Raw genomic sequence first — 56,589 nt, forward strand, 5'->3', positions numbered from 1 at the left:
GCGCGATCGACGTCGCGCGACCGGTCGCGCGCGGCCAGTGGCCGCCAGCAACGACGCGCGCCGGCTTCGTCCGGCGCGCCCTTTTTTCAGCGGCACCGCCGTGCTGTCGCCCGGGCGGCTACGAACGACGGGCGCCGCGTCTACCGATAGACGATCACCGGAATTTTCGTATGGGTCAGCACGCGCTGCGTTTCGCTGCCGATCAGCAGGCTGCCGAGCCCGCGGCGTCCGTGGGACGCCATGAAGATCACGTCGCAGCCGCCACGTTCGGCCGCCTCGATGATGCCGAGGTACGGCGACGGATGCACGCTCGTCCAGCTGTCGCAATCGACGCCGGCCGCCTTCGCGGCTGCCTGCACGTCGTCCAGGTGCGCGCGCGCCTCGCGCTCGCTGCGCGCGCGGAAATCGGCGGGCGGCTCGATGATCACTTCGGAAAACGGCGAGTACGGATACTGCGGCAGGCACGCATAGGCCGTGACCCGCGCGCCGACCGCGCGCGCCAGGTCGATCGCGCCGTCGATCGCCTTCTGCGACAGTTCGGAACCGTCGGTTGGAACGAGGATGTGCCGGAACATCGCGCCCTCCTGCGTCAGACGCACCGCGCGCACCGCGAACCCATGCGGGCCGGCTCCGGCGCGTCGCGCATGCCAGTTTCGATTGTAGTGCGCGAAACCGGGCGACCGGCGCCGGCAGCGGGTTCGCCCTCATATCGGAAACGCGCGGGCCGGTGCGCCCTGCTCGCCCCCGCCCTACTCGCCCCAATACCCCGGCCGTTCGTACGTATGTTTCAGGTAATCGAGAAACAGCCGCACGCGCAGCGGCAGGTGACGGCGCTGCGGAAACACCGCATGGATGCCGATCGGCGGCGCCGCGAACGCGTCGAGCACGGTGACGAGGCGGCCGGCCGCGATATCGTCGCCGACCTCCCACCACGATCGCCATGCCAGGCCGTAGCCGGCGAGGCACCATTCGTGCAGCACCGCGCCGTCCGAGCATTCCATCGTGCCGTTCACGCGGATCGACACCACCTTGTCGCCCTCCTGGAACGCCCAGCCACGCTGCTGGTTCGCATTCGCGGCAAGCGCGAGGCAGTTGTGGCGCGCGAGTTCCGCAAGCGTGGCCGGCGTGCCGCGCCGCGCGAGATACGCGGGGGACGCGACGCACACGCGCCGGTTCTCGCCGAGCTTCAGCGACACCAGCGACGAATCGGGCAGCTCGCCGAGCCGCACCGCGCAATCGAACCCTTCGTTGACGAGGTCGACCATCCGGTCGGACAGGTCGAGCGTGACCGACACGTCCGGATGCGCGCCGCTGAACTCGGGCACGAGCGGCGCGACGTGGCGCCGTCCGAAGCCGGCCGGCGCGGAAATGCGCAGGTGGCCGCTCGCCTTCACGCCGCCGGCGGACACGCTCGCCTCCGCGTTCTGCATGTCGTTGATGATCCGCTGGCAATCCTCGAGGAAGGCCGAACCCTCGAAGGTCAGCGTGAGCTTGCGCGTGGTCCGCACCAGCAGCTTCACGCCGAGCCGCTCCTCGAGCGCGTCGAGGCGGCGGCCGATGATCGCCGGCGCGACGCCTTCCGCATGCGCGGCCGCCGACAGGCTGCCCTTCGCCGCGACCGCGGCGAACGTTTCGATCTGTTTGAACCGGTCCATGACTCGCAAGGGCGGCGTTCCCGCCCTTCAAATAGCTTGAGCGGTCAAGATTAGGTATATGAAAGTAAAAGATCAAGTGATGTTTAGCGTCTTTTTTAGCACTGACGAGCACGAATAAAATCGTTTCCGACCTCTGAAACTGGAGCGCAAGGCTATGTCGGCCACAACGACACTCTCCTCTCCCGACGCAATCCTCTTCGATGCATTCGGCACGTTGTTCGACGTGCATGCGGTCGTGGCCGCGGCAGAGCAGATGTTTCCCGGTCACGGGGACCGGTTGTCGCGGCTGTGGCGACGCAAGCAAATCGAATACTCGCAATTGCGCACGCTCGCCGATCCGTCCGGCGCCCGCTATCGCCCGTTCCGCGACATCACGCTCGACGCGCTGCGGTTCGCCGCGCGCAGGCTCGGGCTCGCGCTGAACAGCGCGGCCGAGAAGCGGCTGATGGACGAATACGCGTGCCTGTCCACCTATCCCGACACGGTGCCCGCGCTGCGCAAGCTGCGCGCGCTCGACCCGCGCCCGCCGCTCGCGATCCTGTCGAACGGCAACCCGGAGATGCTTGACATCGCGATCAAGAGCGCCGGCATGACCGGCCTGTTCGATCGCGTGCTGTCGGCCGACGCGGTACGCGCGTACAAGCCGAGCCCGGTCGCGTACGCACTCGGCACCGCCGCGTTCGGCGCGAACCCGCGCGACATCGTGTTCGTGTCGTCGAACGCCTGGGACGTCGCGGGGGCCGCCTGGTTCGGCTACACGACGTTCTGGCTCAACCGCACGGGTGCGCCCGCCGAGGAACTCGGCGCGCCGCCCGACGGCACCGGCAGCGGCATGGCCGACCTGCTCGCATTCCTCGCCACCCCGGCTCCGTCCGGCAGACCCGCGAACCGCGCGCGCCCCGGCCCGGGCGCATGACGTTCGCTGCGCTGCCGCCTTCCCCCTTCACCGAAACCGCAACTGACCGACCAAGGAGATGAGACTCATGAGCACCCCGATCACGCTGCCGCAAGGCATGGCGATCACCGGCGAAATCAAGCCGGGTTACGAAGCGATCCTGACGCCTGAAGCACTCGCGCTCGTCGCGGCGCTGCACCGCGCGTTCGAGCCGCGCCGCCAGGCGCTGCTGCAGGCCCGCGTCGAACGCACCAAGCGCCTCGACGCCGGCGAGCGCCCCGATTTCCTGGCCGACACGAAGGCGATCCGCGAGGGCGACTGGAAGGTCGCGCCGCTGCCGGCCGACCTGCAATGCCGCCGCGTCGAGATCACCGGCCCCGTCGAGCGCAAGATGATCATCAACGCGCTGAACTCGGGCGCCGATTCGTACATGACGGACTTCGAGGATTCGAACGCGCCGAGCTGGACGAACCAGATCGACGGCCAGATCAACCTGAAGGACGCGGTGCGCCGCACGATCTCGCTCGAACAGAACGGCAAGTCGTACCGGCTGAACGACAAGGTCGCGACGCTGATCGTGCGTCCGCGCGGCTGGCATCTCGACGAGAAGCACGTGACGGTCGACGGCCAGCGCGTGTCCGGCGGCATCTTCGATTTCGCGCTGTTCCTGTTCCACAACGCGAAGGAACTGATCGCGCGCGGCTCGGGCCCGTACTTCTACCTCCCGAAGATGGAAAGCCATCTCGAAGCGCGCCTGTGGAACGACATCTTCGTCGCGGCACAGGAGGCAGTCGGCGTGCCGCGCGGCACGATCCGCGCGACGGTGCTGATCGAGACGATCCTCGCCGCGTTCGAGATGGACGAGATCCTGTACGAACTGCGCGAACACAGCTCGGGCCTGAACGCCGGCCGCTGGGACTACATCTTCTCGGCGATCAAGAAGTTCAAGAACGACCGCGACTTCTGCCTGGCCGATCGCTCGAAGATCACGATGACGGTGCCGTTCATGCGCGCGTACGCGCTGCTGCTGCTGAAGACCTGTCACAAGCGCAACGCGCCGGCGATCGGCGGGATGGCTGCGCTGATTCCGATCAAGAACGATCCGGAAGCGAACGACAAGGCGATGGGCGGCGTGCGTTCGGACAAGGCCCGCGACGCGACCGACGGCTACGACGGCGGCTGGGTCGCGCACCCGGGCCTCGTGCCGATCGCGATGGAGGAATTCGTCAAGGTGCTCGGCGACAAGCCGAACCAGATCGCGAAGCAACGCGACGACGTGCAGATCGAAGGCAAGAACCTGCTCGACTTCCAGCCTGAAGCGCCGATCACCGAAGCCGGCCTGCGCAACAACATCAACGTCGGCATCCACTATCTCGGCGCCTGGCTCGACGGCAACGGCTGCGTGCCGATCCACAACCTGATGGAAGACGCGGCGACCGCCGAGATCTCCCGCTCGCAGGTGTGGCAGTGGATCCGCTCGCCGAAAGGCGTGCTCGACGACGGCCGCAAGGTCACCGCCGAGCTCGTGCGCGAATTCGCGAAGGCCGAGCTCGACAACGTGAAGCGGTCGGTCGGCGGCAACACGCAGCCGTACGAGCGTGCCGCGTCGATCTTCGAACAGATGTCGACGTCGGAAGGCTTCACCGAATTCCTGACGCTGCCGCTGTACGAGGAAATCTGACGACGCGGGCCGGGTCGCCGGTCCTGCCCGCCGCCGGTCGCACGACACGGCGGCATGAAAAAAGCGCCCCGCGGGGCGCTTTTCCTTTGCTGCGCAGCGGGTTCGCTATGCGGATGCGGCGGCGGCTTCCCGCTCGCGCCGGTGCTGGACCCAGTCGCCCGACGCGATGCGCGGACGGTCGGCTGCCGCATGCGCGGCGACCGGATAGTAGACGCACGCATACGGACGACCGCCGAGTTCGACGGTCACCGGCTCCTGCCGGAACAGCGTGTCGACGCCCGGATAGACGCGCTCGATCTCGTCGAGCACGGGCACCAGTCGCTCGTCGATCTCGTAGACGTCGCCCCACACGAGCGACCGGCCGGCCGGCCCGGGCACCATGCCCGGATACGTGCCGAAATCGTACAGTTCGCCCGGCAGTGCGACCGCCCCGAGCAGCGTCGGCGCGGCGATCCCGTGCCGCGCGGCCGCCTCGCCGATGTCGTTGGCTTCTCCCGCTCTCAACGTGCCGTAGACGAATACATGGCGCATCGTGGTCCTCCTCTTCGATTCAGGTGTTGCCGTGCCGGGCCGTCGCGGCCGTGCCGCGGGCGCCGGCGTCGTTGGGGCGCTGCTTGTGCGAAAACGCGCCCGCATCGATAGACCGCGCCGGCGGCACGATGGTTCTTTTCGGCGCGACGCATCACGCTGGCCCGGGCTTGCGCCGACCGGAACACGTGCTGCCCCATACAAAGTTCATTTGAACCGTGCATTATCGGCCGAAAAACCGCCGCATGCGCCTGCGCGGCGCCTTCTAAAATGACGGCACCGCCGCCGCGCCGACCGAATCGTCCATGAACCCGCCAGCCCAAGCCGACGCATCGAACCCGTACGACGTCATCGACATCCCGCCCGAGTTCGCGCCGACCCGCGTCCACCCGATGCGTGTCCGGGCACGGCAGGTCGACGCCGGCCGCCGGATCCCGCTGCACACGCACGCGTGGGCGCAACTTGCGTATGCATCGCGCGGCGTGCTGCGCGTCGCGACGACCGGGACGACGTGGATGGTGCCGCCTTCCCGCGCGATCTGGGTGCCGCCGCACGTCACGCACGAGGTCGTGATCGTCGAGGAAGCGTACTTGCGCACGCTGTACATCGACGAGTCGGTCGTGCCGGACGGGCTCGACGCATGCCGGGTGGTCGAGGTGACGGGCTTGCTGCGCGAACTGATCGTCGCGCTCGACGCGCGCGACCTGAGCGGCGCCCGCGAACGGCTGCTGTGCGGGCTCGTGCTCGACGAGCTGAGCCGCGCCGAACCGCTGCCGCTCGCGGTGCCGATGCCCGACGAGAAGCGGCTGCGCATGCTGTGCGAGGCGGTACTCGCGCAACCGGCGCATGCGGAATCGCTCGAACACTGGGCGAGCGAGGTCGGTGCGAGCACGCGCACGATCTCGCGGCTGTTCAGGCAGGAACTGGGCGTGAGTTTTTCGCAGTGGCGGCAGCAGGCGCTGCTCGCGCGCGCGATTCCGCTGTTGAACCAGGGGCGCCCGCTGTCGCATATCGCACGCGAACTCGGCTACCAGAGCCAGAGCGCGTTTTCGGCGATGTTCCGGCGCGCGTTCGGCGAAAGCCCGCGCGCGTTCATGCTGCGCGGCTACGAGCATCGCGGCGCGGAAGACGGCATCGCAATCGACGACGCCCCCGACGACGACGCGATCGACGCCGCCCGCTGACCGTCGCCGCGTGGCCCCCGCGTGGGTAACCGTTACGCGCTCAAACCGGACGCACCATGTGGCGAATCGAGCCGAGCTGGGCCAGCCTCGGCCCGGTGACGCGGTAGCCCATCCGCAGGTAGAGGCGCGCGGCCGGATTGTCGACGAACACACGCAACTGCAGTTCGTGCAGCCCGCGGGCGCGCGCCCAGCGATGCGACATGTCGAGCATGTAGGTGCCGGCGCCCTGTCCGCGATGGCCGGCCGCGATCTGCACGTCGCGGATGTGCAGCGAATCGCCCTCCTCGGTCACGCGCAGCACGCCGATACGTTCGCCGTCGGCTTCCAGGATGAAGTTTTCGGATTCGCGCCAGCTCGCATAGAACAGGTCGCTGCGCCAGACGAGCCCATGGCGCTTGTAATAGCCGCCCATGTTGCCGTGCGTCAGCGCCTCGGCAAACGGAAAATCGCCAGGCTCCGCGGGCCGGAGCTGATACAGCAATCGCAGGTCGGTCGGATCGAGCATCGCGCAGGGGTCAAAAACGCATTCCGCCACGATAGCGCAGTCGCGGGCGGATGCAATCGCGAATTTCTCGTAGTGGCGCCGGATCAGCGACGCAAATGAAAAAGCCCGCACGAGGCGGGCTTTTTCATTTTCTGGCGGAGCGGACGGGACTCGCCTACATCCTGCAGGCCGCGGCTGCGCGTGCACGCGCAGCCCTTCGCGTCCCGCCGGAAGCCGCGCAGGCGGCTTCCTCCGCTCCGCAGTCACGCGCCCGCGAGCGGGCACGATCAACGACGCAAATGAAAAAGCCCGCACGAGGCGGGCTTTTTCATTTTTCTGGCGGAGCGGACGGGACTCGAACCCGCGACCCCCGGCGTGACAGGCCGGTATTCTAACCGACTGAACTACCGCTCCAGTCTTGCTTCTTGCCTGGCAGGCGTCGGTTACTTCCTGCCGGCGCATCGTTTGTTCGAACGACGCCGAAATCTGGCGTCCCCTAGGGGATTCGAACCCCTGTACTCACCGTGAAAGGGTGATGTCCTAGGCCTCTAGACGAAGGGGACAACGTACTGCTTACATCTTTAACGCAAAAGCCCGCTCAAAACGTTCATTTGAACGGGCTTTGTTCTGGCGGAGCGGACGGGGCTCGAACCCGCGACCCCCGGCGTGACAGGCCGGTATTCTAACCAACTGAACTACCGCTCCAGCTTTCTTCACTCTCACCTGCAGGACCTCGTTCACGTCCTGCAAGCGTTGCGACACTTCTACTACGAAACGCCGCTGAATCCTGGCGTCCCCTAGGGGATTCGAACCCCTGTACTCACCGTGAAAGGGTGATGTCCTAGGCCTCTAGACGAAGGGGACAACGTACTGCTTACATTTTTAATACAAAAGCCCGCTCAAAAACGTCTTGAACGGGCTTCGTTCTGGCGGAGCGGACGGGACTCGAACCCGCGACCCCCGGCGTGACAGGCCGGTATTCTAACCGACTGAACTACCGCTCCAACTTTCTGCACCGTTACCTGCAGGACGTCGGTTACGTTCCTGCAAGCCTCGCGACACTTCTATGAAACGCCGCTGAATCTGGCGTCCCCTAGGGGATTCGAACCCCTGTACTCACCGTGAAAGGGTGATGTCCTAGGCCTCTAGACGAAGGGGACATGATCTTTTCAGATCTGTCTGACTTTCGCTATTCACTCATCATCAACAGCGAAGGCCGAAATTCTAACTGCTTTAAATCATTTTGTGAAGCATTTATTACTTACTACCGCTGCTTCGCAAATCAATTCGTTCTGCTCTGATGGTGGAGGTAAGCGGGATCGAACCGCTGACCTCTTGCATGCCATGCAAGCGCTCTCCCAGCTGAGCTATACCCCCTTGCAGAACAGAAATGAGATTATATGGACCGAATTTGAACTTGTAAATACCCTTTTTGCGATTCGAGCGAAATTTTTTGCGAAGCCGCCGTGACACCCTGCGCGAGCGGCTTCGCATCCGCTCCAACCTCAGGCCAGCGCGGCCTCGATACGCGACACCACGACGTCACGACCGAACAGCACGAGCACCGCGTCGATCGACGGCGTATGCGTCGTGCCCGCCACCAGCAGGCGCACCGGCATCGCGAGCTGCGGCATCTTCAGCTTGTGCGCGCCGAGCGTCGCCTTCAGCGCGGCGGACACCGCTTCCTTCGTCCAGTCGGCCGCCTTCAGCGCGGCGACGAGATCGGCCAGTGCCGGGCGCACCGCATCGGTCACGTGCTGCGCGAGCGCGTCGGCATCCGGCGCCGGCACGCGGTAGAACATCGCGGCGCCTTCGGCGATCTCCTTGACCGTCGTCGCGCGGTCCTTCATCAGGCCGACCACCGCATCGAGCGCGGGGCCCGTCGCGATCGCCGCGTCGTCGATGCCGAGCGCGTCGAGGAACGGCTTCGCCAGCGCGGCGAGGCGCGCGTTGTCCGCTTCCTTGATGTAATGGGCGTTCAGCCAGCTCAGCTTGCTGTGGTCGTACTGCGCGGGCGACTTGCCGAGATGCTCGAGGTCGAACCATTCGACGAACTGCTCGCGCGAGAAGATCTCCGCGTCGCCGTGCGACCAGCCGAGGCGCGCGAGGTAGTTGACGACGGCCTCCGGCAGGAAGCCCGCGTCGCGGTACGCCATCACGCTCATCGCGCCATGCCGCTTGCTCATCTTCTCGCCCTGCTCGTTCAGCACGGTCGGCAGGTGCGCGTAGACGGGCGGCTCGCCGCCGAGCGCGCGCAGGATGTTGATCTGGCGCGGCGTGTTGTTCACGTGGTCGTCGCCACGGATCACGTGCGTGATGTTCATGTCCATGTCGTCCACGACCACGCAGAAGTTGTAGATCGGCGTGCCGTCCGGGCGCGCGATCACGAGGTCGTCGAGCTCCTCGTTCGAGATCTCGACACGCCCCTTCACCGCGTCGTCCCACACGACCGTGCCGGTCAGCGGGTTGCGGAACCGCAGCACCGGCTTCACGCCGGCCGGCGGCTCGGGCAGCACCTTGCCCGGCTCCGGACGCCACGTGCCGTCGTAGCGCGGCTTGAGGCCGGCCTCGCGCTGGCGTTCGCGCAGCGCGTCGAGCTCCTCGGCCGACATGTAGCACGGGTACGCGAGGCCCTGCTCGAGCATCTGCGCGAGCACCGCGCGGTAGCGGTCCATCCGCTGCATCTGGTAGATCGGGCCTTCGTCGAAATCCAGGCCGAGCCACTGCATCCCCTCGAGGATCGCGTCGACGGCTTCCTGCGACGAACGCTCGACGTCGGTATCCTCGATACGCAGCACGAACGTGCCTTTCATCTTGCGCGCGAACGCCCACGGATAGAGCGCAGAGCGGATGTTGCCGAGGTGGATGAAGCCGGTGGGACTCGGCGCGAAGCGGGTACGGACAGGACGGGTCATAAACGGTAACTCGAACGCCTGGGGCGCATGAATGATTCGACGCGGGACCGACGGCGACAGCCCGGACAGCACTGGGGCCGGCCGCGCCCGGAACGGGAAAGAAGCCGGAATTATACTCGCGCCGCCCTTCGCGCCAAGCGCGCCGCTTGCTTTATGATGTGCGCGCCGCGGCCGCCAGCCGGCGCCGCGCCGGCCGCGCGGTTTGTGCCGCGCGGCCGCTCGGAACCTATCGCCGCCGCGGGCCGCACGGCCCGCCGCCAAGCCGCCGGAGAACCATTCGATGTCGTCCCCTCGCCTGTCGCGCCGTCACTTCACGATCGCTTGCGCATCCGCCAGCCTCGCCGCCTGCACGTCGTTCGGCGACAAGTCCCGCCCCGACAACGCCGCGAATCCCGCGCAGTCGCGCGAGAAGCCCGTGAAGATCGGCATCGCGCTCGGCGGCGGCGCCGCCCGCGGCTTCTCGCACATCGGCGTGCTGAAGGCGCTCGAGGCGCGCGGCATCCCGGTCGAGATCGTCGCGGGCACGAGCGCGGGCTCGGTGGTCGGGGCGCTCTATGCCGCCGGGATGAGCGGGCTGCAGATCAACAAGATCGCACTCGACATGGATCAGGCGGCGATCAGCGACTGGGCGCTGCCGTTCCGCTCGCGCGGGCTGCTGCAGGGCGTGGCGCTGCAGAACTTCCTGAACAAGACGCTCAACAACCGGCCGATCGAAAAGATGGCGAAGCCGCTCGGCATCGTCGCGACGGACCTGCAGAACGGCCAGCCGATCCTGTTCCAGCAGGGCAATACGGGGCTCGCGGTGCGCGCGTCGTGCAGCGTGCCGTCGGTGTTCGAGCCCGTGAAGATCGGCAACCGCGAATACGTCGACGGCGGCCTCGTGAGCCCGGTGCCCGCGTCGTTCGCGCGCAAGATGGGCGCGAGCTTCGTGATCGCGGTCGACATCTCGTCGCGGCCGGACGGCGCGGCGACCAACAACCCGATCGAGATGCTGCTGCAGACCTTCACGATCATGGGCCAGACGATCAAGACCTACGAGCTCGACAAATACGCGGACGTCGTGATCCGCCCGAACCTCGCGGCAATGGGCGGCAGCGACTTCAACCAGCGCAACGCGGCGATCCTCGCGGGCGAGGAAGCCGTCGCGCGCGTCATGCCCGAGCTGCAGCGCAAGCTCGCGGCGGCCCGCGGCGTCGCGGCGGCATAAGCGGCGCATCGCGGCGCGCGGCGCGCGACAGCGAGCGCGCCACCGACGATGGCCCCGCCACCAGCCGCTTGCGCACGCCCCAAAACAAAAAACCCTGCCGCCTTCCGGTGACAGGGTTTTTTGGATCCGGCGGTTCGCCGGCGAGCGTCGGTCAGTTGCTGCCGTTCGCCGCGTCGTCGCCGATCGTGGCACGCACGCGCTGGCGCAGGTCGTCGGCCTTCATCGGGAACTCCGACTCGAGCCGGCGCGCACCGGTGAAACGCTTTTCCCAGTAGCCGCTGTCGAGATCGTCGACGCGAATCGTGCTGCCCGTCGACGGCGAATGCACGAACTTGTTGTCGCCGATATAGATGCCGACGTGCGAGAACGTACGGCGCATCGTGTTGAAGAACACGAGGTCGCCCGGCTTCAGGTTGCTCATGCTGACCTTCTCGCCGACGCGGCTCATCTCTTCGGCGCGACGCGGCAGCGACATGCCGAGCGTGTCCTGGAACACGTAGCGCACGAAGCCGCTGCAGTCGAGGCCGGAATCCGGCGAGTTGCCGCCCCAGCGGTAACGCACGCCGATCATGTTCAGCGCACCGACGACGACGTCGCCTGCCTTGCCCGCCATGCCGGCAAGAAACGACTTCGCGCCGCCGCTCGACGACTGGGCATTGGTCTGCTGGGGGGAGGAGCTCGACCCGATTTGAGTCGAATTCGTGACATTCTGGTTAAAACTGCTGACTTCGTCGGCGAACGCGCCGGGAGCTGCTGCGAACAGGGCGCCGATGAACAGCCCGGCGAGGGTGCGCGCGCATGCCTGGGTCAGGGATCGATGCTGCATTGGTCGATGGAATGTGCTTAAAAATCAGCTGATTGGCGGAAAATTTCGGTCGATACTAGCCAGCGCGTAATCGTTTGTCAAAACAAATTAAAAAATACAATCGAGATAGTCAGACCATTGGACGCCTATCACGCTTTCCAGACCGCTTTCAACAGCTTTTGTGTGTAAGGATGTGACGGTTTCGTGAAGATATCGGCCACGTCGCCGGACTCGACGATCGCCCCGTCCTGCATCACCGCGACCCGGTGCGCCATCGCGCCGATCACCTCCAGGTCGTGGCTGATGAATACATAGCCGAGGTTGTATTTCTGTTGCAAATCCGCGAGCAGCTTCAGCACCTGCTGCTGGATCGACACGTCGAGCGCGGACGTCGGTTCGTCGAGGATCAGGATGCGCGGCTCCAGCACGAGCGCACGCGCGATCGCGATCCGCTGGCGCTGCCCGCCCGAGAATTCGTGCGGATAGCGATGCAGCACCGTGCGGTCGAGGCCGACTTCGCGCAGCACGGCCAGCGACTTCGCGCGGCGCGCGTCCGGCGTGAGTTCCGGGCGATGCAGTTCGAGCCCCTCGCCGACGATCCGCTCGATCGTGTGACGCGGCGACAGTGAACTGAAGGGATCCTGAAAGACGACCTGCATGTTCGAGCGCAGCGCGGTCTGTTCGCGGCCGCGATAGGTCGACAGCGCGCGCCCCTGGAATTCGATCTCGCCGTGGGCCGTCCTTTGCAGCCCGAGCAGCGCCATCGCGAGCGTCGACTTCCCGGAGCCGGATTCGCCGACGATCCCGAGCGTCTCGCCCTGCCGCACCGACACGGACACGTCCGCGACCGCCGTCACGGGCGTCGTGCCGAACCAGCCTGCGAAGCCCGGCCGCTTGCGCGCGAACTGCACGCTGACATGGCGCGCATCGAGCACGACGGGCGCGATCGGCATCACCGGCGCGACCGCGCGCTGCGGCCGGCTGTTCAGCAGCCGCTGCGTATACGGATGCTCCGGCTCCGCGAAGATCCGCTCGACCGGCCCGCTTTCGACCAGCTTGCCGCGCTCCATCACCGCGACCCGCTCGGCGAAGTGCCGTACGAGGTTCAGGTCGTGCGTGATCAGCAGGATCGCCATCCCGCGCTTTTCCGCCTCCTCGCGCTGCAGCTCGAGCAGCAGGTCGACGATCTGCGCGCGGATCGTCACGTCGAGCGCCGTGGTCGGTTCGTCCGCGAGCAGGAGGCGCGGCCGGCAGGCGAGCGCCATCGCGATCATCGCGCGCTGCCGCTGGCCGCCCGACAACTGGTGCGGGTAGCTGTCGACGCGCCGCTCCGGCTCCGCGATGCCGGTACGCGCAAGCAGCGCGATCGCGCGCTTGCGCGCCTCCACCGCCGTCACGCCGTCGTGCAGCACGATCGTCTCGCCGATCTGCGTCCCGATCGTGTACAGCGGGTTGAGCGCCGTCATCGGCTCCTGGAAGATCATCGCGATGTCCGAGCCGCGCAGCCCGCGCATCTCGCGTTCGCTCTTGCCGGCGAGGTCATGCCCGGCGAAGCGGATCGTGCCGCTCACGTCGGCGTCGCGCAGCAGCCGCAGGATCGACAGCGCGGTCACGCTCTTGCCCGATCCCGACTCCCCGACGAGCGCGACGCGCTCGCCGCGGCCGATCGCGAGCGTCACGTCGTCGACGGCCACCGTGTCGCCGAAGCGCACCTGCAGATGCTCGAGCGACAGCAGCGGCTCGCCCGCGTTCGATACGACCGTGCTGCTCATCGCTGGCCTCCTGCCGCGCGCACCGAATCGGCGATCCGCGTGTCGAGCGCGTTGCGCAGCGCGTCGCCCATGAAGGTCAGCAGCAGCAGCGTCGCGACCAGCACGCCGAACGTCGACAGCGAGATCCACCACGCATCGAGGTTGCCCTTGCCCTGCGCGAGCAGCTCGCCGAGGCTCGGCGTCGGCGGCGGCACGCCGAGCCCGAGGAAGTCGAGGCTCGTGAGCGCGAGGATCGCGCCGCTCATCCGGAACGGCAGGAACGTGATCACGGGCGTCATGCTGTTCGGCAGCACGTGGCGCCAGATGATCTGCCAGTTCGTGAGCCCCATCGCGCGGGCCGCGCGCACGTAGTCCTGCGTGCGGTTGCGCAGGAACTCGGCACGCACGTAGTCGGCCAGGCCGATCCAGCCGAACAGCGACAGCAGTACGATCAGCAGCAGGAAGCTCGGCTCGAAGATCGACGCGAAGATGATCAGCAGGTACAGCTCGGGCAGCGAACTCCAGATCTCGATCAGCCGCTGCCCGACGATGTCGATGCGCCCGCCGAAGAAGCCCTGCACGGCGCCCGCGGCGATCCCGAGCAGCGTGCCGATCGCGGTCAGGACCAGCCCGAACTCGACCGACACGCGGAACCCGTACACGAGCCGCGCGAGCAGGTCGCGCCCCTGCGCGTCGGTGCCGAGCCAGTTCGCACGCGACGGCGGCGCCGGGTTCGGCACGCTCGAGAAATAGTTCAGCGTGTCGTAGTAATAGCGGTTCGGCGGATACACGACGAAGTTGCCCGGCGCCTCGAGCCGCTTGCGGACGTACGGATCGAGATAGTCGGCCGGCGTCGGGAAGTCGCCGCCGAAGGTCGTCTCCGGATACGCATGGAACATCGGGAAATAGGTCTGGCCGTCGTAGCGCACGACGAGCGGCTTGTCGTTCGACCACAGCGGCGCCGCGAGGCTCGCGGCGAACGCGACGACGAAGATCACGAAGCTCCAGTAGCCGAGGCGCTGCTGGCGAAAGCGCTGCCAGACGCGGCGCGCGGGCGACGGCGACACGCGCGCACGGGCCGCGTCGATGCGGGACGACACGACGGCCCGGTTCATCGCGCACCTCGCCCGGCGAGCGCGGGCAGGCGGACGGGCGCGCCGGCGAGCGGCGTGCTGGCGGACGGTTTCATGTCAGCGCTCCAGGTTGTCGAATTGAATGCGCGGGTCGACCCACACATAGCAGAGGTCCGAGATCAGCTTGGTCGCGAGCCCGATCAGCGTGAACAGGTACAGCGTGCCGAGCACGACCGGATAGTCGCGCCGCACGACCGACTCGTACGACAGCAGCCCGAGGCCGTCGAGCGAGAACAGCGTCTCGATCAGCAGGCTGCCCGTGAAGAACGCGCCGATGAACGCGGCCGGAAACCCGACGATCAGCGGCAGCATCGCGTTGCGGAACACGTGCTTCCACAGCACGGTGCGCTCGGCGAGCCCTTTCGCGCGCGCGGTCAGCACGTATTGCTTGCGGATTTCGTCGAGGAACGCGTTCTTCGTGAGCATCGTGATGACCGCGAAGCTGCCGACGACCGACGCCGTGATCGGCAGCGCGATGTGCCACAGATAATCGAGCACCTTGCCGGCGAGCGACAGCTGGGCGAAGTTGTCCGACGTGAGCCCGCGCAGCGGGAACAGCTGCCAGAACGAGCCGCCGCCGAACAGCACGAGCAGCAGCACGCCGAGCACGAAGCCCGGAATCGCATAGCCGACCAGCACGACGAGGCTCGTCGCGACATCGAACGGCGAGCCGTTGCGCACGGCCTTCGCGATGCCGAGCGGCACGGAGATCAGGTAGGTGACGAAGAACGTCCACAGCCCGATGCTGATCGACACCGGCAGCTTCTGCACGACCAGCGACCACACGCTCTGGTGGCGGAAGTAGCTGTCGCCGAGATCGAAGCGCGCGAAACGCTTCAGCATCAGCCAGTAACGCTCGAGCGGCGGCTTGTCGAAGCCGTACAGCGCCTTGAGCTGCGCGAGCTGCTGCGCGTCGACGCCGGTGTGCGCGCGCATTCCGAACGGCGCCGCGCCCTGCTCCGTCGCGCCCTTGCGCAGCTCCTGCACGGCCTGTTCGACCGGGCCGCCCGGCACGAACTGGATCACCGCGAACGTGAGCGTGAGCACGCCGACGAGCGTCGGGATCATCAGCAGCAGGCGTTTGAGGATGTAGCTCCACATAGGGCGTCGACTCGCGATCGATAGGCTGGGTTGAACGAAGGGCCGGCAGGCTTCAGTGATCGGGCTTGGCCCACCAGGTCGATACGACCCAGCCCTCGGCCGAATAGTACAGCGGCAGCGTTTGCGGATAGCCGAGCGTGCGCTTGTATGCGATCCGGTGCGTGGTGCTGTACCACTGCGGAACCGCGTAATAGCCGTGCATCAGCACGCGGTCGAGCGCATGCGTCGCGTCGAGCAGGTCCTCGCGCGTCTGCGCGGCGCCGAGCGCATGCAGCAGCGCGTCGACGGCCGGCGACTTCAGGCCGATGATGTTGTCGGAGCCCGGTTCGTCCGCGAACTTGCTGCCGTAGCGCGAGAACTGCTCGGCGCCCGGCACCTGCACACCCGGCAGGCGAACCGTCGTCATGTCGTAGTCGAACGCGTCGAGGCGCTTCTGCAGCAGCGCGTAATCAGCCGTGCGAAAACGCGCGTCGATGCCGAGCTTCGCGAGGTTGCGCTGGTAGGCGGTCACGACGCCTTCCATCGCCGCGCCCGAATCGTCGAGGATCTCGAACGTGAACGGCTCGCCCTGCGCGTTGCGCAACGCGCCGTCGCGGTAGGTCCAGCCGGCCTGCGCGAGCAGCGCGCGCGCCTTCAGCAGGTTCGCGCGCAGCGAGCCCGGCGGGTTCGTGTTCGGCTGCGTGACCATCGGGCCGAACACGGCCGGGTCGAGTTGCGTGCGCAACGGCTCCAGCAGCTTCAGTTCACCCGGGCCCGGCGTACCGGTCGCCTGCAGGTCGGTATCGGCGAAATAGCTGTCGAGGCGCGTGTACGCGCTATAGAACAACTGGCGGTTCAGCCATTCGAAGTCGAACGCGAGATCGAGCGCCTGGCGCACGCGCACGTCGCGAAACAGCGGCCGGCGCAGGTTCATGAAGAAGCCCTGCATGCCCGCGCCGTTGTGCTGGCGGAACTCGCGCTTGACGAGCTCGCCGTTGTCGAAGCGCTTGCCGACGTCGCGCCGCGTCCAGTTGCGCGCGATGTATTCGACCAGCACGTCGTACTCGCCGGCCTTGAACGCCTCGAGCCGCGCGACGCCGTCGCCGTAGAGCTTGTAGACGATCCGCTCGAAGTTGTCGGTGCCGACCCGCACCGGCAGGTCGGCGCCCCAGTACGCGGGATTGCGCCGATAGGTAATCGTGCGGCCGTTGTCGTAGCGCTCGATCAGGTACGGGCCGCTGCCGATCGGCTGCTCGAACGCGAGCTGGTCGAACGGAATCCGCGAACCGTCCGCGCGCAGCCCCCACTTGCGCGAGAACACCGGCACGCCGCCGGCGATCAGCGGCAGCTCGCGGTTCGTGCTGCGGAACTCGAAACGCACGGTCGCGGGATCGACCACCACCGCCTTCGCGATCTCCGCGAAATACGCGCCGAACTGCGGTGCGGCCTGCTTGCTCTTCAGCGTGTCGAACGAAAACCTGACGTCGTCGGCCGTGACCGGATCGCCGTTCGAAAAGCGCGCGCGCGGGTTCAGGTGAAACGTGACCGAGCGGCGGTCCGGCGCGATCGCGATGTCGTCGGCGAGCAGCCCGTAGGCGGATGCCGGTTCGTCCATGCTGCCGGTCGCGAGGCTCTCGAACAGCAGGTCGATGCCCGGCGCGGGGTTGCCGCGCATCGTGAACGGATTGAACTTGTCGAACGACGTGAGCCGGCTCGGGTTCGCGAGCACGAGCGTGCCGCCCTTCGGCGCGTCGGGGTTCACGTAGTCGAAATGCCTGAAGCCCGGCGGATATTTCGGCTCGCCGTACTGCGCGATCGCATAGGCCGCGTGCGCGGCGGTTGCAGCCAGTACCGCCTGTAGTGCCCATGCTGCCGCCGTGCGGCCGGCGGCCCGTACCGCATGCGCGGCGCCGAAGCGGATGCGGGTGGCGGCGGTCCGGGGCGAACCCTTCGTCATAGAGGCCCTGTCGGTCGATTGAGGGATGGAACGTGGGTCGATTCTACCCATTCAATTCGACGTCGAGCCAACTTGCGGGTTTTCGCGCACGGCACCGGCGCGTTGCGGCTGCCGCGTGCGACTCGCACCGGCAAAGAAAAACCGCCCGGTGTTCAGTTCACACGGGCGGTTTTCCTTCGAGGCGCGCACGCATCGCGCGTGCGCCGCAGATCGATCAGCGCCAGCCGTTGTGACGGCCGTTGTCCCAGTGACCGCGATCGCCGTGCCAGCCGCGGCCATGATGGCGATACCACTCGTCGCGGCCCCAGTAGCGGCGGCCGTCCCAGTAGCGATCGCCGTGCCAGCCGATCACGATCGCCGGGGCCGGCGCGTAGACGGGCGCCGGCGCATACACGGGCGCCGGCTGGTAGACGACCGGCGGAGGCGGCGGCGCATACACGGGCGCGGGTGCGACGTAGACCGGAGCCGGCACGCCGACGTTGATCCCGACATTGACTCCCGCCATTGCTGCGCCCGACACGAGCAAGGCCGTCATACCGGTCAAGAGCGAGGCAATACGCAAAGTCTTCATGGATTCCTCTTCGAGTTGTTTCATGTGTGATTCGACTATAACGGCACGCACAGTCTGCGCATATTTCAAGTTTGTAAGAACTGATGCGCTGCATCGCACGTGGAAGCGTCCGCTAACGTCTTGTAACAATTGACGCGCTGCCGCGACGTCCGCTCCGCCATTTCCTGAAACATCTTTCATCCTGGCCCGCGCCGCGTCGAGCGACGCCACGCACACCGCGCGGCCACAATGACAAAGGCGGCACTCGCGTGCCGCCTTTGATGCATGAAAGCGCATGGAGATCGTCCGCTGCGCCGCGATGCCGCTCAGCCGCTCACGGGCTCAGCGCGACATCATGTTCATGCTGACGTTGTGCATCACCCACAGCGTGCCGACGATCAGGATCGCCGCCGTCAGCACGGTGTAGCTGAACGCCATCACGTTCCAGCGTTGGCCGGACGAACCGTTCATGTGCAGGAAGTACACGAGGTGCACGACGATCTGCACGAATGCGAGCACGGCGAGCGCGATCAGCGATGCGTGCGGCGACAGCACGCCGCCCATCACGAGGCCGAACGACGCGGCCGTGAGCAGCACCGACAGGATGAAACCGGCGACATAGCCGCCGACGCTGCCGTGCCCTTCTTCGAGTTGCGACGAATGCGAATGGGCCATTTAGATCACGCTCGCGAGATAGACAAAGGAAAACACGCAAATCCACACGATGTCGAGGAAGTGCCAGAAGAGGCTCAGGCACGTCAGACGCCGCAGGTCGCGATCGGTCAGGTCGCCGCCGCGCAGCACGATCTGCCCGGCGAGCACGATCATCCACACGAGGCCGGCCGTCACGTGCAGCCCGTGCGTGCCGACCAGCGTGAAGAACGCCGACAGGAACGCGCTGCGCTGCGGGCCCGCGCCTTCCGCGATCAGGTGCGAGAACTCGCGCAGCTCCATCGCGAGGAACGCCGCGCCGAGCACGAACGTCACCGCGAGCCACGCGAGCAGCGCGCCGCGCCGCTGCTTGTACGCGGCCAGCATCGCGAAGCCGTAGGTAATGCTCGACAGCAGCAGCGCGGCGGTTTCCACCGCGACGCCCGGAATGTCGAACAGGTCCTTCGCGGTCGGACCGCCCGCATACTGGTTGCCGAGCACCGCGAACGTCGCGAACAGCGCCGCGAAGATCACGCAGTCGGTCATCAGGTACAGCCAGAAGCCGAACACCGAGTGCGACGGCGGATGGTCGTCGTGCTCGAGCAGGGTTGCGCTCAGGGTTTTCTGCAACATCAGTTGGCCTCCAGTTCCACGTCGTCGACACGCGTGGCCACGCGCGCCGCCGGTTGCTTCTCTTCGATCCTGCGCACCTTCGACGCCGGGATGTAGTAGCCGTCGTTGTCACGCGAGCTGTAGACCACGAGCGTCGCGACGATGCCGACCAGGCCGCCGATCGCCATCCACCAGATGTGCCACACCAGCGCGAAGCCGAGCACCAGGCTGAAGACCGCGACCACGAGACCCGCGCACGTATTCGACGGCATGTGGATGTCGCGGATCGCCGCCGGGTTCGGCCGGCCGTCGCCGCGTGCCTTCATGTCGGCGTACGCGTCGAGCGTGCGCACCTGCGGGATCACCGCGAAGTTGTACTCGGCCGGCGGCGACGAGGTCGCCCATTCCAGCGTGCGGCCGCCCCACGGGTCGCCCGTGGTGTCGCGATATGCCGGCAGGTTGCGGTTGCGGATGCTGACCACCAGCTGCAGCAGCTGGCACGCGATGCCGATCGCGATCAGCACGGCGCCGAACGCGGCGACCAGCAGCCACGGATGCCACGCCGGATTGTCGTAGTGGTTCAGGCGCCGCGTCATGCCCATGAAGCCGAGCACGTAGAGCGGCACGAACGCGACGTAGAAGCCGACCTGCCAGAACCAGAACGCGGCCTTGCCGAGCTTCTCGTTCAGCTTGAAGCCGAACGCCTTCGGGAACCAGTAGTTGAAGCCCGCGAGATAGCCGAACAGCACGCCGCCGATGATCACGTTGTGGAAGTGCGCGATCAGGAACAGGCTGTTGTGAAGCACGAAGTCCGCGCCCGGGATCGCCATCATCACGCCGGTCATGCCGCCGAGCGTGAACGTGACCATGAAGCCGATCGTCCACAGCACCGGCGTCGTGAATTCGATCCGGCCGCGGTACATCGTAAACAGCCAGTTGAACACCTTCACGCCGGTCGGGATCGCGATGATCATCGTCATGATGCCGAAGAACGCGTTCACGTTCGCACCGGAGCCCATCGTGAAGAAGTGATGCAGCCACACGAGGAACGACAGCACCATGATCGCGCAGGTCGCGTACACCATCGTCTTGTAGCCGAACAGCGGCTTCTTCGAGAACGTCGCGATGACTTCCGAGAAGATGCCGAACGCCGGCAGGATCAGGATGTACACCTCCGGATGGCCCCACGCCCAGATCAGGTTCAGGTACAGCATCGCGTTGCCGCCGGCTTCGTTCGTGAAGAAGTGCATGCCGAGGTAGCGGTCGAGGCCGAGCAGCGCGAGCGTCGCGGTCAGGATCGGGAACGACGCCATGATCAGCACGTTCGTGCAGAGGGCCGTCCACGTGAACACCGGCATCTTCATCAGCGTCATGCCCGGCGCGCGCATCTTGATGATCGTCACGAAGAAGTTCACGCCGGTCAGCAGCGTGCCGACACCCGAAATCTGCAGCGCCCACAGGTAATAGTCGACCCCTACCCCCGGGCTGAACTGCAGCTCCGACAGCGGCGGATACGCGAGCCAGCCCGTCTGCGCGAACTCGCCGATCACGAGCGAGATGTTGATCAGGATCGCGCTGACCGCCGTCATCCAGAACGAGAGCGAGTTGATGAACGGGAACGCGACGTCGCGCGCGCCGATCTGCAGCGGCACGACGAGGTTCATCAGGCCGACCATGAACACCATCGCCATGAAGAAGATCATGATCACGCCGTGTGCCGTGAAGATCTGGTCATAGTGGTGCGGCGGCAGGTAGCCGGGCGCGTTGTACGCGAGCGCGAGCTGCATGCGCATCATGATCGCGTCGGCGAAGCCGCGCAGCAGCATGATCAGCGCGACGATGATGTACATCACGCCGAGTTTCTTGTGGTCGACCGTCGTCAGCCATTCCGTCCACAGCCACTTCCAGCGGCCGGTGATCGTCAGTGCGGCGAGAATGCCCAGCACGACCAGCCCCATGAAGGCGCCTGCCACCATGATGATGGGCTGATCGAACGGGATCGCCGCCAGTGTGAGTTTGCCGAACATGCGTTACCCCTTCGTGCCGCAGGCGGCGTCCTTCAGATCGAGGACGTGGCCATCGTTGTATTTCGCGATGATGTTGTGGAAGAGCCGCGGATCCACCGACGAGAAGTAGCGCACGGGCGCCTTCTCGCTCGGCTGCGCGACGGTGCCGTACACGGTCGCGTCGAGCCGGTCGGGCGACGCCTTGACCTTCTGCACCCATGCGTCGAACTGTTCGCGCGGCTCGGCGAGCGTGCGGAACTTCATGTCGGAGAAGCCGCGGCCGCTGAAGTTGGCGGACGTGCCCGCGTAGTCGCCGGCTTCATCGGCGATCAGGTGCAGGCGCGTCTGCATGCCGGCCATCGCGTAGACCTGGCCGCCGAGCTGCGGAATGAAGAACGAGTTCATCACCGAATCCGACGTGATGCGGAAATTCACCGGCGTGCCGACCGGAATCGCGAGCTGGTTCACCGACGCGATGCCGAGTTCCGGATAGATGAACAGCCACTTCCAGTCGAGCGCGACGACCTCGACGTCGATCGGCTTCACCGACGACTCGAGCGGCTTGTACGGATCGAGCTCGTGCGTGGTTTTCCACGTGAGCACGCCGAGGAACAGGATGATCAGCGTCGGCACCGTCCAGATCACGACCTCGATCGCGGTCGAGTGCGACCAGTTCGGCGCATAGGCGGCGTTGCGGTTCGATGCGCGGTAACGCCACGCGAACCACAGCGTGAGCAGGATCACCGGCACGACGACGATCAGCATCGCCCATGTCGAGGTCGCGATCAGCGCCTTTTCGGCGGCCCCGACGCTTCCTTTCGGATTTAGTACATCTAAATTACAGCCTGACAGACTCAGCGCCACGCCGATCGATATCAGCGCCGTCCAGCCTTTTGAAGCTCTTCTTTTCATCACACAGCCCGAGGGTCATTGAATCCGTTGCGTTTGCCCGATGCGCATTCGATCCACGAAAGTGGCCGAATCATACGTCGCGCGGGCGCGGCGAAAAACCGGTGGGTGCGACAAATCATCATTGCAAAATCCGCAGTGAGACAGATTGTCGCGGGGCAATTTCACGCAGCCGGGAGGCGGCCGCGGGCCTCACGCCGAGGGCCTTGAGACGGCCGAAATCGGCGGAAGCCGCGGGCTCGTGTCCGCCCTGCCCCGATGAATGCGCGCGCAACGATGTCCGCATCGGCACGCGATGCGGACATCGTGCGCGGCGTCACGCGCTCAGCCGTGCGCCGCGGCCATGTACGCCGGCTGCGCCGGTGCGCCGCCATCGCCGGCCGGCAGCTTCGAACGGCTCGCTTCCTCGATCAGCCGTGCGACGGTCGGATCGATCGCGTCGGTGAACGGCTTCGGATCGACGCCCACCATCAGCACGATCAGCGCGAGCGACGCGAACATCACGATCTCGCGGCGGCTCAGGTCGGCGAGCTTCGCGATACGCGGACCCGCGATCTTGCCGAACACGACGCGCTTGACCATCCACAGCGTGTACGACGCGCTGAGGATCAGTGTGAGCGCCGCGATCGCGCCGATCCAGAAGTTGACGCGGATCGCGCCCATGATGACCATGAACTCGCCGACGAAACCCGACGTGCCCGGCAGGCCGACGTTGGCCATCGCGAACAGCAGCGCGAACGTCGCGAAGCGCGGCATCACGCCCGCCACGCCGCCGTACGCGGCGATCTCGCGCTGCTTCGTGCGATCGACCAGCACGCTCACGCACAGCAGCATCGCGCCCGCGACGAAGCCGTACGACACGAGCTGCACGATCGCGCCTTCGACGCCGATCTGGTTGAACAGGAACAGCCCGAGCGTGACGATCCCCATGTGCGCGACCGTCGAATACGCGAGCAGCTTGCCGAGATCGGTCTGCGCCAGCGCGATCAGGCTCGCGTAGACGATCGCGAACAGCGACAGCGCGATCACGGCCGGCGCGAAGAAGTGGCTCGCGTCCGGCGTGATCGGCAGCGCGAAGCGCAGGAAGCCGTAGCCGCCGAGCTTGAGCATCGCGAGCATCAGCGCGGCACCCGTCGGGCCGTCGGTGTAGACGTCGCGCAGCCACGTATGAACCGGCCACATCGGCACCTTGACCGCGAACGCGGCGAAGAAGCCGAGGAACACCAGCAGCTGCGGCGCGAAGCCGAGCTGCAGCGTGCGCCATGCGTTCATGTCGAACGTATGCGACTTCGCATACAGGTACAGCATCGCCATCAGCAGCAGCAGCGAACCCGCGAACGAGATGAAGAAGAACTTCACGGCCGCGTAGACGCGATGCTCCCTGCCCCACGTGCCGATCAGCAGGTACAGCGGAATCAGCGTCGCCTCGAAGAAGATGAAGAACAGCAGCCCGTCCTGCGCGACGAACACGCCGACCATCAGCCCCGACAGGATCAGGAACGACGCGTAGTACTGCGCGACCCGCACCGTCACCGCTTCCCACGACGCGATCACGACGACGAGCGTCGTGAAGGCGGTCAGCACGACAAGCCACAGCGACGCGCCGTCGATCCCGACGCGCCAGCCGGCGTTGAAGGCCGCCAGCCAGTTGCGGGTTTCGGCGAACTGCATCGCGGCCGAGTGCGAATCGAAACCGGTGACGAGCGGCACGACAGCGGCCAGCCCCGCGAGTGCGCCGACCAGCGCGATCAGTCTCGTGCGATGCGGATGACGGTCGGAACCGGCGCGCAGCAGGCACGCGCCGAACAGGATCGGAACCCAGATCGCCAGGCTCAGAAAGGGGAAATCATGCATGTCAACAGGCCTTGAGAGGGTCGCGCGCTGCATCGGAAACAGGCGTGACGAAGGAAACGAAATCAAATCGACAGATAGATTTCGTGGACCGCCAATGTTGGCAAAATGTAAAGCGGAATCAGGGCAAAGCTTGACGCCGCTCAAGCGCAATCGGGTTAACCAGCATAAGGCGAATGATTATTTTTTGCATCGCAGCAGAGGAGCTTTTCACGACGCCCGGATAGATCGCTGATTTTTATGCGTAATTTTTCGTATTGTGATGCGACGCCGATCGCACGAATCGGTGCGATGCCGCATTTTTGGGCGGAAGACCGATTCTTCGGGGCGCAAGCGTGGAATGCGGGGAAGGATGAATGAGAGCGATTCAATCCTTACACGGATACTTTCATTTTTATTTCACCGGCCGCCGATCGCCGCGATCCGGAACACGGAAATCGCCGCGCATTCCGTCAGCGTTGATGGCTCAGCCTGTCCCATACGCGCATCGTCACCGCGCGATAGTGATTGTGTTGCGCGGGGAAATGGACGAAGCGGCTGTCGCGCGTCGCATAGACCGGCGATGACGCGAGCGACATCGCATCGACGATGTAGCGCGCGTCGATCATGCCCGCCTCCAGCAGTTCGACATAGATCGCCTGCTGGTCGCCGCCGCTCGCATAGACCGACGACCGATCGCCGATGCGCTCGATGCGCACGCATATGCGTTCGACCAGTTCGCGCATCGGCGCGACGTTGCGCACGCCGATCATGCACGAGTTGATCGCCCAGGCCGTGTGGTCGGTGCCGATCACGAAATCGCGGCCGTCGATCACGCCGTCGACCGTCTGGCGCTGGTCGATCGCGAGGATATCGGCGTCGACCCAGAACACGAACGCGTGATCCGGCAGATGTTCGCGAATCAGGTGCAGCTTCGCCCAGTTCGCATCGACGCCGGCCGGCAGGAACGTGGGCGGTTCGCGATACGCGTGGTACGCATAGCCGTGTCGCGTACAGTAGCGAACGAAGTTCTCTTCGTGAAGATCGCCGTAACCGGCGATGTGCGACGTGTGCAGGCTCACGAACGCAATGCTTGCGTGCGGGTTCAGGTGTCGCGCCGGCTCGCGCGGGCGTTGCTGCGCGGTGCGCCAGTCGTCCATCGCGCGCGGCTGCTCGCCCCGCTGGACACGCGCCGCGTCGTCGACGAGCGCGAGCACGTAGCGAAAGTCGTAGTCGGGCGTCGGCGCCCATACGCCATCGATCTGCTGCCATTCGGGCGCCTGGTGCGCCACGAGCGGATGCGCGCCGACGACCGCGTCGATCGCAAGCCCGTCGCGCCATACCGTCTGGGCCGACGCGAAATGGCCGGTCGCGAGCGGCTGATCGAACGGCAGCGGCGGGAAGTGCTCGGCAAGCAGCGTCGCCTCGCATGCGTGTTGCCGCTCGGGCAGGCGCATCGCCCACTTGCCCAGTTCGACCACCAGCTTGCGCAAGCGCTCGCGCACGTCGGGCACGTTGCGAAAGATCATGCCGCTCGCGGCGGGCAGTGGCGACTTCGAGGTCTGCGTCGTGACGATCGCGTCATAACCGTCCGCGACAGCCGGCAACGCATGCTGGCCGAACACGACCGAGAACGGATCGAGCACGAGCAGCAACGCGCCCTGCTCCATCGCGACGAGCTGCGCGATGATCGCGTGGTACTTGTGCAGCACCTGCTGGCGCTCGCCGTACACGTGCGTGCCGTCGACGATCGCGTGCCGGTAGCCGCGGGCTCGCGCGTAACGTTCGTGATTGTCGACGAGCCCGTCGACGGGACGGTGCGAAAGGATGGTCAGTACGGAATGCATGCGTGCCGGAACTCCCGATTGAGCCGCGCGAGGCGATACGCCTATTTAGCGCATGAGCGCCGCCCGAGTCGAGCATTGATTGGCTGTCCGGACGAAGCGTGGCGCCGGGCGGTGCGTGCGGAAACGACGCCGGAAAAGAAAAAGCCCCGCAAGTCCGAGAACTTGCGGGGCTTTGTCACCGCTTTTGGCGGAGACGGAGGGATTCGAACCCTCGATCCAGGTTTTGGCCCAGATGCTCCCTTAGCAGGGGAGTGCCTTCGACCTCTCGGCCACGTCTCCCAAACTTTCGCTCGCACCAGGGAGGCAGTGCGACGAGAACGAGATAATATAGGGTTTCGAACCGTGCGTCAATTTCCGTGATGCATTTTCTTCAATGCATCACGAAAAAATTCACGCGGCCTGGTCGAGTTCGAATGCCTTGTGCAGCGCGCGGACGGCCAGCTCCATGTATTTCTCGTCGATCAGCACCGAAATCTTGATTTCGGACGTCGAGATCATCTGGATGTTGATGCCCTCTTCCGACAGCGTGCGGAACATCTTGCTCGCGACGCCCACGTGCGAACGCATGCCGACGCCGACGACCGACACCTTCGACACCTTCGGGTCGCCCTGCACGCGCTCGGCGCTCACATGGCCCTGCACCTGGTTGGTGAGGATGTCCATCGCCTTCTGGTAGTCGCCGCGGCCGACCGTGAACGTGAAGTCCGTCTTCCCTTCGACGCTCTGGTTCTGGATGATCATGTCGACGTCGACGTTCGCGTCGGCGACCGGGCCGAGGATCTGATACGCGATGCCCGGCTTGTCGGGCACGCCCATCACCGCAATGCGTGCTTCGTCGCGCTGGAACGCGATGCCGGAAATGACTGCCTTTTCCATGGTCTCGTCTTCTTCAAAAGTAATCAGGGTGCCCGAGCGCATTTCTTCGTCGAGCGCAATCAGCGGATCGGTCAGGCTCGACAGCACGCGCGTCTTCACCTGGTATTTGCCGGCGAATTCGACCGAGCGGATCTGCAGGACCTTCGAGCCGAGGCTGGCCATTTCCAGCATTTCCTCGAACGTCACGCGATCGAGGCGTCGCGCCTCTTCGACCACGCGCGGGTCGGTCGTGTAGACGCCGTCGACGTCCGTATAGATCAGGCACTCTTCGGCATCCAGCGCGGCCGCGACCGCCACCGCCGACGTGTCCGAGCCGCCGCGGCCCAGCGTCGTGATGTGGCCGTCCGGATCGACGCCCTGGAAGCCCGTGATGATCACGACCTTGCCGGCGTTCAGATCGGCCTTCACGCGCTCGTCGTCGATCGAGTGAATGCGCGCCTTCGTGAACGCGCTGTCCGTCTTGATCGGCACTTGCCAGCCGGCATAGCTCACGGCCTCGACGCCGATTTCCTGCAGCGCGATCGACAGCAGGCCGACGCTGACCTGCTCGCCGGTCGACGCGATCATGTCGAGCTCACGCGGGCTCGGCTGGCTCGAAATCTCTTTCGCGAGACCGAGCAGACGGTTGGTTTCGCCGGACATCGCGGACGGCACGACCACCATCTGGTGCCCGGCCTGATGCCATTTTGCGACGCGTTTCGCGACGTTCTTGATGCGCTCGACCGAGCCCATCGAAGTGCCGCCGTATTTGTGTACGATGAGTGCCATTGTCGTTCTGAACTGGAGGAGAAGCCGCACGGGCGCGCTGGGCAGGCCGCGTTGCCGTTCGGTCACGCGGCTTGTGGCTGTGGACGGACGACGAGGGGGACGGCTGGGACGCAACACGCAAGCGTGACGGATTTTGCCCGGAAGGCCGATCAGGCCGCGCAAACCGGGTACGTCACGCGGAAAACCTGCACAAATCGCTCAAAAATCGAGCCGAGCAAACGACCGAGCGTACCCGATAGAGGCCCGCTTGACAAGCCGCTCGCCGGTTCGGCAAGCGTTCCGGCGCTGTTTACCAAATGGTGAAAACCGGCGCGCGATCGCGCGGCGGCAAGCGTGCCGCCGCTATGCGATCAGCAGGTCGGGACGCCACTCGATCCGGCGCCATCCGCCGTCGCCAGATAGCCCGTCGCCGTGGTTCACGCCGAGCCGCGGCACGTAGACGAGCCGGTCGCCCGCAAACAACAGCGGCACGTCGCGCTGCCAGGCCGGCACACCGCGCTCCTGGAACAGGTTCTTCAGCGTGCGGCCCGGGCCGCCGGGCGACGTACGCAGCCGCTCCCCGCCCGCGCGGGCGCGCGCGGCGAGCGTCGCGCCGCGCAGCAGCGCCTCCGGCACCGCGCCGTCGCTGCCGGCCTCGGCCGGCGCGAACACGAACGTGCCGCGCCATGCCGGCACACGCCAGACTTCCTGGCCGTCCCACGCGAGCGAGGATTCGGGATGCGGCGTTCCGGTGCCGTCGTCGGCCGGCTCGGCGCTGTCGCCCGCCTCCCAGTACACGGTGTCGCGATAGAGCCGCAGGCACTGCCCCGCGTGATCGACCCGCAGCGCATGCGCGTCGTGCGCGGCGCGCAACTGCCGCATCATGTTCGCCAGCCGCCCCGCCGACGCACCGGGCAGCCCGAGCCGGCGCATCCAGAAACGCAGCAGGTTGGCGCCGCGCGTATCGTCGAACGCGACCAGCGCATCGCGCGACAGCGCGCGGCCGTCGTCGCGCGCGGCGCCGGCGAAATCCAGTTCGGCGAGATCGTCGAGCAGCCGCTGCGCGGCGGCCGCATGCTGGGCCGCGCGGCCCAGCGCATCGCGAAAACCCGGGAAATGCACGGCGAGCGCCGGCAGCACGTCGATGCGCAGCGCATTGCGCGCGTACCGCGTGTCGCCGTTCGATTCGTCGTCGATCCACGTCAGCGCGCGCTGCGCCGCATAACGCTCCAGTTGCGCGCGCAACAATCGCAACAGCGGCCGCACGCGCTCGACGCTTGCGCCGTCAGGCCGATAACGCGGCGCCATCGCGGCCAGGCCCGCGATCCCCGCGCCGCGCAACAGCTGAAGCAGCACGGTCTCCGCCTGGTCGTCCGCATGCTGCGCGACCCAGAGCGCGGCCACGCCGTGGCGCTCGCACATCGCGTCGAGCGCCGCATAGCGGCGCTCGCGCGCGGTCGCCTCGATGCCGAGGCCGCTATCGCGCGGCACATCGACACGCTCCGACTCGAACGCGACGCCAAGTTGCCCGGCCGTCGCCTGCGCATGCGCGACCCATGCGTCGGCGTTCGCGCTCAGGCCGTGGTGCACGTGCAGCGCGACGCAACGCGCGGCGCCCGCCACGCGCACGGCCGCGTCGAGCAGCACCGTCGAGTCGAGGCCGCCGCTGTACGCGATCGCGATGCGCGCATCGGCCGGCATCTCGGCAAGCGCAACGCCGACCGCGTCGAGGACGACGCGGTCGGCGGAGAATTCGGTCGGGGGGATCACGAGCGAGACGCGCGCCGGACGGCGCGCGATGCGAACACGCCGGTCATGCGCCGGGCGTGGTTTCCTTGAACTTGCCGTAGGCCATCAGACGCTCGAAGCGGCGCTCGCGCAGCGCATCGATGCTCATGCCCTGGAACTGGCGCAGCGAATCGGCGAGCGCACGGCGCAGCAGCGCGGCCATGCCCTTCGGATCGCGGTGCGCGCCGCCGAGCGGCTCGTTGATGATCTTGTCGATCAGGCCCAGCGCCTTCAGGCGATGCGCGGTCAGGCCCAGCGCTTCCGCGGCCTCGGGCGCCTTCGCAGCGCTCTTCCACAGGATCGACGCGCAGCCTTCCGGCGAGATCACCGAGTAGGTCGAGAACTGCAGCATCATCACGGTGTCGGCCACCGCGATCGCGAGCGCACCGCCCGAACCGCCCTCGCCGATCACGGTCGTGATGATCGGCGTCTTCAGTTCGGCCATCACGTACAGGTTGCGGCCGATCGCCTCCGACTGGCCGCGCTCTTCCGCGCCGATGCCCGGGTACGCGCCCGGCGTGTCGACGAACGTGAAGATCGGCAGCCCGAATTTCTCGGCGAGACGCATCAGCCGTTCGGCCTTGCGATAGCCTTCCGGACGCGGCATCCCGAAGTTGCGCGCGGCGCGCTCCTTCGTGTCGCGGCCCTTCTGGTGGCCGATCACCATGCACGGATGGCCGCCGAAACGCGCGAGGCCGCCGACGATCGACAGGTCGTCCGCGAACGCGCGGTCGCCATGCAGTTCGTGAAAATCGGTAAACAGCTCCGCAACGTAATCGAGCGTGTACGGACGCTGCGGATGCCGCGCGATCTGCGAGACCTGCCACGGCGACAGGTTCGCGTAGAGGTCCTTCGTCAGTTGCTGGCTTTTCTTCGACAGCCGCTCGATTTCTTCCGAAATATCGACAGCCGAGTCGTCCTGCACGAATCGCAGCTCTTCGATCTTGGCCTCGAGTTCGGCGATCGGCTGTTCGAAATCCAGAAACGTGGTCTTCATGTGTTCGAATCCTTGGGTCTTGCGGCAGCGCGTATTCTACCCGCGCGGGCGACGTGCAAAACCGGCTCTCAACTATTGATGTTTAAAACCCGATAGCCGTCAATCGGCGTCGGCGTCCGGTGCGTCGAGGCTGCGCCACATGTACCAGGTCGCGACGGTACGCCACGGCTCCCAGTTGGCGGCCACTTCACGCGCCTCGCTGCGCGTAACGGGCTCCCCGCTGAAGTAATTGACGCTGATCGCGCGGATCAGGCCCGGATCGTCGAGCGGCAGCACGTCCGGCCGCGACAGGTTGAAGATCAGGAACATCTCGGCCGTCCAGCGACTGATGCCGCGGATCTGCGTGAGTTCCGCGATCACGTCCTCGTCGTCCATCGACGTCCATTTGTCGACGTGCAGCGCGCCCGACACGAAGTGTTGCGCGAGATCGAGAATATATTCCGTCTTGCGCTTCGACAGCCCGCACGCGATCAGCTTGTCCGCGCCGAGCCGGATGACCGGCTGCGGTGCGAGTTTCGGACACGCATCCTCGATGCGCGCCCACAGCGCCTGCGCGGACGGCACCGAGATCTGCTGGCCGACGACCGAACGCGCGAGCGTGACGAACGGGTCGCCGCGCTTCACGAGATGCGCGGGGCCGAATTTCGGGATCAGCTTCTTCAGGATGCGGTCGCGCTTGACGAGATCGGCGCTCGCTTTATCCCAGTACGCGGGACGCACGACGCCATCGGCGCCGTCGACTGCCGCATCGGCTGCCCGCATCTTGCGGGCCGCGTCGGCGGCCGCCATCGCGACCTCCGGCTGCGCCGCGTCCACGCCCTTCGCGCGCGCGGGCTTTACATGACCGTTGAGCGCGCCGTTCGGCACGGCGCGCGTCGCGTCCGCCTTCGCCGCTGGCGCGCGCTTGGCTGCCGGACGCGCGGCGAGCGGAGTCGCACGCCTGACCGGCGCTTTTCTGGCCGTTGCCATCCTGCCTCCTACCTGACGGATCGGTCAGTGGAACGCATCGCGCTCATACGCGACGCCATTCGGTCGATCCGCCCGGTTTGTCTTCAAGTGCGATACCGGCGTCGAGCAGTTCCGCCCGAATCCGGTCCGCTTCGGCATAGTCCTTCGCTTGCTTCGCCGCGACACGCGCGGCGATCTTCGCTTCGATTTCGTCGGCTGCGAGCCCGCCCGCCTGCGCGGCACCGGTGCCCTGCTGCAGGAACGCGCGCGGTTCGCGGCCGAGCAGGCCCAGGAGGCCCGCCAGTTGTTTCAGTTGCCGCGCGAGCGATGCATCGCGCGTGCGATTGACTTCACCCGCCAGTTCGAACAGCGTCGCCACCGCGACCGGCGTGTTGATGTCGTCGTTCATCGCGGCCGCGAAACGCTGCGCGTGCGGCTCGTTCCAGTCGAGCGCGAGCGTGTCGGGCTCGACATCCTTCAGCGCCGTGTACAGGCGCGTGAGCGACGCGCGCGCGTCGTCGAGATGCACGTCGCTGTAGTTGAGCGGCGACCGGTAGTGCGTGCGCACGATGAAGAAGCGCATGACCTCGGCGTCGTACCGCTCGAGCACTTCGCGGATCGTGAAGAAGTTGCCGAGCGATTTCGACATCTTCTCGTTGTCGACCTGCACGAAGCCGTTGTGCATCCAGTAGTTGACGAACGTCTGGCCGGTCGCGCCCTCGCTCTGCGCGATCTCGTTCTCGTGGTGCGGGAATTGCAGATCCTGCCCGCCGCCGTGGATGTCGAAATGCTCGCCGAGCAGCGTGCAGCCCATCGCCGAGCACTCGATGTGCCAGCCCGGCCGGCCCATCCCGTACTTCGATGCCCATGACGCACCGTCGGGCTCGTCCTCCTTCGCGCGCTTCCACAGCACGAAGTCGAGCGGATCCTGCTTCGCATCGTTTGCGGCAACGCGTTCGCCCGCGCGGAGGTCGTCGAGCGACTTGCCCGACAGCTTCCCGTAGTTCGCGAACTTGCGCACCGAATAGTTGACGTCGCCGTCGCTCGCCTGGTACGCGTAGCCGTTCGCCTCGAGCTTCTCGATCATCCCGAGCATCTGCGGAATGAACTGCGTCGCGCGCGGCTCGATGTCCGGACGCTGGATGCCGAGCGCCGCCTCATCCTCGTGCATCGCGCCGATGAACCGGTCGGTCAGCGACTTGATCGTCTCGCCGTTCTCGACCGCGCGGCGGATGATCTTGTCCTCGATGTCGGTGATGTTGCGCACGTACGTGACCCGGTAGCCGATCGCACGCAGCCAGCGCTGGACGAGGTCGAACACGACCAGCATGCGCGCGTGGCCCACGTGACAATAGTCGTAGACGGTAATCCCGCATACGTACATCCGCACTTCGCCTGACTGGCGCGGCACGAAAACTTGCTTGTCACGCGCGAGCGTGTTGTAGATGCGCAGTGATTCCATAGAGATGAACCGTGAGCCGAAGGAAACCGCCCTGGCGAAGCTCGCCCAGCATGCGAAACGGACGGACCACCTGCTGCGGCTCGCCGCCGCGCGTCCTCGTTATCACATGGGGCGGTCAGGCTGCAAGCACAGCGGTGACGGCCACGAGAGGCAAAGAAAGACTGTCTGCCGCTCGCCGGAACGCGCAGACGTTTTGTTAGAATGGCTCGGAGTATAACATTCCGATTTACGCCTATGAAACCTCATCGCGGCCGCGCGCCGAGCGCTGCGACCCTCGTTGCGACCGCCGTCATGGGCGTCGCACTGACGCTGTTCGCGGCCCCCGCGGCGCATGCGCAGAAGGCCCCGGCCACCGCCGACGGCACGCCCGAAATCGACGCGTCGATCTCCGGCAAGCAATGGAAACAGGCGCTCGCGCAACTCGACGCGCGCATCGCGGCGAATCCGCACGACGTGCAGGCGCAGTTCAAGCGCGGCACCGTGCTCGCCCGCCTGAACCGCGACGACGACGCGATCCAGCAGTTCGTCGCGATCACGCAGGCCTACCCCGAACTGCCCGAACCGTACAACAACCTCGCGGCGCTCTACGCGAAGCACGGCCGCTACGACGAAGCGCGCAGCGCGCTCGTCACCGCGACGCAATCGAACCCGAGCTACTCGCTCGCATACGAGAACCTCGGCGACCTCTATCTGCGCCTCGCGGCCGAATCGTACAAGCGCGCGCAATCGCTCGGCCGCACGAGCGGCGCGACCGCACAGCGCCTCGCCGACCTGCAGAAGATCGTGTCGCCGCCGAAGCCGGCAGCCAACGCGCGCGGCGTCACGCCGGCCACGCGCGCATACACCGATCGCGCCGCCGCAAACGTGAGCACCACCACGCTGCCGATGTCGCCGACGTTCCAGTTCAACGGTCCGTCCGGTGCGCTGGCAGCGCCGTACGTCGCGCCGTCGCAGTAAGCGGCGCAACCTTCCCTCCCTCCCAACCTGAGGATCGCAATGAAACGTCTGTTGCTGGCGCTTGGCGGCGCCGCCCTTCTCGCGACCGCGCCCGCGTTCGCGCAATCGGCCACCGCGCACCCCGTCGTGCAGCTGAAGACCTCCCAGGGCGACATCCGTGTCGAGCTCTACCCGGAGAAGGCGCCGAAGACGGTCGCCAACTTCCTCGACTACGTGAAGGCCGGCCAGTACAACGGCACGATCTTCCATCGCGTGATCAAGGGCTTCATGATCCAGGGCGGCGGCTACAAGACCAACTTCGAGGAGAAGCCGACCCGCGCGCCGATCCCGCTGGAAAGCCGCAATGGTCTGAAGAACCTGACGGGCACGATCGCGATGGCGCGTACCAGCGATCCGAACTCGGCCACCGCGCAGTTCTTCATCAACACGGTCGACAACAGCGGCCTCGACTACCCGAACCCGGACGGCAACGGCTATGCGGTGTTCGGCAAGGTCGTGTCGGGCCTCGACGTCGTGAAGAAGATCGAAGGCGTGGCGACGACCTCGCGCGGCCCGATGCAGGACGTGCCGGCCCAGCCGGTCCTGATCGAATCGGCCAGCATCGTTTCGAAATAAGCACCTGCCGGCACGTCCGGCGCCACACGCGGCCGCGTCGCACGACCGGCCGCGTGCCATTTAAACCGCCTCACCGAAGGAATTCATCATGGTTGAACTGCACACGAACCACGGCGTGATCAAGCTCGAGCTGGACGCCGCGAAGGCACCGAAGACGGTCGAGAACTTCCTCAACTACGTGAAGAAGGGCCACTATGACGGCACGGTGTTCCACCGTGTGATCAACGGCTTCATGATTCAAGGCGGCGGCTTCGAGCCGGGCCTGAAGCAGAAGCCGACCGACGCGCCGATCGACAACGAAGCGAACAACGGCCTGAAGAACGACAACTACACGATCGCGATGGCGCGCACGAACGATCCGCACTCGGCGACCGCCCAGTTCTTCATCAACGTGAACGACAACGATTTCCTGAACCACTCGTCGCCGACGCCGCAGGGCTGGGGTTACGCCGTGTTCGGCAAGGTTGTCGAAGGCCAGGACGTGGTCGACAAGATCAAGGGCGTCAAGACGGGCAACGCGGGCTTCCACCAGGACGTCCCGACCGACGACGTCGTGATCGAAAAGGCCGTGGTGGTCTGACCACAGCCGTTACGGAGGCACTTCGATGTTGCAGGAGAGTCCGCCGCGAAGCGTCTCCGCGGGCGTGCCGGGCGAGCGCGAATACGCGCAAGCCGCACGCCCGTTCCTGTTTCTTTCCGATCTGCACCTGAGCGAGGCGATTCCGAAGACGGTCGCCGCGTTCGAGCATTTCGTGAAATACACGGCCGACAGCGCCGACTCGGTGTTCATCCTCGGCGACCTGTTCGAATACTGGATCGGCGACGACGTGCTCGACCACGATCCGTTCGCGGCACGCATGGCCGCGCTGATGCATACGTTCTCGGAGCGCGGGATCGCGCTCTACGTGATGCACGGCAACCGCGATTTCCTGCTCGGCCGGCGCTTCATGAAGGCGGCCGGCGCGATGCTGCTGCGCGACCCGGCGCTGATCACGTCGTTCGGCCAGCGCATCGTGCTCACCCACGGCGACGCGCAATGCACGGCCGATCGCGGCTATCAGATATTTCGGCGGTTTGCCCGCAATGGCGTCGCGCAGGCGCTGTTTCTCGCGTGGCCGTTCCGCTGGCGCCGCGCGCTCGCGCAACGGATGCGCTCGAACAGCGAAGCGGGCCGGATGCGCCCCGCTTCGGCGATCTACGATGTCACGCGTGAAGGCATCGCCGCGCTGTTCCGGAAGAGCCGTGCGAGCGTGATCATTCACGGCCACACGCATCGCCCCGCGCGCCACCTCGAACCGGGCGGGATTCGCTGGGTACTGCCCGACTGGGATCTCGACCACGGCATGCCGCGCGGCGGCTATCTGCGCGTCGACGCCGAAGGCATCCACGCGATGCCGCTCGACTGACGCGAGCGACACGACCGCAGCTGCCGGCCGCCGCCGGCATGCGCCGCGTTACGCCTGGCGCTCGACCGCCTTGCCTTCCAGCACCGCCGACAGCCTGCGCAGATCGAGACGCGCCGCGTCCGCGCCCTGCAGCGTTTCCAGATGCGTGCCGAGTTGCTCGAGCGCCGCGACGATCTCGTCGACGCGCCGGCTTTCCTTCGCCGCGTGGTCGATCAGGCCGTGAATCGCGAGCGACATCGGGTCGTCCGCGTTCGGCGTGATCCCGTACGCGCAGAACGCGGCGCGCTCGGGCTGCGGCTTCGGTTGCGCCGGCATCACGATGCGCGCCGGATTGCCGACCGCGGTGCCGCCTGCCGGCACCGGCTTCACGACGACCGCGTTCGAACCGATCTTCGCGCCCGCGCCGACGGTGAAACCGCCGAGCACCTTCGCGCCCGCACCGACGATCACGCCGGCCTCGAGCGTCGGATGGCGCTTCGCGCCGCGCGTGAGCGACGTGCCACCGAGCGTCACGCCCTGATAGATCGTGCAGTCGTCGCCGACGATCGCGGTTTCGCCGATCACGACACCCATTCCGTGATCGATGAACACGCGCCGGCCGATCGTCGCGCCCGGGTGGATCTCGATACCCGTCAGGAAGCGCCCGGCCTGCGACGCGAAGCGTGCGAGCCAGTAGCGCTTCGCGCGCCAGCACGCATGCGCGAAGCGATGCAGCACGAGCGCGTGCAGCCCCGGATAACAGGTCAGCACTTCCCAGGCACTGCGAGCGGCGGGATCCCGCTCGCGAATCGTCGCAACGTCTTCGCGCAGTCTGGTGAACATGATCGGGTCTGGGCTGGGGAAAAGGCCGGCACGCCCGCCGGCAACGGCCGGTCGTTATCGCGCCGGGTAATTTGCTTATGATGTTCGGCGATTGTAGGGCCACTCGCCCGCGGCCGCACAGCGTCGCGCGTTCACCCCGTCGGCGGCGCGGGTATTCGCGCGGGACGCCCGTCGTGGCCAGGTAACGCGGTTATGCGGTCATCCGGTGGCCGGGCACGGACCGGGCACCCCCGTCGCGGCGGCCGATGCGACACGCCGGCTGCAGGCGGAGCGCATCCGTCGAACGCATGAGCGCCCGGCCGCGGCGTACTTCGGCCGCTTACGCGTCGCCTTCGGGCGTACCGGACTTCAGCAGGATGTGCTTCGCGATGCCGCGCAGGATGTTGACCTCCTCGCGCTCGAGGCCGGTGCGCGCGAACAGGCGCCGCAGCCGCGGCATCAGCTTCTTCGGGTTGCGCGGGTCGAGAAAATCGAGCGCGACCAGCGCGTTCTCGAGGTGCGCGTACATCCGCTCGATCTCGTCGCTCTGCGCGAGCGTGCCGACTTCGGCCTGCGCGTCGCGCGACGCCTCGCTTCCCTGCTCCAGGAACGCGACACGCAGTTCATACGCGAGCACCTGCACGGCCTGCGCGAGGTTCAGCGAACTGTAGGCCGGATTCGCCGGGATATGCGCGAGCGCGCTGCACTGCTCGACGTGCTCGTTCGCGAGGCCCGTGCGTTCGTTGCCGAACACGAGCGCGATGTCGCCGGTGCCGACCTGCGTGTGCGCCTGTTCGGCGGCCGCGCGCGGCGCAAGGCGCGGCGGCCCGTATTCGCGCGTGCGCGCGGTCAGCGCGATCGACCAGTGGACGCCGGACAGCGCGTCGCCGAGCGTGGGCACGACGTGCGCGGACGCGAGGACGTCGTCTGCGCCGCTCGCCATCGCGATCGCCTCGGGGTCGCTCTGCACGTGCGGCACGCGCGGCGCGACCAGGACGAGCCTGGAGAAACCCATCGTCTTCAGCGCGCGGGCGGCCGCCCCGACATTGCCGGGATGGCTCGGCTCGACGAGCACGAAACGGGTAGAAGTGAAGCCGCCGGACGGCGGCGGGGACGAAGCCGCGCCCGATTCGGACGGCACGGCGGGGTTCTGCGGGGTTTCCACTACATACGACTCGGTTCGTCAGAATGGCAGTATGGTATCGCCATCGCCCCGGCAAACCCACTCGTCCGGACGGCCAGTGGGGTTTCCCCGCATCCCGGTCACCTGAAACTCCCGAAAATCGGGTAAAATCATGCGTTTACGCGCCGCACCCCGTGCGACGCGGGTCGTACCCTGCTCTTTGTCAATTCGCGTCTCATCTCGCCCGGCACCTTTTGCGCCGTTCCGGGCGGTGTGTTCCACTTCGTGGCGGCCCGTGCCGCCGGCTACAGGATCCAGGCTCATGCATCCCATGCTCAACATCGCTGTCAAGGCTGCGCGCCGCGCCGGACAGATCATCAACCGTGCGTCCCTCGACCTCGACCTGATCGAGATCCGCAAGAAGCAGCAGAACGACTTCGTCACCGAAGTGGACAAGGCCGCCGAAGAGGCGATCATCGAGACGCTGAAGACCGCCTACCCCGACCACGCGATCCTCGCGGAAGAATCGGGCGAATCGGAGAACGAATCCGAATTCAAGTGGATCATCGATCCGCTCGACGGCACGACCAACTTCATCCACGGCTTCCCTTACTACTGCGTGTCGATCGCGCTCGAGCACAAGGGCGTCGTCACGCAGGCCGTCGTCTACGATCCGAACAAGAACGACCTGTTCACGGCCACCCGCGGCCGCGGCGCGTACCTGAACGACCGCCGCATCCGCGTCGGCCGCCGCGACCGCCTGGCGGACGCGCTGGTCGGCACGGGCTTCCCGTTCCGCGAGAAGGACGGCCTCGACGCCTACGCGCGCCTGTTCACCGAAATGACCCAGGCCTGCACGGGGCTGCGCCGCCCGGGCGCGGCCGCACTCGATCTCGCGAACGTCGCGGCCGGCCGTCTCGACGCGTTCTTCGAGCAAGGCATCAACGTGTGGGACATGGCGGCGGGCAGCCTGCTGATCACCGAAGCCGGCGGCCTCGTCGGCAACTACACGGGCGACGCCGATTTCCTGCATCGTCATGAGATCGTCGCGGCGAATCCGAAGATCTACGCGCAGATGATCCCGATCCTGAACCGCTACAGCTACATGCATCCGGCAGCGGAGTAAATCCGCGCCGCGCCCGCGCCCGTCTCAACACCGCCACGACTTCGTGGCGACCGTATCCGAATATTCATGTTACGGCTAAGCGAACTTAAACTCCCGCTCGACCACCCCGAGAGCGCCCTCGAAGCCGCGATTCGCGCGCGCCTCGCGGAGCTTGGCGTGGCGGCAGACGGGCTCCTCCGTTACACGGTGTTCCGCCGTGCGCACGATGCGCGCAAGCGCTCCGACATCAAGCTCACGTACATCGTCGATGTCGAGGTCAAGGACGAAGCGGCCGTGCTTCCGCGACTCGCCGGCACGCCGCATTGCGGCGTGACGCCCGACATGGCGTACCACTTCGTCACGAAGGCGCCCGAGCACGGCAACTTCCTGCGCCCGGTCGTCATCGGCATGGGGCCGTGCGGCCTGTTTGCGGGGCTGATCCTCGCGCAGATGGGTTTCCGCCCCATCATCCTCGAACGCGGCAAGGCCGTGCGCGAGCGCACCAAGGACACCTTCGGCCTGTGGCGCAAGAGCGTCCTCAATCCCGAGTCCAACGTGCAGTTCGGCGAAGGCGGGGCCGGGACGTTTTCCGACGGCAAGCTGTACAGCCAGATCAAGGATCCCCATCACTACGGCCGCAAGGTGCTCGACGAATTCGTCAAGGCCGGCGCGCCGGAGGACATCCTCTATCTGAGCCGGCCGCACATCGGCACGTTCCGCCTCGTCAGCATGGTGGAAAAGATGCGCGCGACCATCCACGAACTGGGCGGTGAAGTGCGCTTCGAAACCCGGGTCGAGGACATCGAGATCGATCAGGGCAAGGTGCGCTCGCTGACGCTGTCGAACGGCGAAACGCTCCGGTGCGATCACGTGGTGCTGGCCGTGGGCCACAGCGCACGCGACACGTTCCAGATGCTGCACGATCGCGGGGTGTATGTCGAAGCGAAGCCGTTCTCGCTGGGTTTCCGGATCGAACATCCGCAGGGGCTGATCGATCGCAGCCGCTTCGGCAAGTTCGCGGGCCACAAGCAGCTCGGCGCGGCCGACTACAAGGTGGTTCATCACTGCAGCAACGGACGCGCGGTCTACAGCTTCTGCATGTGCCCCGGCGGCACGGTGGTCGCGGCGACCTCCGAGCCGGGCCGCGTGGTCACCAACGGCATGAGCCAGTATTCGCGCGCCGAGCGCAACGCGAACGCGGGCATCGTCGTCGGCATCACGCCGGAGGACTATCCGGGCGGCCCGCTCGCGGGCATCGCGTTCCAGCGCAAGTGGGAAGAACGCGCGTTCGAACTCGGCGGCGGCGATTACAGCGCGCCGGGCCAGCTGGTCGGCGATTTCATCGCAGGACGGCCGTCGACGTCGCTCGGTTCCGTGGTGCCGTCGTACAAGCCGGGCGTGCGCCCGACCGACCTCAGCACCGCGCTGCCCGACTACGTGATCGAAGCCATTCGTGAAGCGCTGCCGCAGATCGACAAGAAGATCGCCGGCTTCGCGATGCACGACGCGGTGCTCACCGGCGTGGAAACGCGCACGTCGTCGCCGATCCGGATCCGGCGCAAGGACAATTACCAGAGCGTGAACGTCGAAGGGTTGTATCCGGCCGGTGAAGGCGCCGGGTATGCCGGCGGCATCTATTCGGCAGCCATCGACGGTATCGAGGTCGCGCAGGCGGTGGCGCTCGATCTGATGTCGGCGCACGCGTCCTGATATTGCCCGTCAGGCCCGGCGCACGAAGGTCCGTGCGCCGGGTGATCCAGCAGTATCTGCACCCTGCCTGACAAGGCTCGCCACGCGAAGCTCCCCCCTCTTTGCGATGCGCCGCGGCCATTAGTGGTCAATGTGCCGAACCCGACCGATGCCAGGCCAAATTTCGCTTTGATATACTCCGCGGCCGAATGCTCCACGTTTCCACGAATCCATGACCGCCGCACAGTCGGACAACGCGTCATCTGATTTCATGCCGGCCGACCTCAGGCAAAGCGTGGTCACGCAGACGCTGCCGCACACCCAGGTCGGCATCAGCCGACTGCAGACATCTCGTAGAAATATTGGCCGAACCGCGCCATACGAACTTGAAGACGCCGATCTCATCGTGTTGCAATTGCGCGCGTTCGGCGAACAGGAATTGTGGCTTGACGGACGTGTTGCTCGTTTCGTCCCCTATGATGCGGGGACCGTCACGATTCACGACCTCGATCGCAACTGGGTTTCCGACCTGAAGGGGGCGTTCGACTGCATCCATTTTCACCTCCCGCGCCGAACGCTGGAGGAGACAGTCGATGAAATCGGTGGCAGGCAGCGGCCCCAGCTTTACTTGCCGCCGCATTTGAGTGCGACGGATCCGGTCATCCATCGCCTAGGCCAAGCCCTGCTCCCCGCCCTGGCGCGGCCCGAGCACGCATCCCAGCTGTTTATCGACCACGTCGCGCTCGCCTTCCAGACGCATGTCGCGCGTCTGTACGGCGGCATCGGCGAGCGGCGGGAGAAGTCGACCGGCACACTCACGGCGTGGCAGGAGCGCGTGGCGAAAGGCTTTCTGCTCGAACACCTTACCGGCAACATCTCGATCGCCGATGTGGCGAAAGCGTGCGGCCTGTCTCGTGGCCACTTCGTCAAGGCCTTTCATCAGACCACCGGGTTACCGCCCCATCGCTGGCTGATCAATCAGCGCATCGAACGCGCAATGATGTACATGCGCACATCGTCCATGCCGCTGCAAATGATCTCGGATGCATGCGGCTTCGCCGACCAGAGCCACTTCACGAGAACATTCACGCGCCTGACCGGTGTTACGCCGCGTCGTTGGCGCATGGACAACGTTTGAGGAGCGTGGCCGACGCGAGCTTTGCGCGTCGCATGAACGCCCGACCCGCCACCGCACCTGCCGACGTCACGCCGATGAAGGCAGCGGTACCTGCGCGTCATCCGACCAAGCATCGACCAGGCGATGAGGCCCGAGCCTACGCCATGAAACGCCTGCACCGGCCGCTCCCGCACCCCGAAGCGGCCGGTCGCGTCTAGCGCAAACGAACGCCCGACATGCGTCAGAACAGGCGCGAAATTCCTCCCGTTGCGTATGCACGAGGCGGGAGATTACCCATCGGGGGCGGTCCGGCACGCATGCCATAATTTCGGCAACGCGCCTGCTGGTGCATGATTCCGCCAAGGTCATGTCAGCTCTGCTTCGCAGGAAGATCGGCAGCATTCTGGGATTGCTTGCGATCCTGCTGACGACGCTTGCGCCGACGGTGTCGCAGAGCCTGTCGTCCGAGCGAGCATTCGAGGCGGTATCCGGGTCGTTCTGTACAGTACGGAGCGAGGACGGTCCGGATGTCACCGCCCCCGACCGTTCATCGTTGCCCGGGAAGGCAGTTCACTGGCAGGCGTGCGCATATTGCGGGCTGCTTGCCGACATGCCGGTGTTACTGGGCGGAACCTCGGGATTCGTGCCGACGGACCGGGCCGCTCATCCGGCGTTGACGCCCCTGTTTCAGGCACCCCGCAGCGCTTTCCGATTTACCGCGGCACAGCCGCGCGCCCCTCCGCTTTCATCCTGAATGAGTCAGCCAGCGGCGATGCTTGTGACATTGCATCGCCGGTGCTCGCGCGTCCTTTGTCTTTTGACGGACCCGCGAGCGCATCGACGCGATCTTCAGAACGGGGGGACCATGTACACCCAACCTGCACGCAATACCATGCCGGCGCTTGTAGCGTCCATCATTCCAGCCGCATTTGCCGTCCTGCTGCTTTTACCGTCCGTTGCAACGGCTCACGCGATTGCCGGCAACCGCGTGTTTCCGGCGACCATGGCGGTCGACGATCCCGGCGTCGGGGACGAACTCAACCTCGAGTTCGGCCACCTCCAGTCCGACACGGATGACGGCGACAAGCAGAACAGCAACACGACGACACTCGAATGGGACAAGCTGATCACGTCCCGTTTCCAGCTATCCGTGACCGGCACGTACGTCAATCTCAATGCGCCCAATGACGGCTCGGCGCGCGGTTTCGACAACTGGCAGGTCGGTGCCAAATACCGCTTCTACGTCAACGAAAGGCATGAGCTCATGGCCTCCGTCGGCGCGACCGCGGAGCTGGGCGGAACGGGGGCGAGGTCGATCGCCGATCCGCACTCGGCGATCACGCCGACGCTGTACTTCGGCAAGGGCTTCGGCGACCTGCCAGACAGCCTGAAGTACCTGAAGCCGCTGGCGATCACGGGCACCGTCGGCCCCCGCTTGGCATTGAACCGTGCCGATCCGAATTCGTTGAACTGGGGCGTCACCGTGCAATACAGCCTGCCCTATCTGCAGCACTTCGTGCGCGACGTGGGCCTCAAGGCGCCGTTCGACAGCCTGATCCCGGTCGTCGAGTTGCCGATGAGCACGTGCACCGCCAGTCCGTGTTCGGGCCATACGACCGGAACGATCAACCCCGGCGCGTTGTGGCTGAATCGCTGGGGCCAGCTCGGCATCGAGGCGCAGATTCCGGTCAATCACGCGAGCGGAACGGGCGTGGGCATCCTGTTGCAAGTACACCTTTATCTCGATGACATCCTGCCCCGCTCGATCGGCAAGCCGCTGTTCGGCAACGGAGAACAATGATGCGCAGATTCGACCGATTTCATTCCGGCGCATGCGCAGCTGCCTTCGCGACGGGCATCCTGACCGCGTCGACGGCATTCGCCCATGTGTTTCCGCAGAAACAATCGCCGTCCGCGGGCGCGGAAGTAGCGGCGCCGGCAGGCGTGACGATCATCTTCGACGGACCGCTCGAACCCGCATTCAGCTCGCTCAGCATCAGCAATTCGGCGGGCAAACAGGTGAACACGGAAAAGGCGGAAGTCGACCCGAATGACACGAAGGCGATCCATGTGGCATTGCCGCCATCGCCGCCCGGCACGTACACAGTGCACTGGGTGGCGGTCGCGTCGGACGGGCATCGCACGCACGGCGATTATTCGTTCAAGATCAGGTAGCGGATCCGGCGACGTCCAGCCGATTTCGGGTGCTTCGGACCTCCGACCGTCCAAGCCGGCAGCGGCTTGTCGCGGCCGCCGGCAACTGGCCGAACGGCGAACTTCGCGCGTGCGCATGGAAGCGACTGGTAAACTCGGGCAACCAAAGCAACAACTTCCTGCCTGACCTATGACCACACTGTCGCCCGAAGCCTTCGCCGGCCATACTCCGATGATGCAGCAGTACCTGCGGCTTAGCGGACAAGGCACTGCGCACCAAGCTACGCCGGAACCTACGCTCGCCCCGTTGTGGCCTGCCCGTTACTGACCCGGATTGGTCGTTCGAGTGACAGCGAACTAGACATTTGACTCCCGCCGGACCTTGTCCGCCTCGGTGTTGGATCAAGTAGCACTGATTGGCCTGTCTCCGAGGTCGTTGGTCAGCCGAAGCAAGTATCCATCCGGGTCTTGGACGAGACACTGGTTTAACCCAATCTCCACGTCACCAGCGCGATACCATTTCTCCTCGATCGCATGAACAATGGCCAACCATTGTCGATTCTCTCGATAGAAGGAATTGAGACCTGCGTCAGTTACCGCCAGTTCAAGCAGCAATATGTTCATCACAGGTACCAGAACATCTTCAGGCAGGCTGATCTGATTATTTTGAAAACCTCTTGGACATCGACGAGAGTCGTCGCGTCTGTCGGCAGACAGTTCGTCAGGAGGTTTGCGCGGCCGATTGCCGAGAGGCTTGCCCTGGCCGGCCGGAGCACGGCGATTTTGGTGCTCCAAAATCCAGTACTGGATTGCACTATGCTTACTATATTGTCAATATAATAAAAATTCACGCTTTGACGCATTATCGGCATGAATTTGTTTTTCCCAAATAATCAAAATACAATCAAGCGCCACCCCATATTTTATGAGATAGGCATTCTCCGTCAAACTCAAACAGGAAATTGACATGGAAAATAATCGGAGGAAATTTATCACTGCATCTGCTGCACCGTTGGCATTGGGTCTTGTTGCCAGCCAGAACAGTTACGGGCGCCCGCCTGCGAGAAACGCCACCATCCCAAGCCTTGTTATCGAACTGGGAAACAATGGGCAGGCCAATGGTGGACTGGGCATCGACAAGGGGTCGTATTATCAGATCGACTGCCACATCGGGGTGACACCATACAATGAATTCGGATATTCCATTAATCCTGACGGAACCATAAGCCTCACGCAGGATGGCACTTATTTTGTTGCATCATCGGCAAATATCCTTCCGCTCAACCGCGCCAGGGATGCGTACCAACTTCCCGCGCAAGTCACCCTGGCTATAGGCGCGACGTCGCACCCATGGCCAGGCACATATCAATATGCAGTCCAATATTTCCCCGGTCCGCCCAGCAGCATAGCTGCGATAGTTCCGACCCTTACCAGCGGTCTCGGATCAATCAGCATGACCGGCCCGATGATCCACTGGAGCGCGAGCACGGCATTATGGCTCGGCTATTCGAAAGTCTTGGGACTCGAGAATGGATTACCATTGAGCCTCCAAGGTTATCTGATCATTCAAAAAATCGCATGATCTCCGTTAGCCCCTCGCATCTCTCGATTCGGAGGGGCTCCATTGTACGATGGTCGTGACGGCTGATGAGAGACGACATTCAATCGACGTCGACCGCCCTCCCCTACGAACCATTGCTCGAACTCGGGAATCAACGGTTCAAGTGCTTCCCGCAACGCGCTGCCGATTTGGCTAGAAGATTTCGCTGGATTCCATCGCGCATTCGGTGATCTGAAGTGCCATGCCACCTATGCCGACGTCGTCGAAAAACTGCCGACCAATTAGCAGCCCAAACAACTTTTCCTGATCACATGGGCACGCACCCCACCGCAGCACCTGCAACCGCCACCCCGAGGACGCTGCACTATCTGCGCCTTAACTGACAAGGCACTGCGCGCGAAACTACGCTAGAACCTACATTCTCGTTCCAGACGATACCTGCTGCATTCGCAAAGATGTACCGTTAGCTTTTCCAATTGCTCGGGTAGACCAGTGTTGACCGGCAGCTGCCGCCTATCGTCTCAGGCACCTGGCCAAACAGCCAACTTCGCGCGCCTACATCGAAGCCACTGGTAAACTCGGGCAACTCAAGCAACAACTTCAAGCCGGATCTATGACCACGCTGTCGCCCGAGGCCTTTGCAGGCCACACCCCGATGATGCAGCAGTACCTGCGCATCAAGGCCGATCACCCCGACACGCTCGTCTTCTACCGGATGGGCGACTTCTACGAGCTGTTCTTCGAGGATGCGGAGAAAGCCGCACGCCTGCTCGACCTGACCCTCACGCAACGCGGCGCCTCGGCCGGCACGCCGATCAAGATGGCCGGCGTCCCGCATCATGCGGTCGAACAGTATCTGGCAAAGCTCGTGAAGATGGGCGAATCGGTCGCGATCTGCGAGCAGATCGGCGACCCCGCCACGTCGAAGGGGCCGGTCGAGCGCAAGGTCGTGCGCGTCGTCACGCCCGGCACGCTGACCGACGCGGCACTGCTGTCCGACAAGAACGACGTCTACCTGCTCGCGATGTGCACGGGCCACAACAAGCGCGGCGTCGCGGTCAACATCGGCCTCGCGTGGCTGAACCTCGCGAGCGGCGCGCTGCGGCTCGCCGAGATCGAACCCGACCAGCTCGGCGCCGCGCTCGAACGCATCCGGCCGGCCGAAATCCTGACGGCGGACGGCGCGACCGACGCCGTGCCCGCGGGCGCCGGCGCGATCAAGCGCGTGCCGGCATGGCACTTCGATATCGCATCGGGCACGCAGCGCCTGTGCGACCAGCTCGACGTCGCGGGCCTCGACGGCTTCGGCGCGCATTCGCTGACGAGCGCATGCGGAGCCGCCGGCGCACTGCTGCTGTACGCGGCCGCCACACAGGGTCAGCAATTGCGTCACGTGCGCAGCCTGAAGGTCGAGAACGAAACCGAATACATCGGACTCGATCCGGCGACGCGCCGCAACCTCGAGCTGACCGAAACGCTGCGCGGCACCGAATCGCCGACGCTGTACTCGCTGCTCGACACCTGCTGCACGACGATGGGCAGCCGTCTGCTGCGTCACTGGCTGCATCACCCGCCGCGCGCGTCGGTCGCCGCGCAGTCGCGCCAGCAAGCGATCGGCGCGCTGCTCGACGCGCCCGCGAACGCGAGCCTCGACGCACTGCGCAGCGCGCTGCGCCAGATCGCCGACGTCGAACGGATCACCGGGCGGCTCGCGCTGCTGTCCGCGCGGCCGCGCGACCTGTCGAGCCTGCGCGACACGTTCGCAGCGCTGCCCGCGCTGCGCGAGCGCATCAGCGCGATCGTCGCGAACGCGGATGCGCTTGCCCGCGTCGACGCGGCGCTCGCGCCGCCCGCCGAATGCCTCGACCTGCTGACGAGCGCGATCGCCCCCGAGCCGGCCGCGATGGTGCGCGACGGCGGCGTGATCGCGCGCGGCTACGACGCGGAGCTCGACGAACTGCGCGACATCTCCGAGAACTGCGGGCAGTTCCTGATCGATCTCGAGGCGCGCGAGCGCACCCGCACGGGCATCGCGAACCTTCGCGTCGAATACAACAAGGTGCACGGCTTCTACATCGAGGTCACGCGCGGCCAGACCGACAAGGTGCCCGACGACTATCGCCGCCGCCAGACGCTGAAGAACGCCGAGCGCTACATCACCCCCGAACTGAAGACCTTCGAGGACAAGGCGCTGTCCGCGCAGGAACGCGCGCTGGCCCGCGAGCGCGCGCTGTACGACGGCGTGCTGCAGGCGCTGCTGCCGTTCATTCCCGAGTGCCAGCGCGTCGCGTCGGCGCTCGCGGAGCTCGACGTGCTCGCCGCGTTCGCCGAGCGCGCCCGCACGCTCGACTGGGTCGCGCCCGCCTTCACCGACGAAATCGGCATCGAGATCGAACAGGGTCGCCACCCGGTCGTGGAAGCGCAGGTCGAGCAGTTCATCGCGAACGACTGCCGGTTCGGCGCCGAGCGCAAGCTGCTGCTGATCACCGGCCCGAACATGGGCGGTAAGTCGACCTTCATGCGGCAGACGGCGCTGATCGCGCTGATGGCGTACGTCGGCAGCTACGTGCCCGCGAAATCGGCCTGCTTCGGCCCGATCGACCGGATCTTCACGCGCATCGGCGCGGCCGACGATCTCGCCGGCGGACGCTCCACCTTCATGGTCGAGATGACCGAAGCCGCCGCGATCCTGAACGACGCGACACCGCAGAGCCTCGTGCTGATGGACGAAATCGGCCGCGGCACGTCGACGTTCGACGGCCTCGCGCTCGCATGGGCGATCGCGCGTCACCTGCTCGCACAAAACGGCTGCTACACGCTGTTCGCGACGCACTACTTCGAGCTGACGCAGCTGCCGGCCGAATTCCCGCAAGCGGCCAACGTCCATCTGTCGGCCGTCGAGCACGGCCACGGCATCGTGTTCCTGCACGCGGTCAACGAAGGCCCGGCGAACCAGAGCTACGGGCTGCAGGTCGCGCAACTCGCGGGCGTGCCGGCGCCGGTGATCCGCGCCGCGCGCAAGCATCTCGCGTATCTCGAACAGCAGTCGGCCGCCCAGCACACGCCGCAGCTCGACCTGTTCAGCGCGCCGCCCGCCGCGGCCGACGAACTCGCGTGCGCGGATGCGCCGGCGCCGGCCGACGTCCCGCATCCGGCACTCGAAAAGCTGCGCGACATCGATCCCGACGACCTCAAGCCGCGCGAGGCGCTCGACCTGCTGTACGAACTGCGCACGCTCGTCCGCTCGCACGATGCCGACGGGCACGCGTAAACGCCTCCTGTCGGGCCGGCCGGCCCGCGCCGCCGCAATCGCACTGGTCGTGGCGACGCTCGCGCTCGTGCAGGCGAGCACGCTCGCGGCGCCGCCCAAGCGTGCCGCCGCCCCCTACTCGTTCGCGATCGTGTCGGGCGTCATCAACGCGCCGGCCGACGAGCCGGCCGCGCAGCGGCTGTTCGAATCGATCGCGCGCGAGCGCAATCTGGCCTTCGTCGTCTATGCGGGCGACCTCAAGGGTGCGAAGGAAGCGTGCCGCGACCCGCTGTACACGCAGCGCGGCGCGATCCTGGGCGCATCGCGCGTGCCGCTCGTGTTCATTCCCGGCCACGACGACTGGGTCACGTGCAACACGGCGGCCGGCGGCAGCTACGACCCGGTCGAACGCCTGGACTTCCTGCGCCAGACGCTGCTGGCGGACGCCGCGCTGCCCGACGCCGGCGCGCTGCAGATCACCCGCGAAAGTGAAGTCGCGCGGTTCCGGCCGTATCGCGAAAACGCGCGCTGGATGCATGACGACGTCGTCTACGTCGCGCTGAACGCACCGGCGCCGAACAATCACTATCTGACGGCCGGCGGCCGCAACGGTGAATTCGAGGACCGCATCGTCGCGAACGGCTTCTGGATCGACCACGCGGCCGAATACGCGAAGCGGCGCGAAGCGCGCGCCATGGTGGTGATGTTCGAAGGCGATCCGCAGTTCGATCGCTACGAGCGGACCGAACGCTTCGCGTGGTTGCGTTTCAACCGGCCGCGCATGCGCGACGGCTTCCGTGAACTGAAACGAACGCTGGTGAAGGCGGCGGCGACATTCCGCGGCCCGATTCTGGTGATGCACGCGAGCAGCGAGCCGCTTGCGAATGGTTTCCTGATCGATCGCCCGCTGCATGCGGACGACGGTGTGCTGGTGGGAAATGTGACGCGTGTCGCGATCGGACCGCGTCAGCCGGCGAATCAGTGGGTGAAGGTCAACGTGTCGCCGGCCCGGCAGACGATCTTCAACGTGAGCCTGCAGGACGTGCCGAAGAATCTGCCAACCCCGCCCGCGCTGCCGGTCGTGCCGCGCGACGAGGTCCCGCTGCCGCAGATGCCGGAGATCCCGGCCTTGCCGGCCCTGCCCGACTCGTCGTCGGTCGCGCCGCCGCTGCAGGGCGACGGCGCGACGCCGGGCGGCGCCTCGTGGCCCGCGCCGCCCCCTGCGTCGGGGCCGGCGCCCGGCCTGCCCGCCAGTTCAGTGCAGGGTGCGCCCTGACGGTGCGTCGCCGTCCTCGTCTTCGTCCTCGTCGACGATTTCGAGGCCTTCCGCGCCGTGCGCGTGCTCATGCTCGATCTCGTCCTCGGTCGCTTCGCGAACGTCCTTGACCGTGAGCGCGAAACGCAGCGCCATGCCCGCGAGCGGGTGGTTGCCGTCGAGCACGACCTTGTCTTCGGCGATGTCGGTGACCGTGTAGATCAGCGAATCCACTTCCTCGTCGCCGTCTTCCGGCGTGCCTTCGAACTGCATGCCCACTTCGATCGGCTCGGGAAAACGATCGCGCGGCTCGATCTTCACGAGTTCGGGATCGTAGTCGCCGAACGCGTCCTGCGGCTCGAGCTGAACCTGCGCCTGGTAACCGGGCTCCTGGCCGTCGAGCTGTTCCTCGATCTTGGGGAACGTGCCATCATAGCCGCCGTGCAGATAAACCATCGGCTCGTCGCTTTCCTCGATCAGATTGCCTTGCGCATCCGACAGCTTGTAAGCGACCGACACGACGGTGTTTTTTGCGATTTTCATCCAATTCTCCCAAATACAAGTCTCATTATACGATGCGCAACCGGTCTCAAGCCGAACCGCGGGATGCCGCTGACGCCCCGCTCGGCGCGCCGCCTTCCGATCTTCCCACGCCGCTGCTCGGCGGCCTCACGCCGGCGCAATTCATGCGCCGCTACTGGCAGAAAAAGCCGCTGCTGATCCGCCAGGCGATCCCCGGCGTGAAGCCGCCTGTCACGCGCGACGCATTGTTCGAGCTGGCAGCCGACTATGACGCCGAATCGCGCCTGATCACCCATTTTCGTAACAAGTGGCAACTTGCACACGGCCCGTTCGAGCCGGGCGCGCTGCCGGCCATCTCGCGCAAATCCTGGTCCCTGCTCGTGCAAGGGCTCGACCTGCACGTCGACGCGGCGCGCGCGCTGCTCGACCGCTTCCGCTTCATCCCGGACGCGCGTCTCGACGACCTGATGATTTCGTACGCGACGGACGGCGGCGGCGTCGGCCCGCACTTCGACTCGTACGACGTATTCCTGCTGCAGGTCGAAGGCCGGCGCCGCTGGCGCATCGGTGCGCAGAAGGACCTGTCGCTGCAGCCGGACGTGCCGCTGAAGATCCTCGAGCATTTCGAGCCGAGCGACGAATGGGTGCTCGAGCCGGGCGACATGCTGTACCTGCCGCCGCACATCGCGCACGACGGCGTGGCCGAAGGCGAATGCATGACCTGCTCGATCGGCTTCCGGGCACCGTCCGCCGGGGAGCTGGGCGCGCAATTCCTGTACTACCTCGCGGAGCGCGGCGGCCTGCGCGACGAGCGCGGCGACGCGCTCTACCGCGACCCCAAGCAGCCGGCGGTCGACACCCCCGCGCAACTGCCGCCGGCGATGGTCGAGCGCGTCGCCGAGATCGTCGAGGCGATCCGCTGGCGCAAGCGCGACGTCGCCGAATTCCTCGGCTGCTACCTGAGCGAGCCCAAATCGAACGTCGTATTCGAGCCGCCGGCGCGGCCGCTGTCCGAGGCCGCGTTCGTCGCGCAGGCGTCGCGCCGGGGCGTGCATCTCGACAGACGCGCCGCATTGATGTATAACGCGCGATCGTACTTCATTAATGGCGAGGAACAACCGCTCGAGCAAGCCGGCGAATGGCTGCCCGAACTGGCCAATCTCCGCCACATGGAGGCGAAACGGTTTGTAACACTATCCCGGGCTCCCTCGATGACAGCCTTGCTGCACGAATGGTATTGTGCGGGCTGGCTGCGGGTCGGATACCGGATTTAGTGGGCCGCCCCGTATGCCCGTGCAGATCAAATTCTGTATGGGAAAGACAACGTATTGACCCCGCATTTGTCGACGGTCGATAGGAAAGTGCATATAATTTCCGCCCAAGCCGTAGGGAAGATTCACGCTCTAGAAGTGCGTCTCCACCAGCGGCCCAGGTCGGTGTTGGAGCACATTACCGGTATTGTTTCGCGCTGTTGCTTACCTTTAACCATAAAAGGACGTGATCATGAAGAAATCCCTCCTCGTAGCTTCCCTGTTGGCTGCTGTTGCACTGGCTGCTTGCAACAAGAGCGCTGATCAAGCTGCTTCGTCGGCTGCTAGCGACGCATCGGCTGCTGCTTCGTCGGCTGCTTCGGCAGTTGCTGGTGCTGCGAGCGACGCTTCGGCTGCTGCTTCGTCGGCAACGGCTGCTGCGAGCGACGCAGCTGCTGCTGTGGCGTCGGCTGCTTCGGCAGCGACGGCTGCTCCGGCTTCGGGCGCAAGCCAGTAAGCCTCAGCATCAGCTGAAAAAAAACCGGCCCTTCGGGCCGGTTTTTTTACGTCTGTCGGTTCCGCGCATCGCACCCGGCAGGCAAGCAGGCCAAGCCGCCGCCCGCCCCTTCCCGCGCCGCTCTGCGCCCGCTCAACCGAGCGTCAGCCAGTCGAAGCCCGCGTCCTGCGTGGCCACGACCACGTCCTCCCCGTCCGTTCCCAGCACGCCGGCAAACGCCTGGCGGGCCAGCTCGGGCCGGTTGTTCTGCTGGCTCAGGTGCGCCGCGACCAGATGCTGGAGGCGACTGCGTTCGAGCGATGCGAGGATGCCGGCGGCGGCATCGTTGCTCAGGTGGCCATGATTGCCGCCGATCCGCGCCTTCAGCGACTGCGGATAGCGGCTCCCGGCGAGCATCGCGGTATCGTGGTTGGATTCGAGCACCAGCGCGTCACAACCGCTCAGGACGGTCGTGATGTGCGGCGTGGCCATGCCGACGTCGGTCAGCACGCCGAGCCGGCGGCAGCCGTCCATGAAGACGAACTGGAGCGGTTCCCGCGCGTCGTGGGGCACCGTATAGGGCATCACGGCCAGATCGCGTATCGCGGCCGTCTCGTCGCCCCACAACACGTGGAGATCGACATCGGCCTCGTCCGCGCCCACTGCGCGCGCCGTGCCCCAGCTCATGTAGAGCGGCAGTGAGCCGCGCCGCGCGAGCGTCAGCGCGCTGCCGACGTGGTCGCTGTGTTCGTGGGTAATGAGGATCGCATCGAGATCGTCGATGCCGAGATTCAGGCGGCCGAGGCGGCGCTCGACCTCCTTCGCAGAAAAACCGCAGTCGAGCAGCACGCGGGTGGTCGTCGTGCCGCTCGAGACCTCGACGACCAGCGCGTTGCCTTCGCTGCCGCTACCGAGGCTGGCGAAGCGCACGCGGTCAGTTCAGCTGGGCCTGCAGCAGCGAAATGAGCCGCTGCGCGTCCGACGAGTTGTCGACCTGGCCGTTCGCGTCGACCACCGCGACCTGCGTGCCGCCATTGCCCTGCGCGCGCACGTTGACCAGGTATTCCTTGCCCGGCTTGGCCGCCGACGGGCCGCCGTAGAACAGCTTGCCGAACAGCCCGTCGCGCTTCAGCTCTTCCATCGTGTTCGCGTAGCGGACGGTGTACAGGCCCTTCTCGCGGTCGCGATTGTCGACCGCGAAGTTGGTACGGTCGAGCGCGAGACCGACGCGCAGCCACGCGCGGTCGAACGATTCCGCCAGCTGCAGCGTCGCGGCGCCGCCGCTCGTGTCTGCGACCTTCGCCGGCGCCGTCGCGGGACGTGCATCGGTCAGCAGCTGCTTCGCCTGCGCGTCGCTCAGGCCGAACTTCTGCATCAGCTTCGACAGGAACACGGCCTCGAGCACCGGGTTGCGCGGACGCTCTTCCCAGCGCGACGACGTGCCGCCCTGCGGACCGACCATCATTTCCTCCATCGCGCTGTGCGTGATCGAGATGTCGGTGTTGCCGTCCGGCGTGCGGTTCACGAGCGTGCGGAAACGGTCGCGCGTGCCCGACGAGTACGCGAAGTCGATGACCTTGCCGATCGTGCGGCGGAACCAGTCGTCAGGAATGTTCGCGCGGTTCTCGGCCCAGTCGGTGGCCATGATGCCGGTCGACGGTGCGTCGGTCTTCAGCGAGAAGCCGTTTTCCTGCCAGAACTCCTTCAGGATCGGCCACAGCTGCTCGGGCGTGCGCCCGTCCACGACGAGCCAGCGGCGATCGCCGTCGCGCTCGATATGCATGCCGAGAGGATCCTGCGCGCTCGGGACGCCGTCGGTCGCGTTGCCGGAGGCCGTCGTCGCCCGCGGCGGCAGCGTGCCGAGACCGGCGTTGCTCGGCGGCGCGACGAACTGCTGGGTCGTCGGCACCGGCTTCAGGTCGCTCGGCACCGCGAGCGGCGGCGCCGAACCCGTGTTCTTGTAGTTGACCCGGTCAGGAGCCAGATAGTCGTTCAGCGTATCGCAGCCGGCGAGCGCGCCCAGCGCCAGCGCCACCACCGAAACCTGGATGGCGCGAGAGGAAAAGGCGAAACGTTTCATGAAATCCTTCGTCTTGCTAGAACGCTCGTCAGGAGCGGCGCCGGACGGAGCCGGCCGGTGCGGGTTGATGAGGGGTCGAGCCGGCGGCCGCAGGACGCGGCCGCCTGAGCCTCAGGCGAGGACGCCGGCCTCGATGAGGGCCGAACGTACGACATCGTGGCAGCGCTCGTCGAGCGGCGTAAGCGGCAGGCGGATGCCGCCCTGCATCTTGCCCATCGCCTGCAGCGCCCACTTCACCGGAATCGGGTTTGCCTCGATGAACAGGTTCTTGTGCAGCGACAGCAGCTTCATGTGCAGCTCGCGCGCCGTTGCGACGTCACCGGCCAGCGCCGCACGGCACAGGTCGCTCATCGCGCGCGGCGCGACGTTCGCCGTCACCGAGATGTTGCCGTGGCCGCCGAGCAGCATCAGCGCGATCGCGGTCGGATCGTCGCCGCTGTAGATCGCGAAATGCTTCGGCGCGGCCTTGATCAGGTGCGCGGCGCGATCGATGTTGCCGGTCGCTTCCTTCACGCCGATGATGCCCGGCACCTGCGCGAGGCGCAGCGTCGTCTCGTGCGCCATGTCCGCGACGGTGCGGCCCGGCACGTTGTACAGGATCACCGGCAGGTCGACCGCTTCGGCGATCGCCTTGAAGTGCCGGTACATCCCTTCCTGCGTGGGCTTGTTGTAGTACGGCACGACCTGCAGCGTCGCGTCGGCGCCGACGGCCTTCGCGTGCTTCGTCAGTTCGATCGCCTCGGCGGTCGAATTGCCGCCTGCGCCCGCGATGATCGGGATGCGCTTCGCCGCATGCTCGACCGCCGTGCGGATCATCAGGATATGCTCTTCGACGTTGAGCGTTGCCGACTCGCCGCTCGTGCCGACCACGACGAGTGCGTCGGTGCCTTCCGCGATGTGCCAGTCGATCAGTTTGCGAAACGCCGGCAGGTCGAGACTGCCGTCTTCGAGCATCGGGGTGACGATCGCGGGGATGCTGCCGCGGATTTGAATGCCGTCTTGGGTGCCGTTAGCCATGAAACGCGATTGATTGATGTACCGGTAAACGTTGAGATTGTAGCGGATTAGCCGGGCAGTTCGTAACGTGGAATTCCCGCCCCCGCCGTCGGGGTCGCGCCCTCGCGTACCGCGCAGATGCGCTGCACGAACGCCTCGCGCGGCGCGGCGACGAATCCGTCCTCGTACGCGACCACCCGCAGGCGGCCGCGCACCGCGTCCAGCAACTCGCCCGGGGCGAGCAGGAACGCGGGATTGGACGGTTTGCCGACCGTTTCGTTTCCTTGCGCGAAGGTTTCGTAGATCAGCACGCCGCCCGGCGCCACCGCATCGAGCAGATGGGGCCAGAGCGGACGATGCAAATAATGGGTGACGATCACCGCCGCGAACGACGCGCCGGCCGGCAGCGGCCAGGGCGCGCCCTCGAGATCGGCGTCGCGCGCGTCGACGCCGGGAATCGCGCGCAATGCGGCCAGCGCGGCCGGATCGCGGTCGAGCGCGACGACCGGATGCCCGCGCGACACAAACCAGCGCGCATGGCGGCCGCCGCCCGCGGCGACGTCGAGCACCGCGCCGCCCGCCGGGACGAGCCGCGACCACCGGCTGACCCAGCGCGACGGCTCGGTCTGGGCGATGTGGCCGCCCGCGGCGGCAATGACGGGTTCGCGCATGCCGTCAGGTCAGGTGTACGACAGGCCCATCGCCTCGCGCACGTCGCGCATCGTCTCGACCGCGTGCTTGCGCGCCTTGTCGCAGCCGTCCGCGACGATCGCGCGAAGCAGCGACGGATCGTCCATGTACTTCTGTGCGCGCTCGAGCATCGGCTGCTGTTCGCGCAGGATCCCTTCGACGACCGGCTGCTTGCAATCGAGGCAGCCGATACCCGCCGAGCGGCAGCCGCTCTGCACCCACTGGTGCGTCGCTTCGTCCGTATAGACCTGATGCAGCTGCCACACCGGGCACTTGTCGGGATCGCCCGGATCGGTGCGGCGCACGCGCGCCGGATCGGTCGGCATCGTGCGGACCTTCTTCGTGATCGTCTCCGCGTCCTCGCGCAGGCCGATCGTGTTGCCGTACGACTTCGACATCTTCTGGCCGTCGAGGCCCGGCATCCGCGACGCTTCGGTCAAAAGCGCCTGCGGCTCGACCAGGATGATCTTGCGCGCGCCTTCGAGATAGCCGAACAGGCGCTCGCGGTCGCTCATCGACAGGCTTTGCGATTCCTGCAGCATCGCGCGCGCCTGTTCGAGCGCCTCGTCGTCGCCCTCCTGCTGGTACGCATTGCGCAGTTCGTGATAGAGCTTCGCGCGCTTGCCGCCGAGCTTCTTCGCGGCCTCGAGCGCCTTCTCCTCGAAGCCCGGCTCGCGGCCGTACAGGTAGTTGAAGCGGCGCGCGATCTCGCGCGTCATCTCGACGTGCGGCACCTGGTCTTCACCGACCGGCACGAGCGAGCCGCGATACAGCAGGATGTCGGCCGCCATCAGCACCGGGTAGCCGAGGAAGCCGTAGGTCGACAGGTCCTTGTCCTTCAGCTTCTCCATCTGCTCCTTGTAGGTCGGCACGCGTTCGAGCCAGCCGAGCGGCGTGCTCATGCCGAGCAGCAGCGCGAGCTCCGCATGCTCGGGCACCTTGCTCTGGATGAACAGCGTCGCCTGCGCCGGATCGATGCCGGACGCGAGCCAGTCGATCAGCACGTCCCACACGTTCTTCTCGA

At 66.0% G+C, this 56,589-nt stretch carries 51 protein-coding genes, 8 tRNA genes and 1 pseudogene (1 of these 60 cut by a window edge); 20 read left to right on the forward strand and 40 right to left on the reverse strand.

The features are described from left to right. Positions 1-140: 140 nt before the first annotated feature. Both U4Z31_RS01315 and U4Z31_RS01320 read right to left on the reverse strand, forming a co-directional pair. Positions 141-575, reverse strand: a complete 435-nt coding sequence (locus U4Z31_RS01315; protein WP_044848000.1) for a universal stress protein — start codon at positions 573-575, stop codon at positions 141-143. 174 nt (positions 576-749) lie between these two features. Then, on the reverse strand, positions 750-1,655 hold the full coding sequence (locus U4Z31_RS01320) for a LysR family transcriptional regulator (protein WP_044847957.1): 906 nt from the start codon (positions 1,653-1,655) through the stop codon (positions 750-752). A 154-nt stretch (positions 1,656-1,809) separates the two neighbouring features. Here U4Z31_RS01320 and U4Z31_RS01325 point away from each other — a divergent pair, with 154 nt between their 5' ends. Then, positions 1,810-2,571 (forward strand): haloacid dehalogenase type II, encoded by a 762-nt coding sequence (locus U4Z31_RS01325; protein ID WP_044847958.1) that lies wholly within the window; start codon positions 1,810-1,812, stop codon positions 2,569-2,571. Between the two features lie 67 nt (positions 2,572-2,638). Next, positions 2,639-4,231 (forward strand): malate synthase A, encoded by a 1,593-nt coding sequence (aceB, locus tag U4Z31_RS01330; RefSeq protein ID WP_321809239.1) that lies wholly within the window; start codon positions 2,639-2,641, stop codon positions 4,229-4,231. Between the two features lie 105 nt (positions 4,232-4,336). On the opposite strand, the gene U4Z31_RS01335 is transcribed toward aceB, so the two are convergent. Then, positions 4,337-4,762 carry a gamma-glutamylcyclotransferase family protein gene (locus tag U4Z31_RS01335; protein WP_321809240.1) on the reverse strand — a complete coding sequence of 142 codons (426 nt, stop codon included), beginning with the start codon at positions 4,760-4,762 and terminating at the stop codon, positions 4,337-4,339. Positions 4,763-5,064: 302 nt separating this feature from the next. Here U4Z31_RS01335 and U4Z31_RS01340 point away from each other — a divergent pair, with 302 nt between their 5' ends. Further along, the gene (locus tag U4Z31_RS01340) at positions 5,065-5,943 is read left to right on the forward strand and encodes a helix-turn-helix transcriptional regulator (protein WP_321809241.1); all 879 of its coding nucleotides are present in this window, start codon (positions 5,065-5,067) and stop codon (positions 5,941-5,943) included. A 40-nt stretch (positions 5,944-5,983) separates the two neighbouring features. On the opposite strand, the gene U4Z31_RS01345 is transcribed toward U4Z31_RS01340, so the two are convergent. From U4Z31_RS01345 to gltX, 9 genes are all read right to left on the reverse strand, one after another. Beyond that, positions 5,984-6,634, reverse strand: a complete 651-nt coding sequence (locus U4Z31_RS01345; protein WP_321809242.1) for a GNAT family N-acetyltransferase — start codon at positions 6,632-6,634, stop codon at positions 5,984-5,986. Positions 6,635-6,764: 130 nt separating this feature from the next. Further along, positions 6,765-6,841 (reverse strand) — tRNA-Asp (locus U4Z31_RS01350). 73 nt (positions 6,842-6,914) lie between these two features. Next, positions 6,915-6,990 (reverse strand) — tRNA-Glu (locus tag U4Z31_RS01355). A 65-nt stretch (positions 6,991-7,055) separates the two neighbouring features. Beyond that, a tRNA-Asp gene (locus U4Z31_RS01360) sits at positions 7,056-7,132 on the reverse strand. An 83-nt stretch (positions 7,133-7,215) separates the two neighbouring features. Beyond that, positions 7,216-7,291, reverse strand: a tRNA-Glu gene (locus tag U4Z31_RS01365). A gap of 63 nt (positions 7,292-7,354) precedes the next feature. Then, positions 7,355-7,431, reverse strand: a tRNA-Asp gene (locus U4Z31_RS01370). A gap of 80 nt (positions 7,432-7,511) precedes the next feature. Next, a tRNA-Glu gene (locus U4Z31_RS01375) sits at positions 7,512-7,587 on the reverse strand. Positions 7,588-7,728: 141 nt separating this feature from the next. Then, positions 7,729-7,804 (reverse strand) — tRNA-Ala (locus U4Z31_RS01380). Positions 7,805-7,932: 128 nt separating this feature from the next. Continuing rightward, complete coding sequence (gene gltX, locus U4Z31_RS01385; RefSeq protein WP_124488272.1) at positions 7,933-9,342, reverse strand: glutamate--tRNA ligase; 1,410 nt, start codon at positions 9,340-9,342, stop codon at positions 7,933-7,935. Positions 9,343-9,622: 280 nt separating this feature from the next. Between gltX and U4Z31_RS01390 the strand changes: the two genes are divergently transcribed. Beyond that, positions 9,623-10,549 carry a patatin-like phospholipase family protein gene (locus U4Z31_RS01390; RefSeq protein WP_044847962.1) on the forward strand — a complete coding sequence of 309 codons (927 nt, stop codon included), beginning with the start codon at positions 9,623-9,625 and terminating at the stop codon, positions 10,547-10,549. 151 nt (positions 10,550-10,700) lie between these two features. Here U4Z31_RS01390 and U4Z31_RS01395 read toward each other — a convergent pair whose 3' ends face one another. The 14 genes from U4Z31_RS01395 to U4Z31_RS01460 form a co-directional block, all read right to left on the reverse strand. Further along, positions 10,701-11,375 (reverse strand): C40 family peptidase, encoded by a 675-nt coding sequence (locus tag U4Z31_RS01395; protein ID WP_044847963.1) that lies wholly within the window; start codon positions 11,373-11,375, stop codon positions 10,701-10,703. A gap of 128 nt (positions 11,376-11,503) precedes the next feature. Next, positions 11,504-13,126 (reverse strand): dipeptide ABC transporter ATP-binding protein, encoded by a 1,623-nt coding sequence (locus U4Z31_RS01400; protein WP_321809243.1) that lies wholly within the window; start codon positions 13,124-13,126, stop codon positions 11,504-11,506. After that, positions 13,123-14,220, reverse strand: coding sequence for an ABC transporter permease (locus U4Z31_RS01405; RefSeq protein ID WP_124488274.1), 1,098 nt, complete (start codon positions 14,218-14,220; stop codon positions 13,123-13,125). The genes U4Z31_RS01400 and U4Z31_RS01405 overlap by 4 nt, the downstream gene beginning before the upstream one ends. Before the next feature lie 75 nt (positions 14,221-14,295). Beyond that, positions 14,296-15,339 (reverse strand): microcin C ABC transporter permease YejB, encoded by a 1,044-nt coding sequence (locus tag U4Z31_RS01410; RefSeq protein ID WP_321809244.1) that lies wholly within the window; start codon positions 15,337-15,339, stop codon positions 14,296-14,298. Positions 15,340-15,391: 52 nt separating this feature from the next. Further along, positions 15,392-17,275 carry an extracellular solute-binding protein gene (locus tag U4Z31_RS01415; protein WP_321809245.1) on the reverse strand — a complete coding sequence of 628 codons (1,884 nt, stop codon included), beginning with the start codon at positions 17,273-17,275 and terminating at the stop codon, positions 15,392-15,394. Positions 17,276-17,489: 214 nt separating this feature from the next. Continuing rightward, positions 17,490-17,846: a hypothetical protein gene (locus tag U4Z31_RS01420; protein ID WP_044848002.1), complete on the reverse strand. Its 357-nt coding sequence runs from the start codon at positions 17,844-17,846 to the stop codon at positions 17,490-17,492. 321 nt (positions 17,847-18,167) lie between these two features. Continuing rightward, the gene (gene cyoD / locus U4Z31_RS01425) at positions 18,168-18,500 is read right to left on the reverse strand and encodes a cytochrome o ubiquinol oxidase subunit IV (RefSeq protein ID WP_011352504.1); all 333 of its coding nucleotides are present in this window, start codon (positions 18,498-18,500) and stop codon (positions 18,168-18,170) included. Continuing rightward, on the reverse strand, positions 18,501-19,109 hold the full coding sequence (cyoC, locus tag U4Z31_RS01430; protein WP_044847968.1) for a cytochrome o ubiquinol oxidase subunit III: 609 nt from the start codon (positions 19,107-19,109) through the stop codon (positions 18,501-18,503). It abuts the gene before it with no gap. Then, positions 19,109-21,115 carry a cytochrome o ubiquinol oxidase subunit I gene (gene cyoB, locus U4Z31_RS01435; protein WP_044847969.1) on the reverse strand — a complete coding sequence of 669 codons (2,007 nt, stop codon included), beginning with the start codon at positions 21,113-21,115 and terminating at the stop codon, positions 19,109-19,111. Before cyoB ends, cyoC begins: the two co-directional genes overlap by 1 nt. Before the next feature lie 3 nt (positions 21,116-21,118). Further along, entirely contained in the window at positions 21,119-22,006 is an 888-nt protein-coding gene (gene cyoA, locus U4Z31_RS01440; RefSeq protein ID WP_321809246.1) for a ubiquinol oxidase subunit II, read from the reverse strand. Between the two features lie 321 nt (positions 22,007-22,327). Continuing rightward, positions 22,328-23,857, reverse strand: coding sequence for a complex I subunit 4 family protein (locus U4Z31_RS01445; RefSeq protein WP_124488279.1), 1,530 nt, complete (start codon positions 23,855-23,857; stop codon positions 22,328-22,330). Between the two features lie 449 nt (positions 23,858-24,306). Further along, positions 24,307-25,680: a hypothetical protein gene (locus U4Z31_RS01450; protein WP_321809247.1), complete on the reverse strand. Its 1,374-nt coding sequence runs from the start codon at positions 25,678-25,680 to the stop codon at positions 24,307-24,309. Between the two features lie 185 nt (positions 25,681-25,865). Next, a tRNA-Ser gene (locus U4Z31_RS01455) sits at positions 25,866-25,959 on the reverse strand. 111 nt (positions 25,960-26,070) lie between these two features. Then, on the reverse strand, positions 26,071-27,324 hold the full coding sequence (locus U4Z31_RS01460; protein ID WP_040144529.1) for an aspartate kinase: 1,254 nt from the start codon (positions 27,322-27,324) through the stop codon (positions 26,071-26,073). On the opposite strand from U4Z31_RS01460, the pseudogene U4Z31_RS37120 reads away from it, so the two are divergent. Continuing rightward, positions 27,307-27,544, forward strand: a pseudogene (locus U4Z31_RS37120) (hypothetical protein); the annotation flags it as partial. The gene U4Z31_RS01460 and the pseudogene U4Z31_RS37120 overlap by 18 nt on opposite strands. A gap of 122 nt (positions 27,545-27,666) precedes the next feature. On the opposite strand, the gene tilS reads toward U4Z31_RS37120, so the two are convergent. The 4 genes from tilS to cysS form a co-directional block, all read right to left on the reverse strand. Then, on the reverse strand, positions 27,667-29,073 hold the full coding sequence (gene tilS / locus U4Z31_RS01465; protein WP_321809248.1) for a tRNA lysidine(34) synthetase TilS: 1,407 nt from the start codon (positions 29,071-29,073) through the stop codon (positions 27,667-27,669). Between the two features lie 43 nt (positions 29,074-29,116). Then, positions 29,117-30,088 carry an acetyl-CoA carboxylase carboxyltransferase subunit alpha gene (locus tag U4Z31_RS01470; RefSeq protein ID WP_006478433.1) on the reverse strand — a complete coding sequence of 324 codons (972 nt, stop codon included), beginning with the start codon at positions 30,086-30,088 and terminating at the stop codon, positions 29,117-29,119. 99 nt (positions 30,089-30,187) lie between these two features. Then, positions 30,188-31,057 (reverse strand): DNA-3-methyladenine glycosylase, encoded by an 870-nt coding sequence (locus tag U4Z31_RS01475; protein ID WP_321809249.1) that lies wholly within the window; start codon positions 31,055-31,057, stop codon positions 30,188-30,190. Between the two features lie 43 nt (positions 31,058-31,100). Continuing rightward, on the reverse strand, positions 31,101-32,498 hold the full coding sequence (cysS, locus tag U4Z31_RS01480; RefSeq protein ID WP_044847975.1) for a cysteine--tRNA ligase: 1,398 nt from the start codon (positions 32,496-32,498) through the stop codon (positions 31,101-31,103). 234 nt (positions 32,499-32,732) lie between these two features. Between cysS and U4Z31_RS01485 the strand changes: the two genes are divergently transcribed. The 4 genes from U4Z31_RS01485 to U4Z31_RS01500 all read left to right on the forward strand — a co-directional run bounded on the left by U4Z31_RS01485 (position 32,733) and on the right by U4Z31_RS01500 (position 35,476). Next, positions 32,733-33,455: a tetratricopeptide repeat protein gene (locus U4Z31_RS01485; RefSeq protein WP_321809250.1), complete on the forward strand. Its 723-nt coding sequence runs from the start codon at positions 32,733-32,735 to the stop codon at positions 33,453-33,455. A gap of 39 nt (positions 33,456-33,494) precedes the next feature. Then, the gene (locus U4Z31_RS01490; RefSeq protein ID WP_012364186.1) at positions 33,495-34,070 is read left to right on the forward strand and encodes a peptidylprolyl isomerase; all 576 of its coding nucleotides are present in this window, start codon (positions 33,495-33,497) and stop codon (positions 34,068-34,070) included. Positions 34,071-34,158: 88 nt separating this feature from the next. Beyond that, positions 34,159-34,650 (forward strand): peptidylprolyl isomerase, encoded by a 492-nt coding sequence (locus tag U4Z31_RS01495; protein WP_006483987.1) that lies wholly within the window; start codon positions 34,159-34,161, stop codon positions 34,648-34,650. 25 nt (positions 34,651-34,675) lie between these two features. Continuing rightward, complete coding sequence (locus U4Z31_RS01500) at positions 34,676-35,476, forward strand: UDP-2,3-diacylglucosamine diphosphatase (protein WP_044847977.1); 801 nt, start codon at positions 34,676-34,678, stop codon at positions 35,474-35,476. A gap of 48 nt (positions 35,477-35,524) precedes the next feature. Here U4Z31_RS01500 and cysE read toward each other — a convergent pair whose 3' ends face one another. Continuing rightward, a complete protein-coding gene (cysE, locus tag U4Z31_RS01505) occupies positions 35,525-36,298 on the reverse strand; it encodes a serine O-acetyltransferase (RefSeq protein ID WP_044847978.1) in 774 nt (257 codons plus the stop codon). Positions 36,299-36,617: 319 nt separating this feature from the next. After that, positions 36,618-37,442 (reverse strand): RNA methyltransferase, encoded by an 825-nt coding sequence (locus U4Z31_RS01510; protein WP_321809251.1) that lies wholly within the window; start codon positions 37,440-37,442, stop codon positions 36,618-36,620. 280 nt (positions 37,443-37,722) lie between these two features. Here U4Z31_RS01510 and U4Z31_RS01515 point away from each other — a divergent pair, with 280 nt between their 5' ends. The 6 genes from U4Z31_RS01515 to U4Z31_RS01540 all read left to right on the forward strand — a co-directional run bounded on the left by U4Z31_RS01515 (position 37,723) and on the right by U4Z31_RS01540 (position 43,486). Further along, the gene (locus tag U4Z31_RS01515; protein ID WP_044847980.1) at positions 37,723-38,526 is read left to right on the forward strand and encodes an inositol monophosphatase family protein; all 804 of its coding nucleotides are present in this window, start codon (positions 37,723-37,725) and stop codon (positions 38,524-38,526) included. Positions 38,527-38,592: 66 nt separating this feature from the next. Further along, positions 38,593-40,215 carry an NAD(P)/FAD-dependent oxidoreductase gene (locus tag U4Z31_RS01520; protein WP_124522119.1) on the forward strand — a complete coding sequence of 541 codons (1,623 nt, stop codon included), beginning with the start codon at positions 38,593-38,595 and terminating at the stop codon, positions 40,213-40,215. Positions 40,216-40,426: 211 nt separating this feature from the next. Further along, positions 40,427-41,332 (forward strand): AraC family transcriptional regulator, encoded by a 906-nt coding sequence (locus U4Z31_RS01525; RefSeq protein WP_321809252.1) that lies wholly within the window; start codon positions 40,427-40,429, stop codon positions 41,330-41,332. 346 nt (positions 41,333-41,678) lie between these two features. Next, entirely contained in the window at positions 41,679-42,065 is a 387-nt protein-coding gene (locus U4Z31_RS01530) for a DUF2946 domain-containing protein (protein ID WP_321809253.1), read from the forward strand. Positions 42,066-42,176: 111 nt separating this feature from the next. After that, positions 42,177-43,112, forward strand: a complete 936-nt coding sequence (locus U4Z31_RS01535) for a hypothetical protein (protein WP_321809254.1) — start codon at positions 42,177-42,179, stop codon at positions 43,110-43,112. After that, positions 43,109-43,486: a copper resistance protein CopC gene (locus tag U4Z31_RS01540; RefSeq protein WP_321809255.1), complete on the forward strand. Its 378-nt coding sequence runs from the start codon at positions 43,109-43,111 to the stop codon at positions 43,484-43,486. Before U4Z31_RS01535 ends, U4Z31_RS01540 begins: the two co-directional genes overlap by 4 nt. 381 nt (positions 43,487-43,867) lie before the next feature. On the opposite strand, the gene U4Z31_RS01545 is transcribed toward U4Z31_RS01540, so the two are convergent. Continuing rightward, the gene (locus U4Z31_RS01545; RefSeq protein WP_321809256.1) at positions 43,868-44,089 is read right to left on the reverse strand and encodes a hypothetical protein; all 222 of its coding nucleotides are present in this window, start codon (positions 44,087-44,089) and stop codon (positions 43,868-43,870) included. A gap of 343 nt (positions 44,090-44,432) precedes the next feature. Between U4Z31_RS01545 and U4Z31_RS01550 the strand changes: the two genes are divergently transcribed. The 3 genes from U4Z31_RS01550 (at position 44,433) to U4Z31_RS01560 (ending at position 49,552) form a co-directional block, all read left to right on the forward strand. Continuing rightward, positions 44,433-45,047 (forward strand): hypothetical protein, encoded by a 615-nt coding sequence (locus tag U4Z31_RS01550; RefSeq protein WP_321809257.1) that lies wholly within the window; start codon positions 44,433-44,435, stop codon positions 45,045-45,047. A gap of 592 nt (positions 45,048-45,639) precedes the next feature. Next, entirely contained in the window at positions 45,640-48,297 is a 2,658-nt protein-coding gene (gene mutS, locus U4Z31_RS01555) for a DNA mismatch repair protein MutS (protein WP_321801144.1), read from the forward strand. Further along, positions 48,278-49,552 carry a hypothetical protein gene (locus U4Z31_RS01560; protein ID WP_321809258.1) on the forward strand — a complete coding sequence of 425 codons (1,275 nt, stop codon included), beginning with the start codon at positions 48,278-48,280 and terminating at the stop codon, positions 49,550-49,552. The genes mutS and U4Z31_RS01560 overlap by 20 nt, the downstream gene beginning before the upstream one ends. Here U4Z31_RS01560 and U4Z31_RS01565 read toward each other — a convergent pair. Continuing rightward, positions 49,532-50,074, reverse strand: a complete 543-nt coding sequence (locus tag U4Z31_RS01565; RefSeq protein WP_044847987.1) for an FKBP-type peptidyl-prolyl cis-trans isomerase — start codon at positions 50,072-50,074, stop codon at positions 49,532-49,534. The two genes, U4Z31_RS01560 and U4Z31_RS01565, sit on opposite strands and share 21 nt — an antisense overlap. Before the next feature lie 32 nt (positions 50,075-50,106). Between U4Z31_RS01565 and U4Z31_RS01570 the strand changes: the two genes are divergently transcribed. Together U4Z31_RS01570 and U4Z31_RS37125 are read left to right on the forward strand one after the other, a co-directional pair. Next, positions 50,107-51,327, forward strand: coding sequence for a cupin domain-containing protein (locus U4Z31_RS01570; protein WP_044847988.1), 1,221 nt, complete (start codon positions 50,107-50,109; stop codon positions 51,325-51,327). Between the two features lie 54 nt (positions 51,328-51,381). Further along, on the forward strand, positions 51,382-51,627 hold the full coding sequence (locus U4Z31_RS37125) for a hypothetical protein (protein ID WP_011657350.1): 246 nt from the start codon (positions 51,382-51,384) through the stop codon (positions 51,625-51,627). A gap of 20 nt (positions 51,628-51,647) precedes the next feature. Here the strand turns inward: U4Z31_RS37125 and U4Z31_RS01575 are convergent, their stop codons facing one another. From U4Z31_RS01575 to U4Z31_RS01600, 6 genes are all read right to left on the reverse strand, one after another. Continuing rightward, on the reverse strand, positions 51,648-51,830 hold the full coding sequence (locus U4Z31_RS01575) for a hypothetical protein (RefSeq protein ID WP_185500420.1): 183 nt from the start codon (positions 51,828-51,830) through the stop codon (positions 51,648-51,650). Positions 51,831-51,952: 122 nt separating this feature from the next. Next, complete coding sequence (locus tag U4Z31_RS01580; protein WP_124488293.1) at positions 51,953-52,729, reverse strand: MBL fold metallo-hydrolase; 777 nt, start codon at positions 52,727-52,729, stop codon at positions 51,953-51,955. Between the two features lie 4 nt (positions 52,730-52,733). Further along, on the reverse strand, positions 52,734-53,879 hold the full coding sequence (bamC, locus tag U4Z31_RS01585) for an outer membrane protein assembly factor BamC (protein WP_044847990.1): 1,146 nt from the start codon (positions 53,877-53,879) through the stop codon (positions 52,734-52,736). A gap of 111 nt (positions 53,880-53,990) precedes the next feature. After that, positions 53,991-54,896, reverse strand: coding sequence for a 4-hydroxy-tetrahydrodipicolinate synthase (gene dapA / locus U4Z31_RS01590; RefSeq protein WP_321809259.1), 906 nt, complete (start codon positions 54,894-54,896; stop codon positions 53,991-53,993). A 47-nt stretch (positions 54,897-54,943) separates the two neighbouring features. Next, positions 54,944-55,546 carry a class I SAM-dependent methyltransferase gene (locus U4Z31_RS01595; RefSeq protein WP_321809260.1) on the reverse strand — a complete coding sequence of 201 codons (603 nt, stop codon included), beginning with the start codon at positions 55,544-55,546 and terminating at the stop codon, positions 54,944-54,946. A 9-nt stretch (positions 55,547-55,555) separates the two neighbouring features. Then, positions 55,556-56,589, reverse strand: partial view of a tryptophan--tRNA ligase gene (locus U4Z31_RS01600; protein ID WP_044847993.1) — the 3' portion only. The gene runs 169 nt beyond the window's last position; 1,034 of the gene's 1,203 nt are visible here — the last part of the coding sequence; the start codon falls outside the window, past its right edge; it ends in the stop codon at positions 55,556-55,558.

This window comes from Burkholderia sp. BCC1985 (assembly GCF_905339915.1).
Classification (GTDB): domain Bacteria; phylum Pseudomonadota; class Gammaproteobacteria; order Burkholderiales; family Burkholderiaceae; genus Burkholderia.

Coding starts and splice junctions, on each gene's coding strand:
- bamC (WP_044847990.1), bottom strand. CDS start 53,879: ATGAAACGTTTCGCCTTTTCCTCTCGCGCCATCCAGGTTTCGGTGGTG.
- U4Z31_RS01500 (WP_044847977.1), top strand. CDS start 34,676: ATGTTGCAGGAGAGTCCGCCGCGAAGCGTCTCCGCGGGCGTGCCGGGC.
- cyoA (WP_321809246.1), bottom strand. CDS start 22,006: ATGAAAAGAAGAGCTTCAAAAGGCTGGACGGCGCTGATATCGATCGGC.
- cyoC (WP_044847968.1), bottom strand. CDS start 19,109: ATGTTGCAGAAAACCCTGAGCGCAACCCTGCTCGAGCACGACGACCAT.
- U4Z31_RS01575 (WP_185500420.1), bottom strand. CDS start 51,830: ATGCTGAGGCTTACTGGCTTGCGCCCGAAGCCGGAGCAGCCGTCGCTG.
- U4Z31_RS01470 (WP_006478433.1), bottom strand. CDS start 30,088: ATGAAGACCACGTTTCTGGATTTCGAACAGCCGATCGCCGAACTCGAG.
- U4Z31_RS01390 (WP_044847962.1), top strand. CDS start 9,623: ATGTCGTCCCCTCGCCTGTCGCGCCGTCACTTCACGATCGCTTGCGCA.
- U4Z31_RS01545 (WP_321809256.1), bottom strand. CDS start 44,089: ATGAACATATTGCTGCTTGAACTGGCGGTAACTGACGCAGGTCTCAAT.
- mutS (WP_321801144.1), top strand. CDS start 45,640: ATGACCACGCTGTCGCCCGAGGCCTTTGCAGGCCACACCCCGATGATG.
- U4Z31_RS01415 (WP_321809245.1), bottom strand. CDS start 17,275: ATGACGAAGGGTTCGCCCCGGACCGCCGCCACCCGCATCCGCTTCGGC.
- U4Z31_RS01325 (WP_044847958.1), top strand. CDS start 1,810: ATGTCGGCCACAACGACACTCTCCTCTCCCGACGCAATCCTCTTCGAT.
- U4Z31_RS01395 (WP_044847963.1), bottom strand. CDS start 11,375: ATGCAGCATCGATCCCTGACCCAGGCATGCGCGCGCACCCTCGCCGGG.
- U4Z31_RS01535 (WP_321809254.1), top strand. CDS start 42,177: ATGTACACCCAACCTGCACGCAATACCATGCCGGCGCTTGTAGCGTCC.
- U4Z31_RS01335 (WP_321809240.1), bottom strand. CDS start 4,762: ATGCGCCATGTATTCGTCTACGGCACGTTGAGAGCGGGAGAAGCCAAC.
- U4Z31_RS01530 (WP_321809253.1), top strand. CDS start 41,679: ATGTCAGCTCTGCTTCGCAGGAAGATCGGCAGCATTCTGGGATTGCTT.
- U4Z31_RS01410 (WP_321809244.1), bottom strand. CDS start 15,339: ATGTGGAGCTACATCCTCAAACGCCTGCTGCTGATGATCCCGACGCTC.
- U4Z31_RS01515 (WP_044847980.1), top strand. CDS start 37,723: ATGCATCCCATGCTCAACATCGCTGTCAAGGCTGCGCGCCGCGCCGGA.
- cysS (WP_044847975.1), bottom strand. CDS start 32,498: ATGGAATCACTGCGCATCTACAACACGCTCGCGCGTGACAAGCAAGTT.
- U4Z31_RS01485 (WP_321809250.1), top strand. CDS start 32,733: ATGAAACCTCATCGCGGCCGCGCGCCGAGCGCTGCGACCCTCGTTGCG.
- U4Z31_RS01565 (WP_044847987.1), bottom strand. CDS start 50,074: ATGAAAATCGCAAAAAACACCGTCGTGTCGGTCGCTTACAAGCTGTCG.
- U4Z31_RS01315 (WP_044848000.1), bottom strand. CDS start 575: ATGTTCCGGCACATCCTCGTTCCAACCGACGGTTCCGAACTGTCGCAG.
- U4Z31_RS01450 (WP_321809247.1), bottom strand. CDS start 25,680: ATGCATTCCGTACTGACCATCCTTTCGCACCGTCCCGTCGACGGGCTC.
- U4Z31_RS01405 (WP_124488274.1), bottom strand. CDS start 14,220: ATGAACCGGGCCGTCGTGTCGTCCCGCATCGACGCGGCCCGTGCGCGC.
- dapA (WP_321809259.1), bottom strand. CDS start 54,896: ATGGCTAACGGCACCCAAGACGGCATTCAAATCCGCGGCAGCATCCCC.
- U4Z31_RS01595 (WP_321809260.1), bottom strand. CDS start 55,546: ATGCGCGAACCCGTCATTGCCGCCGCGGGCGGCCACATCGCCCAGACC.
- aceB (WP_321809239.1), top strand. CDS start 2,639: ATGAGCACCCCGATCACGCTGCCGCAAGGCATGGCGATCACCGGCGAA.
- U4Z31_RS01570 (WP_044847988.1), top strand. CDS start 50,107: ATGCGCAACCGGTCTCAAGCCGAACCGCGGGATGCCGCTGACGCCCCG.
- U4Z31_RS01540 (WP_321809255.1), top strand. CDS start 43,109: ATGATGCGCAGATTCGACCGATTTCATTCCGGCGCATGCGCAGCTGCC.
- U4Z31_RS01550 (WP_321809257.1), top strand. CDS start 44,433: ATGGAAAATAATCGGAGGAAATTTATCACTGCATCTGCTGCACCGTTG.
- U4Z31_RS01525 (WP_321809252.1), top strand. CDS start 40,427: ATGACCGCCGCACAGTCGGACAACGCGTCATCTGATTTCATGCCGGCC.
- U4Z31_RS01460 (WP_040144529.1), bottom strand. CDS start 27,324: ATGGCACTCATCGTACACAAATACGGCGGCACTTCGATGGGCTCGGTC.
- cysE (WP_044847978.1), bottom strand. CDS start 36,298: ATGTTCACCAGACTGCGCGAAGACGTTGCGACGATTCGCGAGCGGGAT.
- U4Z31_RS01520 (WP_124522119.1), top strand. CDS start 38,593: ATGTTACGGCTAAGCGAACTTAAACTCCCGCTCGACCACCCCGAGAGC.
- U4Z31_RS01475 (WP_321809249.1), bottom strand. CDS start 31,057: ATGGCAACGGCCAGAAAAGCGCCGGTCAGGCGTGCGACTCCGCTCGCC.
- U4Z31_RS01420 (WP_044848002.1), bottom strand. CDS start 17,846: ATGAAGACTTTGCGTATTGCCTCGCTCTTGACCGGTATGACGGCCTTG.
- U4Z31_RS01445 (WP_124488279.1), bottom strand. CDS start 23,857: ATGCATGATTTCCCCTTTCTGAGCCTGGCGATCTGGGTTCCGATCCTG.
- U4Z31_RS01400 (WP_321809243.1), bottom strand. CDS start 13,126: ATGAGCAGCACGGTCGTATCGAACGCGGGCGAGCCGCTGCTGTCGCTC.
- cyoD (WP_011352504.1), bottom strand. CDS start 18,500: ATGGCCCATTCGCATTCGTCGCAACTCGAAGAAGGGCACGGCAGCGTC.
- U4Z31_RS01320 (WP_044847957.1), bottom strand. CDS start 1,655: ATGGACCGGTTCAAACAGATCGAAACGTTCGCCGCGGTCGCGGCGAAG.
- gltX (WP_124488272.1), bottom strand. CDS start 9,342: ATGACCCGTCCTGTCCGTACCCGCTTCGCGCCGAGTCCCACCGGCTTC.
- U4Z31_RS01495 (WP_006483987.1), top strand. CDS start 34,159: ATGGTTGAACTGCACACGAACCACGGCGTGATCAAGCTCGAGCTGGAC.
- cyoB (WP_044847969.1), bottom strand. CDS start 21,115: ATGTTCGGCAAACTCACACTGGCGGCGATCCCGTTCGATCAGCCCATC.
- U4Z31_RS01340 (WP_321809241.1), top strand. CDS start 5,065: ATGAACCCGCCAGCCCAAGCCGACGCATCGAACCCGTACGACGTCATC.
- U4Z31_RS01490 (WP_012364186.1), top strand. CDS start 33,495: ATGAAACGTCTGTTGCTGGCGCTTGGCGGCGCCGCCCTTCTCGCGACC.
- U4Z31_RS01560 (WP_321809258.1), top strand. CDS start 48,278: ATGCCGACGGGCACGCGTAAACGCCTCCTGTCGGGCCGGCCGGCCCGC.